Below are 57,435 nucleotides of genomic sequence, written 5' to 3' on the forward strand. Positions count from 1 at the left end.
CCCCGCCCACCCCCCAGAACACCTCCCTCCGCCCCACCCTCTTACCCTCCACCCCCCTATCCCCAACTCGGGCGTCTATGTGCTGAACTACCTCCGGGGCGGCGGCCGCCGCCACGGAGGCCGCGCTGCGACTCTGCCGCAGCGCCAGCGGCAGTGCGGCCGGCTCCACGGTCCGGCTGATGCCGCCCCGCATCCCCTGATCGCTCAAGAGGGCCTGAACGGCGGTTGCTTCAGCGCCCGGCGGCAGGCCCACCACCGCCGTGTCGAAGTCTCCGGTGTCGCCCACCACGGCGGGCCATCCCTCCTCCTGGAGGAGCCGGGCCAGGGAGTGGTCCCGGCACGGCTCCCCGTCCCCCGCGCAGGCGGTGACGACGATCAGCTCCCGGCCGCGCAAGTCCTGTCCCAGGGTCAGGGCCAGGCTGACGAACCGCTCTCCGGTGATGTCGCCGAGCAGCAGCCGGTTCAGCAGTGCCGTCTGGCGCTGGGACGCGCGGGCGCCGCTCTCCCGCTCGCTCAGCAGCGTGATCGCCAGCGCCGCGGCCGCCCGCTCCAGCGTCCGCAGATCCGCCGGGCTCGGCCGTCTGCCGCCGTGCAGGAGATGCAGCCACCCCCATGACTCGCCACGCAGGACCACGGGCTGGCGCGCACACGGCACGACCTCCCCGAACGACGCCGCAGAGGCCGTGGGCACCCGGGGGTTGTGCGTCACGAGCGGGTGGTGGCGTTCGTGGATGGCACGCGAGTGCGTGCTCCACCCGTTCACGACCTCGTCGGCCTCCGGCGTGGCGCCCCCGTACGCGAGCATCTGGTGGCTCACGTCCTCCAGCACCACCGCGTGCCCCGTACGGTGAGCCAGCTCCCTGACGACGCCCACGTAGTCCTCGTCGGCCAGCAGCAGGTCCATGAACGCCTGGCTGGTGGCCTCCTCGGCGATCAGCTGTTTGACGCGCATGCCGACCAGTACCTCGTGGACCTGGGCCGACGCCTCCACAAAGGGGATCTCGTCGGTCAGTCCGACGAGCGGCAGACCGACCGCCTCCGCCTCCTCGATCACGGCCTCGGGCATGACGTCGAACACGCGGCCGGCGAGCTCGATGACCAGCACGGCCGCGTGGGCGTCCGCGAGCCGCCGGATGAACGCGCGTTGCCGGAGGGGTGTTTCGCCCATGCCGAGCCCGGCGGTCAGCAGCATCTCCTGGCCGGTGAGGAAGCGGTGGATGTCCGGGATCTCCCCGGTGTGCACCCACCGCACAGGACGGTCCAGGTTCCTTTCCCCGGCGTAGACGCGCATCTCGGTGCGCGTGAACACCTCAAGCTCCAGTGCGGCACGAACGGTCAGGACGTCAGCCATGCGCTACCTCAGTGTGTGCAGGATCGACGGCCAATATTGCACACGCTGTGCCTGTCGCCGCACCCCCTTGTTTCCCCAGACTTCAGGCCAAGCCCGCAGACACGCCCCCCGCAAGGAGCGCAGAGTGTCACCAGGAAACAAGATCATCAAGGCTCCCGTCCCGGCTGAGCCGTCGCGGACGAGCCGTCCGGACATCGTCGAGACCGTCGCGGACGTCATCGCCGACGTACGGCGCAACGGCGACGCCGCCGTGCGCCGCTGGTCGCAGAAGTTCGACCAGTGGAGCCCCGAGTCCTTCCGGCTCGGCCCGGACGAGATCGCCTCCGTGGTCTCCTCCGTCCCGGAGACGGTCCTCGACGACCTGCGATTCGTCCAGAAGCAGGTCCGCGGCTTCGCCCAGGCGCAGCGGGACTCGCTGACCGACTTCGAGGTGGAGACACTGCCCGGGGTGTTCCTGGGCCAGCGCAACATCCCCATCGGCGCGGCCGGCGCCTACGTGCCCGGCGGCCGCTACCCCCTGACCGCGTCGGCCCACATGACCGTGCTGACCGCCAAGGTCGCCGGTGTCGAGAGGGTCGCCGCGACGACCCCGCCGGACCGCGGTGCCCCGCCGCCCGTGAGCATCGCCGCGATGCACCTGGCCGGAGCCGACGAGATCTACGTCATGGGCGGTGTCCAGGCCGTCGCCGCCCTGGCCCTGGGCACCGAGACGATCAGCCCCGTCGACATGCTCGCCGGCCCCGGCAACGCCTACGTCGCCGAGGCCAAGCGCCAGCTCTTCGGCGAGGTCGGCATCGACCTGTTCGCCGGACCGACGGAAGTGCTCATCGTCGCGGACGGGACCGCGGACCCCCTCGTCGTGGCGACCGACCTGCTGTCCCAGGCCGAGCACGGACCCGACTCCCCGGTCGTCCTCATCACGACGTCCGAGGAGGTGGCCACGCGCACCGTCGCCTGCGTGGAGCAGCTGCTGCCCGGCCTGCCCACCGGTGAGGTGGCCGGACGGGCCTGGCGCGACCACGGCGAGGTGATCGTCGTCCCCACGCTCGACGCCGCCTACGAACTCGCCGACCGCTACGCCAGCGAACACGTCCAGATCCTCACGGCCGAACCCCGCGAGGCCCTGCACCGCATGCGCAACTACGGCGCACTCTTCCTCGGGGACAAGACGTGCGTCGCCTACGGCGACAAGGTCATCGGCACCAACCACGTCCTGCCCACCCTCGGGGCCGCCCGCTACACCGGCGGCCTCTGGGTCGGCAAGTACCTCAAGACGGTGACCTACCAGGAGATCAAGGACGCCACGTCCAGCGCCCGGCTCGGCGAGATCTGCGGCAGGGCCTCCCGCATCGAGAACTTCGAGGGCCACGCGCGCTCGGGAGACGTCCGCGCCGCGCGGTACGGCACGGCCCGGCCGGCCTGGTCCGCCCCCTCCTCCGACCAGAACTGACGGCGATGACCGACACGGACTTAGCCCGCACCACCCGCGCGGCCGGAGAGCCGCACGACAAGGAGCATCACCCCTTCGACCCACGGAGTTCGTCATGTCAGCCACAGACAACGAGGCGCAGGCGGCGTCGTCCAGAGCCGCCCGCGTTCGCCCCCCGGGCGGGACCGCCGGCCCGGCCTCCTCCGCCGAGGACGCGGAGCTGCTCGCCGCACTGGGCTATCAGCAGCAGTTCGACCGCAAGGTCAGCCTGTGGGCCAACTTCGCCCTCGGCTTCGTCTACCTCTCGCCCCTGGTGGGCGTCGTGGCGCTCTTCGCGCTCGGACTGTCCACCGCCGGCGGTCCGTCGGTCTTCTGGATAGCCATCGTCGGGGCCGGACAGTTCCTGGTCGCGCTGGTCTTCGGCGAGGTCGTCTCGCAGTTCCCGCTGGCGGGCGGGCTCTACCAGTGGGTGCGGCGCCTGTGGAACGGCCGCTACGCCTGGTTCACGGCGTGGACCTACATCAGCTGCATCACCATCGGCATCACCAGCACCGCGCTCTACAGCTCGGACTTCGTCGCCAGCCTCTTCGCCGGCACCGCGGACCACCCCGGCATCAGCTCCACCCCGGCCCAGCGCCTGTCCATCGCGATCGGCATGGCCCTCCTCTGTCTGATCTGCAACTGCTTCGGCACCCGGACGCTGGCCCTGATCTCGAAGGTCGGGCTCGCCGCGGAACTGATCGGCATCGTCCTCGTGGGTCTCTACCTGCTGATCTTCGAGCGGCACAACTCCGTCTCGATCTTCTTCGAGACCAGCGGCTCCCACCCCGACGGCTACCTCATGGCCTTCATCGGTGCCTCGCTCGTCGGGCTCTTCCTCTTCTACGGCTTCGAAGCGTGCGGCGAGATCGCCGAGGAGGTTCCCAACCCCTCCCGCAGCATCCCGCGGGCCATGCAGCTGACCGTGGCCGTCGGGGGAGCGGCCGCGCTGCTCGCGTTCGTCGGCTACGCCCTCGCCGCCCCGGACCTCGCCTCGATCCTGTCCGGCGAGGACGCCAACCCCATCCCGGCGATCCTGCAGAACTCGCTCGGCACGGCCGGCACCAAGCTCGTGCTCCTGGTCATCCTCACCTCCTTCATCGCCGGTGTGATGAGCCAGCAGGCCGCCGCCAGCCGGATCACCTTCTCCTTCGCCCGCGACAACATGTTCCCGGGCGCCCGCTTCTTCTCGAAGATCTCCAGCAGGCACCGGGTGCCGATCAACGCGCTGCTGGCCGTGAACGTCCTGCCGCTGCTGATCTTCGTGTTCGTCTACTTCTCACCCGACTCCCTCAACAAGATCGCGGCCTTCCAGATGCTGGCCGGGTACACGGCCTTCATGATGGTGGTGCTCGCCGCCCTGCGCATGAGGCTGAAGGGCTGGCGGCCGGCCGGAGCCTGGACCCTCGGCCGCTGGGGCTTCGTGGTGAACGTGGCCGCGCTGACCTACGGCGTGTTCGGGATGGTTCTCCTGGCCTGGCCCACCGGCGACTCTGGCACCGCGTTCGTCGACCGGTGGATCGCTCTGATCGGCTTCCTCGTCGTGTCGGCCGTGGGCCTGGTGTACCTGCTGACCGCGAAGCCCGGGCGTGACTCCACCGCGCCGGAGGGCGACGCACTCGAGGTGGCGGACCGCCTCCGCGCCCGCGCCGCGACCCTCGCATCCACGACCGGAGGAGACCGCACATGACCCGCGTTCTGTACCTGTACGGAGGCTGGCCGGGCCACAAGCCCTACCAGGTGGCCGAGGAATGGGCCCTGCCGATCTTCAAGAACCTCGGATTCGACGTCGACGAGACCAACGACGTCTTCGCGCTCGACGCCGATCTCACCGGCTACGACCTCATCGCCCTCAACTGGAACAACGCGCTGCTGTCCGAGGGCCTGAGCGCCGCCCAGGAGGGGAGCCTGCTCGGGGCCGTGGAGGCCGGCACCGGCATCGCCGCCTGGCACGGCGCCGCCGCCGCGTTCCGCACGAGCCTGAAGTACCACTGGCTGATCGGCGGCAGCTTCCTGGAGCACCCCGCCGGGGAAGGCGTGAAGTACCCCTACCAGGTCACCATCACGGACACCGGCCACCCGATCACCGAGGGCGTCGGCGACTTCCGGGTCGCCTCCGAGCAGTACTACATGTCCGTCGACCCCAACAACCATGTCCTCGCCGAGACCACCTTCACGGGCGAGCACCTGCCGTGGCTGGAGGGCAGGACCATTCCCCAGGCCTGGACACGGACCTGGGGACAGGGACGGGTGTTCTACAGCGCGGTCGGACACGACCTCGACGACCTGCAGAACCCGGACGTGACCCGGCTGTGCACCCAGGGCTTCGCCTGGGCCGCCCGTCGGAACGCCTGACCCACCATCCGAACCGAGCTGATCGGGAGCACACATGCCTGTCCTCACCGGAGGCCAGATCGTCGCGCGGACCCTGCGCAACTACGGGGTCGACGTCGTCGCCGGCATCCCCGGCCACGGCATCTGGTCACTGACCGACGCCTTCCTCGACGACGAGTCGAGGATCCCCTTCATCCAGACCTTCCACGAGCAGAGCGCCGTCCACCTCGCCGACGGCTACTACCGCGTCACCGGCCGCCCGCAGGCCGCCGTGACCTCCATCGGCGCCGGTGCCAGCAACACCGTCATCGGCATGGGCACCGCGTTCACCGACTCCACCAGCGTCCTGGTCGTCACCGGCGGACCACCGACCCACATGCGCGGCCACGGACTGCTCCAGGAACTCGACCGCTACACGGCCAACGACTTCCCCAAGGTGGCCGAGGCCGTCAGCAAGCGGCACTGGGTCGTCACCCGCGTCGAGGAACTCCCCTTCGTCCTGCACCGCTGTTTCAACTCCATGCTGACCGGCCGCCCCGGCCCGGTGCACCTCGAAGTCCCCATGGACGTACAGGCCGAGGCCGCGGACGTGGACCTCCACGACCTCGCCCGGCGCGTCCCCGTCGGCCGCCAGCACCCCGACCCTGCAGCGGTGGAACGCGCCGTCGACGTACTGCGCGCCGCGACCCGCCCGGTCATCGTGGTCGGGGGCGGCGCCATCACCTCCGAAGCGTCCGACCAGGTCCTCGCCCTCGCCGAACGCTGGCAGATCCCCGTCGTGACCACGTGGAACGGCAAGAGCGCCTTCCCCGAGGACCATGAGCTGTTCGCCGGCAGCGTCGGCCAGACCGGCACGACGGTCGGCAACGCGATCGCGAGCTCCGCCGACGTCGTGATCTCCGTCGGCTGCCGCTTCACCGACTGGTCCGCCTCCAGCTACGCCAAGGGCGTCACCTTCTCCATCCCGCCCGCGAAGCTCATCCACATCGACATCGACCCGCACGAGATCGGCAAGAACTACCCCGCCGAAGTGGGCATCGTCGCCGACGCGCAGCGCGCCGTGGCCGCGATCGTCGACTCCCTTCCCTCGAAGGGCGTCGACCGGTCCGAGTACCTGGCCGAACTCGCCTCGCTCAAGCGGGACTGGGAGGAGAAGCTCGCGGGCCGCCGCGACAGCGACCGGTTCCCGTTCACCTCACAGCGCCCGCTCGGCGCCCTGCGCAACGTGCTCCCGCGCGACGCGATCATCGTCGCCGGCTCGGGCAACACCCAGGGCGCGGTCAAGCAGACCTTCCCGGTCTACTCGCCGCGCACCCACCTCACCTCCGGCGGCTTCTCCTCCATGGGCTGGGCGATCCCGGCCGCCGTCGGCGCCAAGCTCGCCCGGCCCGACAGCCCGGTCGTGTGCGTCCTCGGCGACGGTGACTTCCTGATGACCTCCCAGGAGATCGCCCTGAGCGTCACCGCCGGCGCACCGGTGATCTTCGTGGTCCAGAACAACGCGGGCTACATGTCGATCCGCGGCGGCCAGCGCAAGCAGACCTCGCGGCACATCGGCACCGAGTTCTCCCACCCCGACGGCTCGCCGTACAGCCCCGACTTCGCCGCCATGGGCCGGGCCTTCGGAATCGACTCCTGGAAGGTCACCGACGCCGACTCCCTGGAGCCGACCCTGCGCAAGGCCGTCCAGTCCGGGGAACCCGCCCTGGTCGAGGTCCCCACCGACCGTGACGCCGCGGGCCCCTGGGTGCCGGGCTGGTGGGACTTCCCGGTGCCGGCGTACGTCACCGACGAACGGCAGGACGAGTACCACCGCACCAGGGCGACGGAACAGCACCTCTGACAGGGGCCCCGCGCCCGTTCCCCGCACCGCCCGGGCAGCCGAGGATCCGGCTGCCCGGCGGCCGGCATGGCTCGGCCCCGGCACGCCACGAGCACGTCACCCGTGAGGTGCGTACCCCGAGCACGCACAACCCGCCCGCTCCGCAGAGGGTTTCGGCTCGGTCCGTACGGTCGTCGACTCCGGCTCGTCACCCCGGCCGCTCTGCTGGTTCAGCAGACGCAACGCGTCCGCGGAGGCCGGGTCGTTGGGGGTGTAGATCTCGACGCGGTGGTCGGGGCTGTCGGGCTGGAGCCACACCTGGTAGTCCACGCTCAGCGCCCCGACGGTGGGGTGCCGCAGAAGCATGGTTCCCGTCGTGCAGTCGGAGACGTCACCCGTCGCCCACATCGCGCCGAAGTGCGGGCTGTTCATGAGCAGTTCGCCGATCAGCCCGGCGAGCCGGGCGTCCGTGGGGTAGCGGCCCGCGGTGAGACGCAGATAGGCGACGTGGATCTCGGCGAGTGCCGGCCAGTTGCGGTACATGGCGCGGGTGTGCGGGTCGAGGAAGAACATCCTGGGGATCGACGGACGATCCGGCGGATTCCGCGGCGCCTCGAAGGGGAGGTGCTCGGCGACCAGCGCGTGCCCGGTGCGGTTCCACGCGAGGACGTCACCGCGCCTGCCGAGCACCACCGCGGGCGTGGCCTCGCCCAGCGACTCGAGGAGCTTCAGGACCCGCGGGTGGGGCTCCTCCCGGGGCGGTTCGCTCAGACCGCGCCGCACCGACCGCCGGGCGAGGTTGTGCAGATGGGCGGTCTCCACCTGGTCGAGCCGGAGCACCCGGGCGAGCGCGTCGAGCACCTGCCCGGAGACGGACCCGGCCTGCCCCTGCTCCAGACGCGTGTAGTACCCCGCGCTCACCCCCGCCAGCTGGGCGAGCTCCTCCCGCCTGAGACCGGGAACCCGGCGAGGGGTGCCGTAGGTCAGCAGACCGATCTCGGCCGGAGTGACCCGGTCACGACGGCTCTTCAGGAACGTTCCGAGACACTCCATGCCCACGAGCGTAGGGCGCCCGCCCGCCGCGTGGGTGCACCTGTCAGGTGTACCCACGCGGTGGGGATGGCTGTCGGCCACGCCGTACCCGAGCGTCGGCACCATGACTCGACAGCACGCGGACAACCCACCCGGAGTGCGGGCCTGGCTCGGGCTCGCGGTGATCCTCGGCCCGGTCCTCCTCGTCTCCATGGACGGATCGATCCTGTTCCTGGCGATGCCCCGGATCAGCCAGGCCCTCTCGCCCACCGCCGACCAGGCGCTGTGGATCCTGGACGTCTACGGCTTCGCCGTCGGCTCCCTGCTGGTGGCCTTCGGCACCATCGGCGACCGCTACGGCCGGCTGAAGCTCTTGATGGCCGGCGCGACCGTGTTCGGACTCGGCTCCGCCGGTGCCGCGTTCGCACCGACACCCGAACTCCTCATCGCCTGCCGGGCGCTCATGGGCGTGGCCGGTGCGACCCTGCTGCCCTCGGCGCTGGCCGTTCTGAGCGAGCTGTTCCCCGACTCCCGGCGCCGGGCCCAGGCCATCGGCATCTTCGCCGCGGCCTTCGCGGCCGGTTTCGCCATCGGCCCGGTCATCGGCGGCGCCCTCCTGGGCCGGTTCTGGTGGGGCTCGGTCTTCCTCGTCAACCTCCCCGTCCTCGCCGTGTTCCTGGTGTGCGCGCCGGTCTTCCTCCGAGAGGTCCGGCCGGGCGGGTCGGGCCGCGTCGACCCGCTCAGCGTCGTGACCTCCGCCGGGGGCCTGCTGCTCACCATCTACGGGATCAAGCACCTGGCCGCCGACGGGGTCTCGGCCCTCCCGGTCACCACGGTGATCGGCGGCATCGCCGTACTGACCTTCTTCGGCCTGCGCCAACGGCACCTCGACGACCCGCTGGTCGACTTCTCCCTCTTCCGCGACCGCGTCTTCACCATCGCCGTCATCACGGGACTGCTGCCCCTGGCCGCGTGGTCGGCGGCGGCGTACCTGTCCGGCATCTACCTCCAGTCCGTCCTGGGCCTGGGCGTCCTGCACGCGGCGCTCCTCGCCCTCCCGGGCGCGGCGGCCCTCACCCTCTCCTGCGTCGTCACACCGGCCGTGGTCGAACGCGTCGGCAAGCGGGCCGCGCTCCTCGTCTGCCACTTCTCCATCGCGGGCGGCCTGTTGCTGCTGCTCCCGACCACGGTCACCGGCGGCATCGGCTGGTACATCGCCTCGACCGTGATCGCCGGACTGGGATACGGCATCTCCTTCGCCGTCGTCGCGGACACCGCGGTCGGCGCGGTACCCCCGGAGCGGGCGGGCTCGGCCGGCGCGATCGCCGAGACCAGCAACGAGATCGGCAACGCCCTCGGCATCGCGCTCCTCGGCTCGCTCGCCGCGCTGCTCTTCCGGCTCCGGGGCCCGGACCTCGCCCCCACCCTCGACGAGACCCTCCAACTGCCCTCCCTGCCCGTCTCCGTGATCCAGGACGCGAAGTCCGCGTTCGTCACCGGCCTGCACGTCGCGGTGGTCGTGGCGAGCCTGCTGCACGCCGCCCTCGGAACGGCCGCGCTGCGCGGGCTCCCCAAGCGGGCGCCGGAGGAGCGGACCACCGAGGGCCCCGAGACCACCGTGTGCCCCGAGGCCCCCGAGGCCCCCGAGGAGCCCGCAGAGGAGCGTGGTGGGCAGGCCGTTGCGGGTCGGGGCTGACGGTGCCCCTCGCGTCCTGTCCGTCGTCCCGCCCGGGCGCAGGCGTCAAACGGTCCGGACGGTGGTGCCGCCGTCCTCGAGCGCGGCGACTTCATCGGCCGCAGCCGTGGTGTCGGTGACGAGCGTGTCCAGGAGGGTGGCGGGGCCGACGTGGGCGTAGGCGGTGTGGCCGAGTTTGCTCCCGTCGGTGGCGGCGACGACGCGCCGCGCGGAGGAGATGCCCGCCTTCTTCACCGCGGCGTCGTCGAGGTCGTAGGCCGTCAGGCCGTCGGCCGCGGTCAGCCCGCAGCAGCCGATGACGGCGGTGTCGAAGCGCAGGGCGGCCAGGGAGGCGAGGGTGAGGGGGCCGGTGAGGGCTCCTTCGGCGGCGCGGGGCTGTCCGCCGGGCACGACCAGGGTGGCCGGCCCGGGTGTCTCGCCGATCAGGTGGATGGCCTGCAGGGACAGGGGCATCACGGTGACGGGCCGCTCGCGCAGGAGGCGGGCGACCTCCAGGCAGGTGGTGCCGCTGTCCAGCAGGACGCTCTCGCCGTCGGCGATCAGTGCGCAGACCTCGGCGGCGATCCGGCGTTTGGCGTCGACCGCCTCGTGGGCGCGCAGCGCGAAGGGGGGCTCCTCGCCCCGCAGCAGCAGGGTGCGAGCCCCTCCGCGGACGCGTTCGAGGACGCCCTGCGCGGCGAGGGTGTCGAGGTCGCGCCGGATGGTCATCTCCGAGGCGCCGGTCAGCTCCGCGAGTTCCTGGACCGTGGCGCCTCCGGAATCCCTGACGGCCTTGGCGATCAGCCCGTGCCGGTCTGCGTTGCTCATACCGCGATTGAACACCACCCGAAAACCAACACCGAGCATGTTCATTATGGCGTTTTCCGAACACGGCAGATGTTCGTTACTGTGGGCGCCATGCAACGTCCCCTGCGAGCCGCCCGAGTGGCGACCTATGTCTACTTCGTCCTGTGCGGAACCCTGATGGGCACCTGGGTGGTGCACATCCCCGCGATCGAGGAACGCGTGGGCATCAGCCACGCCACGCTCGGCGGCATGCTGGTGCTGCTCGGGCTCGGGGCGTTCACAGGCATGCAGGTGGCCGGCCCCCTGGCCGACCGCCTCGGCGCCCGCGTCGTCCTGCCCGCCGGCGGCGTACTCTCCGGCGCGACCCTGTTCCTGCCCGGCCTGGCCCACGACCCCTGGACGCTGGCCGGCGCGCTGCTGGTCTTCGGGTTCTGCAACGGCTGCCTGGACGTCAGCATGAACGCCCACGCCGTGCACGTGGAGAAGGCGTACGGCCGGCCCGTCATGTCGGGCTTCCACGCCACGTTCTCCGTCGGCGGTGTCCTCGCCGCCCTCGCCGGGGCGGCCGCGGCGAGCACCGGCCTGACCACGGCCGCGACCATGGCCGCCATGGGGGCCGCGGGCATCGTGATCGCCCTCGCCTCGGCCCGCGCCCTGCTGCCCGCCGCTCCCGCCGCCGCGAGCCCCGGCTCCGCGGAGGAGACCGGGACGGCACCGGCCGCCGGGCACCGCGGCGGCACGGGCCGGGTCTGGCTGCTGGCCGTCCTGGCGCTGATGGCGATGCTGTGCGAAGGCGCCGCCCACGACTGGAGCGCCCTGCACCTGAAGGACGTCCTGGGCACGTCCACCGGCACGGCGGCGTTCGCGTACGGCACCTTCGCCGCGGCCATGACCATCGGGCGCATGCTCACCGACCGCTGCGTCGCCCGGTTCGGTTCCCTGGCGATCCTGCGCAACGGCGCGGTCGTGGCCGCTGTGGGCATCACCGTCGTGGCCCTCGCCCCGTGGGTGTGGGCCGCCTTCACCGGCTGGGCCCTGTTCGGCCTGGGCCTGTCCGGCTGCGTCCCGCAGCTGTTCAGCGCGGCCGGGCACGCCGACCCCTCCGCCGCCGGTGCCAACGTCTCCCGCGTCGCCGGACTCGGCTACGTCGGCATGCTCGCCGGCCCCGCCGTCGTCGGCTGGCTGACCCGGTTCGTCGCCCTCAACCACGCCTTCGTCCTGCTGACCCTGCTGTGCCTGACCACCGCCGTGGGCGCCCGAGTCCTGCGGACCGGACCCGACCGCGCCCGCCCGAGCGAGATGGCGGCGCGCAGCCACTGACCGCTTGGGCGGTACGGTCCCTGACACCCGTGCCGCCCAAGCCCTCTTCTCCCCGGTCACCGGAGCCGGGAAGGGAATTCGCCAGCCGTCCGAAGGAGCCCCGATGTCCGAGTCCCCCGCACTGCCCGCCCGCGGCCGTGTCGGTGTCATGCTGCCCCGCGACCTCCCCGTCGGCGACGTGCTGCCCTTCGCGCGGCGTGCCGAGGAGCTCGGTTTCGACCAGGTCTGGGTCGTGGAGGACCTCGGCTGGCGCGGCGGTGTCGCCCAGGCCGCCACCGTCCTGGCCTCCACCACACGCCTCACCGTCGGGATCGGGATCATGCCCGCCGGCGCCCGCAACGTGTGCTTCGCCGCGATGGAACTGGCCACCCTCGCGCAGCTCCACCCCGGCCGGGTCATAGCGGGGATCGGCCACGGCATGCCCGGCTGGATGCGCCAGGCCGGCTCCTGGCCCGCCAGCCCTCTGACGCTGATCAAGGAGTACGCGAGAGCGCTGCGCCTGCTGATCGCCGGTGAGCCCGGCCCCGCGAACGGCCGGTACGTGCGCTGCGAAGGCGTCGTCCTCACCGAACTCCCGGACACCGTCCCGCCGGTCGTCCTGGGTGTCCGCGGCCCCAAGTCGCAGGCGGTCGCGGGCGAGGTCGCCGACGGCCTCCTCCTCGCCGAGCCCGCCGCACCCGCCTACATCACCGCCTCCCTGGACAACCTGGGCCCCGCCGCCCCGGCGAACCCCCGGGAGGTCGTCGTCTACGACGCGGCCGCCGTCGATGACGACGAGGAAGCCGCCCTCGCCCGGGTCCGCGCTGCCCTGGAGGCGGTCGGCGAGCCGGAGTGGGCCGCACACATCGCCCCCCTGCCCTTCGCGGGCGAACTGCGCGCACACCGCGACGCCAGCCCCGACGCCCGGCACTTCGCGCAGACGATGCCCGCGGCCTGGGTCCGTCAGCTGAGCATCGCCGGCACCCCGGCCCAGGCCCGCGCGGCGATCGACGCCCGCCACGCCGCCGGAGCGACCAGCGTCGTCCTGGCCCCGGCGGGCCCCGACGCCCTGACCGCACTCGACTCACTCGCCCGCGCCCTGCCCCACCAGCCCTGAGCCGAATGCCCCGGGACTCCAAGGGGTTCCTGGCCGAGCGGCCTAAGGTGGCGGTGTGATGGACGACAGCCGCCGACCCCGGAGGCCGTGGGCGCGAACCGAGCGCGGCTACGCGGTGCTCAAGGTGGACACCGTCGAGGACGACGCCTGGATGTCCCGGCCGGAAGCCGCCCGCCGCCTGGGCGTCGGGCTCCTCCGCGTCGGGATGCTCATCGCCAACCGCCGTCTGATCCCCGCGGAGAACCCGGCCGGCCAGGCCGGAGTCACAGCCGCCGGCGTTCAAGCCGAGGAATCCTGGCGAGCGCAGGCGACAAGACGGGCGAAGCTCGCCCGTCTCCTGAAGGACATGATCAACTGGTTCTGATCACCGCTCCACCCGTCGGATCGCTCCGGCGCGACACGGGGAAGCTGCGGGCACGCGCCCGAGGGCCGGCGCGCAGCTTCACCGGCACCGCCGGCATCGCCAGTGCCCCGCGCCCGGCATCGCGTGCCGCGCCCTGCGCCGATCCTGGCCGCCGCCGCCGCCGCCGCCGCAGCAGCAGCAGGAGCAGCCGCAGCGGCAACAGCGGCACCCGCCACCTCGTCCGTCGACCGGCCGCAGCGGCGCGCCCACCATGTCTACGCAGTCATAACCGACTCGTCAAGACCTGTGACGGCCTTCCCCATGCCCGCGCTCATGCCGGTCGTCCGCCCTCCCCGGCGGCCCCGGATCCGGGTTACGAATCTGTTTCGGACGCTTGACGGCCCTCTTCTGACTGCGTAGACATGTCAGCGCAGTCATACGGCGCCGACCGGCACCGGACGCGACCATCGGGAGACACCATGAGGCGAGGGGCACGACGGGGCGGCAGCTCCGGCGCACCGCGCAGCGTGGACGTCGCCCAGTTGGCCGGCGTCTCGCAGAAGACGGTGTCCCGGGTCTACAACGACGAGCCGTACGTCTCGGCCGAAGTGCGCCGCCGTGTTCTGGAGGCCGGCGAGGAACTGGGCTACCGCATGAACCACGCGGCCCGGGCCCTGGCCTCCGGACGCACCCGCTCGATCGGAGTGGTGACGCTGGGAACCGCCCTGTACGGACCCGCCTCCCTGATCATGGGGGTCGAACGGGCCGTACGGGACACCGGGTACGCCCTCCGCGTGGTCAACACCGTGGAAGGCGACCCGACGGGCGTCGCCGGTGCCGTCGACTCGCTTCTCGAGCAGGGCGTGGACGGCATCGTCATCTCCGAGCCGATCGACGACGGACACGGCGAAGACCTGTCCGCCCGCGGCGACGTCCCGGTACTCGTCCTCGGCGCGCCGCCCCCGGCCACGCCCAAGACGCTGGCCGCGGGCGTCGGCGCCGATCTGATGGCCCGCACGGCGACCGAGTACCTGCTGGAGCTGGGGCACGAGACCGTCCACCACCTCGCCGGACCGCAGCGGTGGTACGCCGCCCGGGACCGGCTGGAGGGCTGGCGGACGACGCTCGCCGCGCACGGCAGGGCGATCCCACCCGTCGTCGAGGGCGACTGGTCGGCCGCGACCGGCTACGCGGCGGGCCGTGAACTGGCCGCCGACCACGACATGACCGCGGTGTTCGCAGCCAACGACGACATGGCGATCGGGCTCATCCGCGCGCTGGCGGAAGCCGGCCGACGCGTGCCCGAGGACGTCAGCGTCGTGGGCTTCGACGACATCCCCGTCGCCGCTTACGTGACCCCTCCGCTCACCACGATGCGTCAGCCCTTCGACGCCGCGGCGCAGGAGGGGCTCAAACGCCTCGTGCACTCCATCGAGAACCCGGACGCGCCCCCCATGCCGGCCAGTGAACCACCGGTCGACCTCGTGATCCGCGCCTCGACCGCGCCTCCGCCGCCCCGGAAGACCGGGGGCGGCGGCCGCTCCGCCGGCGCTTCTCCGAGTGCGGGCCGGGCCGATGCGCCTCTGGGGGGAGGTGCGTCCGCGTACGACTGACCAGCACCGACCGGTCCGAGGAACCGCCTTCCTCACCGGGCAGGGAGCCGTGTGGCGAGCCGCCGTCCGCATCACCGTCCCCGCCCATCCCTCCAGGCCGCGCGTGAGTCCCTGCGAACACCCGTCACACGAACGCTCACACGAACGCTCGCACGAAGCCGCGTCCTCCTCTCTCCGCTCCTCCCCGCACCACAGCGGCCGTCGAGCGGCAGCGCCGCAGTTCTCCGCTCCACCCGTGATCTCCCCGCCCACCGGCTGCTCCGCGACAGCGGGCGGACCCGCCGGCGGGCGGACTCCGCGAGGGCGTACACCCGTGCCAAGCCGGCCTCCGTGCCTGGCCGGCCCGTCCGAGCCCGCGTATCTCCTCATCACCCTCCCCGCGCACGCCTGTGCTCGGCGTGCCCTTCCCTCAGCCATCGGCGGGAGTTCTCATGCACAGAAACGACTCCACCCCCAGCCCGTCCCAGATGAGCCGCCGGCTCCTCCTCACCGCCGCGGGAGCGGTCTCGCTGGGTGCCGCTCTCAGTGCCTGTGCCGGCGACAGCGGCGGCGGCTCCGCCACCACCGCCAAGGCGGTCAGCCAGGCCGACATCGACAAGGCGATGAAGACCCCGACCCAGCTGACCTTCTGGACCTGGGTCCCGGACATCGACCAGGAGGTCGCGCTCTTCGAGAAGAAGTACCCGGCCATCAAGGTCAAGGTCGTCAACGCGGGCCAGGGCGTGCAGCACTACACGAAGCTGCGTACGGCGATCAAGGCCGGCAACGGCGCCCCGGACGTGGCGCAGATGGAGTACCAGGCCATCCCGACCTTCACGATCACGGACAGCCTCCTCGACCTGGCCCCGTACGGCGCGGCGAAACTCAAGGACACCTTCGTCGACTGGACCTGGGGACAGGTCAGCGGCTCCCAGGGCGAGATCTGGGCCATCCCGCAGGACACCGGCCCCATGGGCATGCTCTACCGGGCGGACATCTTCGACAAGCACGGCATCGAACCGCCCACCACCTGGGACGACTTCGCCGCCGCCGCGCGCAAGCTGCACAAGGCCGACCCGGAGGTCTACCTGACCAACCTGGCCGGGAACGAGGCGGCCGCCTGGCACGGCCTGCTCTGGCAGGCCGGGGCCAAGCCCTACGCGACCGCCGGCAAGGGCGAGGTCACCATCGACGTCGACGACGCGATCTCCAAGAAGCTGGCCGCGTACTGGGGCGGGCTGGCCCAGGAAGGCGTCATCGGCGTCGAGGCCGACTTCACCGACGCCTGGTTCTCCGCACTCAACAAGGGCAAGTACGCCACCTGGATCACCGCCGCCTGGGGCCCGGTCTTCCTCTCCGGTTCCGCCAAGTCCACCGCGGGCAAGTGGCGGGCCGCCCCCCTGCCGCAGTGGGACGCCTCCAAGCCGAGCTCGGGCAACTGGGGCGGCTCGACCAGCGCGGTCATCAAGGCGACCAAGAACCCGATCGCGGCCGCCGTGTTCGCGCAGTTCCTCAACAGCGACCCGGCCAGCGCGAAGCTGTTCAACACCAAGCAGTCGTTCTTCCCGGCGACCAAGCAGCTCCTCGCGGACCCGGCCTTCACCGCCGAAGCCCCCTCCTTCTACGGCGGCCAGAAGGTCAACCAGTTGTTCGCCGACATCGGCAGGACGGTCAGCCCCGACTTCCAGTGGCCGCCCTTCCTGGACCAGGCCGTCACCGACTGGACCGAGACCGTGGGCACGGCCCTGACCCGGAAGAAGGACGTGGTCGCCGCGCTCGGCGCATGGCAGTCGCGCATGACCACCTACGCCAAGGCCCAGGGCTTCACCGTCAAGTCCGCGTGATCCGCGGCGGGTTCCGTGCCGACACCCTCAGCTGACGGCACCCTCATCCGCCGGCACGGAACCGCCCCCGGCCAGCCCTTCACCCGAGAAAGGCCCGACGATGACTGCCACGACCGTGGCCCCCACCGAGGAGCCGCGCCGAGCGGGGCCCGGGCGCCGCCGCCTCGGTGGCCCGCGCCAAGGCGCGGCAGGCCCGCTCTTCGTCGCACCGTTCATGGTGCTGTTCCTGCTGATGTTCCTCGCCCCGCTCGGCTACGCCGCCTACCTCAGCCTGTTCCAGGAACGCCTCATCGGCGGGTCCTCCTTCGTCGGGCTGGACAACTACCTGACGGCCCTGAAGGACCCGCAACTTCGGGAGGGCGTCCTGCGGGTCGCGGTGTTCTTCCTGGTCCAGGTCCCGGTCATGCTCCTGCTGGCGCTGCTCTTCGCGCTCGCGCTCGACAGCGGCCTGCTGCGCCTCGCCCGCGTGATCCGGCTGGGCATCTTCGTGCCCTACGCCGTCCCGAGCGTGGTCGCCACCCTCATGTGGGGCTACCTGTACGGGCCGGACTTCGGGCCGTTCGCCCAGCTCAGCGAGAAGCTCGGACTGCCGGTCCCGCGCTTCCTCAGCGACGGCTGGATGCTGGGAAGCCTGGCGAACGTCGTCACCTGGGAGTTCGTCGGCTACAACATGATCATCCTGTACGCGGCCCTGCGGACCGTTCCGCAGGAGCTGTACGAGGCCGCGGCGATGGACGGCGCCGGCCCCTGGCGGATCGCCTGGTCCATCAAGCTCCCGGCGCTGCGCCCCGCCCTGCTGCTGACCCTGCTGTTCTCCGTCATCGGCAGCTTCCAGCTGTTCAACGAGCCGAAGCTGCTCCAGCCGATCGCGCCCGACGTCATCGACAACTCGTACACCGCGAACCTCTACGCCTACTCCCTGGCCTTCACCGGCCAGCAGGTCAACTACTCGGCCGCGGTGTCCTTCTTCCTCGGCCTGGTCATCGTGATCTTCTCCTACGCCGTCCTGTTCCTCGCGAACCGCAGGAGGACCTCGTGACGACCACGACCTCCACCTCCTCCGCCACGTCCCGGCCGGCCCCGCGCGCCACCGCGTCCGGCACCCCGCGGACCGCCCGCCGACGGCGCCGGCGACCGGCCGGGCGCCGCAGCACCCCGCTGACCATCGTCATGCTGGCCGTCCTGGCGTACTTCCTGCTGCCGCTGTTCTGGCTCGCCGTCTCCTCGACCAAGAGCACCCAGGACCTGTTCACCAGCTTCGGCCTGTGGTTCTCGCACGCGCCGCAACTGCTGGAGAACGTCCACGAGACGATCACGCACGACGACGGGGTCTTCCTGCACTGGCTGCTCAACACGGTCCTGTACTCCGTCGGCAGCGCGCTCGGGGCCGCGCTCCTGGCGGCCGCCGCCGGCTACGGCTTCGCCAAGTACCGGTTCCGGGGCGACAACGCGGCCTTCGCCCTCGTCCTCGGCGCCGTCATGATCCCGACGACCGCCCTGGCCATCCCCACCTATCTGCTCTTCGCGAAGGCGGACCTCGTCAACACCCCCTGGGCGATCGTGCTGCCCTCACTGGTCAGCCCGTTCGGCCTCTACCTCATGCGCATCTACGCAGCGGACGCCGTCCCGGACAGCCTGCTGGAGGCCGCGCGCATCGACGGGGCGGGGGAGGCGCGCATCTTCTTCACGATCGCGCTGCGGCTGCTGGCCCCGGGTCTGGTCACGGTCGTGCTCTTCACGCTCGTGGCGACCTGGAACAACTACTTCCTGCCGCTGATCATGCTCAACGACCCCGAGTTGTACCCCGTCACCGTCGGCCTCTCGTCCTGGGCGTCCCAGGCCTTCGGCGGCGGCAGCGGCGCGAACAGCAACATGCTCGCGCTCGTCGTCACCGGTTCCCTCATCTCCATCGTCCCGCTCGTCGTCGCCTTCCTGCTCCTGCAGCGGTACTGGCAGAGCGGTCTGGCCGCCGGCGGCGTCAAGCAGTAGCGCCCCGCCGACCACAGCGCCGACGCCCAGACCCACCCCCCTCGACTCCTCGGAGGTTCCCCCATGGCGGTCCTGCCCGCCCGCGTCCTCTTCGGTGCCGCGTACTACCACGAGTACACGCCCGCCTACGACGCCGAACTGCGGCCCGACGAACGGCTGAAGACCGACCTGGACCTGATGGTCGAGGCGAACTTCACGGTGATCCGGGTCGGCGAGTCGGTCTGGTCCACCTGGGAGCCGGAGAACGGCCGGTTCGACCTCGACTGGCTCCAGCCGGTCCTGGACGGCGCCCACGAGCGCGGCATCTCGGTCATCCTCGGCACGCCGACCTACGCGGTGCCGCCGTGGCTGGCCCGCCAGTACCCGGAGATCACGGGGGAGCGGCGCACCGGGGAGCGCATCGGCTGGGGCGCGCGCCAGGAGGTGGACTTCACCCACCCCGCCTTCCGCTTCCACGCCGAGCGGATCATCCGGAAGATCGTCGCCCGGTACGCCGACCACCCGGCGGTCATCGGCTGGCAGGTCGACAACGAGCCCGGCCTGCACCTCTTCCACAACCGCGGTGTCTTCCAGCGCTTCGTCGACCACCTGCGCGACACGTACGGCGACGTCGAGACCCTCAACCGCGAGTGGGGCCTGGTCTACTGGTCGCACCGGCTGTCCGACTGGTCCGACCTGTGGACCCCGGACGGCAACGAACAGCCCCAGTACGACGTCGCCTGGCGGGAGTTCCAGGCCCGGCAGGTCACCGAGTTCATCGGCTGGCAGGCCGACATCGTCCGCGAGTACGCGAACCCCGGGCACTTCGTCACCACCTGCATCTCCTACACCCGGCAGGGCGTGGCGGACGACGAACTGGCCGCTCCGCTCGACATCGCCTCCGGCAACCCGTACTACGACATGCAGGACGGCCTCCTGCTGCCCGACCCCACCCCGGACGAGCACGAGCAGGTCTGGAAGACCACCGGCGTCTGGTCCATGTACCTCACCGCGGACTGGATGTACTCCTCCCGTCAGGAGCCCTTCCTGGTCACCGAGACCAACGCGGCCTCCATCGGCTTCTGCTGGGACAACAGGCCCGGCTACGACGGCCAGTGGCGCCAGGCCGCCTGGGCGCACGTGGCACGCGGCGCCCGCATGATCGAGTACTGGCAGTGGCAGACCCTGCGCTTCGGCGCCGAGACCTACTGGGGCGGTGTCCTGCCGCACAGTGGGCAACCCGGCCGCACCTACGCCGAAATCGCGCGCCTGGGCGCCGAGTTCGACAAGGCCGGTCCGCTCGTCGCGGGGATCGAGCCGGACGCCGACATCACGATGGTCTACTCGACGCCGAGCAAGTGGCTGATGCAGAAGTACCCGCCGCTGTCCAAGCCGAACGGTGAACCGGACCCCGCCGCCTACCACCGCATCTTCGACCCCTTCTACCGGGGCGCCTTCGAGTCCGGCCGGCAGGTGCGCATCGTGCATGTCGGGCAACTGGTCGACGGCACGGCACCGGAGGAGGCCGCGCGCCGCCACCCGGTGCTGGTCGTGCCGGCGCTCTACCTCGCCACCGACGCCGCCCTCGACTGGCTCACCGCCTACGCCCACGCCGGCGGCCACCTCGTCCTCGGCCCCCGCACCGGATACGCCGACCACGAGGCACGCGCCAGGATCGAAAGGGCACCCGGCAGGCTCACCGAGGCCGCGGGGGTGCACTACGACGAGTTCAGCAACCTGGTGGGGACCGTACCCGTCCGCGGTGCGGGCGGCGGCCCGCTCCAGGTGCCCGCCGACGCGACGGCGACGCACTGGATCGAGGGCCTCACACCGGTCGACGCCGAGACGCTGGCCTCCTACGAGCACCCGCACTTCGGGCGCTGGCCCGCCGTCACCACCCGTCGGCACGGCGCCGGCCGTGTCACCTGCGTGGGCACGGTCCCCGGCCGTGACCTCGCCCGGTCGCTGGCCGCCTGGGTGGCGCCGGACCCGCGCGGCGGCTGGCGGGACCTGCCCGGGACCGTGACCGTCACCACCGGAACCTCGCCGGACGGGCGTCACGTCCACGTCGTCCACAACTGGAGCTGGCAGCCCGCACGCGTGCCGTCCCCGGTGCACCTGTCCGACGTCCTGAGCGGCGACGACGTACCGGCCGGTGCGGAGGTGGACCTGGGCCCGTGGGACGTCCGCGTCCTCGTCGCCGAGGGCGACGGCACCACCCCGCACGCCTGAGCCCCGCACCACTGTGACCGTTCATGAAGGAGGAGTTGTGCAGAGAAGAGCCCTGGGAAGAGCGTTGGGAACCTTCGGCGCGGCGGCCGCGTTGCTGGCCGTCCCCGCGTCCGGCGCACAGGCGTACAACCCGACCGGTGGAATCCTCTACCAGCTCGGCAGTGACGCGTGTCTGAAGGGGCGGGGCAACTGCGCGGTCTACCCGAAGACGGCCCAACTGCCCGGCGGGCGGCTGGTGGCGTCGTTCGAGAAGTCCACCGTCGTGGCGAAGTCGGGCAGCGCCGACGGGCAGACCCTGCCGGTCTACAAGAGTGACGACGACGGGACGAGCTGGCAGCCGCTGTCCGAGGTCAAGGCACCGGCGTACCTCTCCGCGGATCCCGAGTACGACCGGTACACCAGCAACTGGACCAACCCGTACCTCTACGTGCTCCCGCAGCGCGTCGGCGCCCTGAAGTCCGGCACGCTGCTGCTGGCGAGTGTCGTCTCCGGTGACGACGCCTACTACAAGGAGCACAAGGCGGCCGACCCGGACTGGACCCCGTCCAACGACGGCGACCGCAGCGATCTCGCCATCGCCCTGTACGCCAGCACCGACCAGGGCAAGAGCTGGAAGGTCCTGAACGTCGTGGCGACCGGCGGCTGGCAGGGGGGCAGTGCGGGCGCGGTCGGCAAGAACGTCGCCGCCGCCAACGAGCACCGCCAGGTGGACCCGCTGTGGGAGCCCTACCTGATGGTCCACAAGGGCAAGCTGGTCTGCTACTACTCCGACGAGAACGACTACGTCGGCTTCGACCCGGCCACCGGCGTCCCGAAGGAGGACCGCGCCGACGACACGGCCACCGACTCGCACGGCCAGATCCTCGTGCACCGGACCTGGGACGGCAGGAGCGCCGACTGGAGCGACCCCGTCGTCGACGTCTCCGGGTCGGTCCAGGACATGGGCGGCGGCAAGACCGAGATCGGCGGCGGCCGGCCGGGCATGACCAACGTCGTTCCCACGTCGGACGGCAGGTGGATGCTCACCTTCGAGTACTGGGGCGGCGGGGCCAACACCCGGTACGTCATCGCCGACGACCCGCTGAAGTTCTTCCGCGGCAGCCAGACCGGCATGTCGGTCGGCTCGCTCCCCGTCGTCGCCGGGTCCCGCCCGCTCGCGGGCGGCGGCAGCCCGGTCCTCATCCGGCTCCCCGACGGGCGTCTCGTCTACAACGCGGCGAACAGCGGCAGCGTGTGGGTCAACGAGAGCGGACGCAGCGACGGCGTGTGGACCGAGTACCAGACGACCTCGCCGGCCGGCTACAGCCGCAACCTCCAGTACGTCGACGACACCGGCCGCGTCGCGATCCTCAACAACCAGGGCACGTCCACCATCGCCTACGCCGAGGTCGACCTCGGCGACTCCGCCGGCCCCTACCACCGGCTGGTCAACCGCAAGACCGGCCAGGTGATCGGCACCGGCAACAAGACCAACGACGCGAACCTCGGCAACGGGGACACGCCGGACGTGGTCCTGGAGGACGCCGGTGCGGCGGCCGACCCGGACACCCAGCAATGGCACGTGGTGACCAAGCCGGACGGCGGCACGACCCTGCTGAACAGGTCGGGCGGCCGTGCGGCGGCCATCTGGACGGGCAACGCCACGGTCGGCCAGCGCATCGGCCAGTGGGTCGACAACAGTCCGGCGGGCAGCTGGAACCTCGTCAGGACGTCCGACGGCTACTTCAGGCTCCAGGCCGTCAAGAACACGAGCCTCTACCTGACCGGGGCGTCGGCGGGAGCGCCGCTGACCCTGCAGAACGCGGCCGACGACGGCTCGCAGGAGTGGAGGCTCGTCCGCTAGGCCCCGCCCCGTCCAGACGGTGACGGAACACCGCTCGGGGTCCGGCGACAAGACCGGACCCCGTCCCGGGACACACCGCTCGCCCGGCTGTGGCGACCGTCACGAGAGCCCGGGGGGCCTTGCGCGTACGCTGATCGAGGCCGTGCGAGGGGCGCCCGCGAGGACGACCCCGGACGGTGCGGGTGTTTTTGCAGGTCAGAGGCTTGATAGCCCTGCTTGGGTCAGCATACGGTCAGCATCGGCTGCGGGAGCATCCCAGCTTGCTGACCGCCGCCATGACGGGGGACCTGGACACAGGTGCCTGACTCCCTCTTGAGACGTTCGCTGCGTGCCTTGACAGCTCGTCCGCGGCATGGGTCTTGAGTGAATGTGCTGCGTTCGGGGCCGAAACGGCGTGCCTTATGGATGCCGCCTGCCCCCTCCGCTGTCGCCACCTCGCCCGCCCCGGTGTCCTTCTCGTCCACTGCGCTGACGTCATGGGCCTCGGCTTCGACACCGTCGTCATTCCCGACGCCGAGACCGAAGCCGCAGTCCACTCCACCGCGGCGGCCCTCCGCGCGACCTGTTGCATCACGATCACCCGCGCCCACAACCGGGGCTGGTCCTAGGTCGGCAGGTAGCCGGTTGCCGCACCACCCGGGGGCTGCACGGGTAGGCCATGATGCGCTAGGCCTCCACGGGGTGAGATGTCTGAGGGAAGGGCGGGTGGAGCCCGACCCGCACGTACGACATGGGGCCCGTATCCGCCATGCCGCCGCCTCCCAGCAGCGATACTGGATGCATGGATACGACGATCACAGCCCCCCGTGCCGAGGTGCTGCGAGACCGCTACCGCAGCCGACTGCCCGAGCGCTTGCAGGAGCTGGCCGGCCCCGTCGAGGGCAACGTGGACCTGCCGCTCCACATCGTCTGGTCCGGGAGGACGAGCTACAGCCTGGACCGTCCGAAGTCCCGTATGACGCTCTACCGGACGGTCCTAGCCGAAGGACTGGGTGAGGACCTGGTGGCTCTCCTGCACCACCGGCTGCTCACCGAGCAGTGGCCCGTGCTGCGGCGCTTGATCAGTCCCTACATCCGTGAGGTCTGGGAGGACGCCTTCCCCGAGCTGCTCCGCACCGCTCTCGCTGACCCGACCGCCGCGTGAAGCTCACTCCGCTCCACGAGCGTCTCCTCGCCGACATCCTCGACCTCGGCTCCCCCTACCCTCTGGTCCTCACTGGCGGATACGCCGTGCAGGCCCACGGCCTGGTCGAACGCTTCAGCCGTGACCTCGACGTTGCCACCGAGAACCCCGCTCCGATGCAGGAGATCGTCGCCTCACTCACAGCAGGCCTCAGCGCGCGCGGATGGCGGACCATGCACGTCCAGACTGATCCGCTCAGTGGCCGGTTCCTCGTCACCGATCCGGACACCGGAGAGGAGTGCGAGGTCGACGTCCTCAAGGAGGCGTTCTGGGCTCCGCCTGCCCAGACCCCCTATGGCCCCGTTCTTTCCCTCGATGACGTGATCGGCACCAAGGTCCGTGCCCTCGCCGACCGCGGCACCGTCCGCGACCTCATCGACGTCCAGGCAGCCTCCCGCGACCGGTCTACCGCCGACCTCGAATCCCTGGGCCGCCGTCGCGCCCACGACGAGTTCAGCCTCGAAGACCTCCGGGACCGGCTCATCGGCGCGGACTGGTACGAGGATGAGGACTACACCGCGTACGGGCTCACCTCCCGGCAGATCGAAGAACTCAAGGCGTGGGCGCTGGAGTGGGCGGAGGATCTGGGTGCGCGGATCCATGACGAGAACGCCTGAGAGGCGGTCATCACGGCGAAACCGGGGTGCGGTAACGGTCAAACACTGCATCCCGCTCCCACTCCCAGGCCCAGTCCGGGTCCCGACGGTGGAACTCGGTAACAGCCAGCTCGAAGAATTGGTCGGAAGGCTTCCGGCTGGATCCATTGACTACCAGCGCTGACAGCATCGGCTCGGGACCGGTGCTGTCCCGGCGGCAGACGTCTGCCAGTAGAAGCGACATCATCCGGCCGTGGTAGTGCACCCGGTGCTCCGGTGCCACGGCCTCGCTCAGCGCCTTGTAGGTGTTGGTCCGGCCCTCTCGGGCTCACCCCTTCAGAATCGTCACCATGGCGTCCCGGGCAGCCATGTAGTCCGCATCTCCGTACTTCATCTGAGCCCCCTCCAGCCGACTGGAGCGACACGATATCGAGTCGGGGCGGTGCCGAGGTTGGATCTGAAAAGTTGCCCGCTGCCGCCTCGGAGACGGAGGAGCGGGGACGTCCACCGGTTGCGTCCTGGAAAGTGGTGTACGGGTTCGACCTGATCCGGACACTCACTCCGACGCCGGGCCAAACGCCCGGATCAGGTGGGAGCCCGTACACCACTTCCCAGGACGCAAGCCCTCTAGAGTGCGGCACATGTCTGCTTCGTCAACTGAGCTCAAGGCTGAGGACCCCCTGGCGCCGGTGTACCCCTTCAATGCGCCAGGGGAGCCGATCACCCTCTACGACGGACCCATTGGACCGGCCGGGGCTGAGGTGCCCGGGGTTGTCCAGTACGACTGCTCCCCGAAGCCCGGGATCTCTTGGCGGTTGCGTACCGAAGACTATGACCCCACCTCTATGGACAGGACTGAGCTGAGTCTGCTCAACCCTGGTATCGAACTGCCGGTGTCCGCCAGAGACGCTGTGAGCGGCTGGTCCAACGGCACTTCCTACGGAGACCCCACCGCCCCGCTCGACCGTGTTGTTGCCCACTGGTTCAATCTGCCCCGATGGCGTGGATCAGCCCACCTCGGGGCTCATGCTGCTGATGGGACGCCGCGACTGGTGTCGGCCGGACGCAGTGTGTATGAGGCGGACGGGTGGAGGATCACGCTCGACGTCCGCCCCGATCACAAGGCCGTCTTCTCTGATGTGCGCCAGGCCGACGTCTACGTCATGACTCACGTGATGGAGATCCGTCGGCTGGACGGAGCCACGTTCACGGCCGCCGAGGTCACTCCGGTTCTCAGTGCGCTGCACGTCGGACTGTCCTTCGCGCTCGGCCGGTGGGTCGCCCCCGCCCTGCCCGTCGGCCTGAACGACCAGGAGCATACGGTGTGGGGCCAGTGGGGCCCGATGCTCTGCGACCCGGCGCGCCGCATCAGCTCCGGCTGGTGGTACCCCGAAGACCAGAAGTCCTTGGCAGATCTGCTGGCCTGCCTCCTGCCCACCTTCCGCGATCCCGGCAAGGGGCAGGCGCTTCGCCTGCAGATGCAGTACGCGATCACTGCCATAGTCGATCGAGGGTTCGTCGAGCAGCGGATCATGAGCGGAGCTGCGGGACTGGAGCATGTGATGTGGCAGGAACTCGTGCTCAGCGGGCGGCTCACGGAAGCCGAGTACACATCCCGCGCACGGTCGGCTCATGACAAACTGCGTATGGTCCTGACGGAGTCCGGGGTCGATCTGAGGGTGCGCGCAGACCGTCTGCCGGCAGCCGCTGCCTATGCGGCCAGACAGCGGGTAGACGGCACTCGGCCGGCGGACGGCGCCGACGTCGTCACCCGAGTCCGTAACCGTCTCGTGCATCCCAAGGACACACAAGAGCCCGTCTACGGGGTCAAAGGACTGGTCACCGACACCTGGCTCCTGACCCGCCACTACCTCGCGCTGCTGGTGCTCCGCTCGATCGGCTACCGAGGCTCCTACCAGGACCTCTCCAGGACCAACAGGTGGGTCGGTGAGACCGAGCCCGTCCCATGGGCGTGAGGTCGAGCAAGCCTTCAGGAGCCGACAGCGCTCTTTCCGGGCTTGGAGGCCCCTGCGGTCGTACGAGGTGCTGGGCGACATCGTTGCGGCTGATGTCCTGCGAAGTCGCAGCCTCGCGGATCGTGCGCTACCGCATCCTCTATTGATGACGGCGGCGTCCGAGTCCCGATTCGGTGACCGGAGGCCGACTGTGGCCTCCAGCCATGCCAACCTTTGACACCGGGAGGAAGCCGCGAACTTGAAGGTGCCCCGTGTGGGAGATAGAGGCGGATCAGCACCTCTGATGGGAATTCTTGAAGACGGCCAGGGCTGCTCGTCGCCCCGCTCGGTCAGGGGTTCAACAGAGTGGGGAGTGGCAACGAGCATGGAGAGCCCGACACTGAGGAACACCAGAGCGGAGATCAGGTCATCCCTGCTGGGTGCTGACAAACGGTGGACGAGGTCGGTCAGTGGCTACGGGTCGCGTGCATGATCACGGCCATCCCCGCGAGGCACACCAGGGCGCCGATCACGTCCCAGCGGTCGGGCCGGTAGCCATCGGCGACCATGCCCCCAGGCGATCGACCCGGCCACGAAGATCCCGCCGTACACGGCGAGGATACGCCCAGAGTTGTCGTCGGACTGGAAAGTGGCCGCCACCCCATACAAGCCCAGCGCGATGACGCCAGCGCCGATCCAGATCCAGCCCTGGTGCTCGCGGAGCAACAGCCAAGAGCTGTGGATGGGACCTTTCGACGGGGTGATCTCAGCAGCCGCGAGCCGGGCGTTTTCGCGCACCTTCGAGGCGGTATTGGCGGACAACAGCGCGGCGGTAACCCCCAGCGTGACAACATCAACGCATGGGCATCTTCAACTCCATCGCGCGTGGCCTCGGTAGCCTCCGCCCGCTGTCCGACGCGGAACTCGCAGACGAACGCGAGGCGCTGCGAGAGCGTTACGTATCCGCTGGGGATGTCAACGAAGCGGATAAACTGTACGACGAGCTGCACCGCTACGACGCAGAGATGATTCGCCGTGCAAACGAGGCCTATGCCCGCGAGAACCCGAACCCACCAGAGCCCAGGCATCGCGAGCACGGGTGGTACCTGCCGAACGACGACTAGGCGGGCCTCTACAGGTGACGAGTAGGTTCTTTTGCATGCAGTTCCGGCGAACCCGCCTACCGCGCAGGGTCGTTGGGCGACAATCTCTGCATGCTGGCACCGATCCCCCCTCCTCCACCGTCGCAGCGGAGCGTCATCATCAAGAAGCCCCGCAGCCTGGCCCGACGGCTCATGCAGGAGGCCGGCAGCGGGCCGCTGCCCGTTCTTGCCCTGCGCATCCAGGACCGCGCCCGCGCCACCGCCAATGACTTCCTTCGCGAGCACGGGTCCCGTGAACACCGGCTCTACGTCCTGGAGATCGCAGGACACACACCCCGCATCAAGATCGGGTACAGCAGCGCTCCATGGGAACGCCTCACCCGGCACATCGGGGAAGCCAATCGCTGGCAACACACGCTGATCCAGGCCCATTTCTCCGACGCTCTGCCCGACAAGGCCACGGCCAAGAGCGCTGAGCAGCAGGCGCACGCGTTCATGAGCAAGTTCTATGACTGCGTGCCGGGCTCTCCGGAGATGTTCGTTGGCAGTGACTTCCGCGCCGGGAAGACCTGCGTGGGGACTGCCGTGGCCTGTGCGCTGTGTGGACGGTCGGAGCAATAGTCAAGATCTGTGGACCGCTGAAGTCATGGCGCCACACACGCGAAGGCGGCCAGGCCCCCGAGCGCCTTCGGGGCGCGGTGGGGGCGGTGGGCAGCAGCAAAGTCCGGCATGGCAGTTCTCCTCGGCGAACTCGGTGAAGGGGATGGGAGAGCAGGCGCTGAACGCGCACACGGTCAGGTCGTCGCAGCCCGCCTCGACGGCGGCGACCAGGGCGGTGCGGATGGTGGCCAGGTCGGCGATCTTCGCGTCGACCTCGGCGAGCTTGGCCGCAGCACGTTCCTGGAGCCCCGCCACGGGGCAGCCGTGGCGGTGGCGGCCAGCCTCCAGCAGCTCGGCGACCTCCTCCAGCGTGAACCCGAGCCGCTGGGCCGCCTTGATCACCCCCAGCGCGGTCACCGCCTCCTCGCCGCACAGGCGGTGACCGCCATGCTTCGTTCCGGCTCGGCCAGCAGGCCGCGCCGCTCGTAGTAGCGCAGCGTCTGCACGTTCACCCCGGCCGCCTCGGCGACCTGCCCGCTGCGCAGGCCCGAGCTCAGGGAGACTCCTGCGAGGCAGCGGTCCGCGCCGCCAGGGCGTCCAGGACCGCCTCGCGCGCCGGGTCTACTGAAATGTCCAGAGAGATCAAGTCCTCGCCCGGGGTGGCGGTGAAGGTGAAGAACGAGCAGCGGCCGCTCTCACGCTCCACCAGGGCACGGACCCGCTCCTCAACGCCCCAGGTCTAGGCGCAGCCGGAGCGGCTGCGGCCGGGACAGCGACGTCAGCCGCTGGGACAACAGCGCATCCCACTCCGCGACCCGCAAGGACCGCTCCTCGGTGGGCAGCGTGCAGGACTGGGGCACCCACGCCAGATCACTCATCGCACTCACTCCCGTCATCACGCCCCCGAGGGCGGCGGCACCTTCAACGGTAAACCTGTACCTAGGTACAGGTTTCAAGTCTTGGGTGCGGCTACAGGTGGGGAGATCCACTGAGCATGTGTGGGGTGGGCCGAGTATGGGGTGGCCGATTTCAAAGAGCCCCATCACCTCGCCGGAACGTGCTCCCTGGCGCCGGAGCCGGTCCTGGGCGAACACAAGGCCGGCTGCCCCCGCACCCCGGTGGCCCCGCGGCGGGGTCATTCCTCCATACGCTGCAGGTCGGCCGCCCGATGGTCACCCGCGGACGCCAACCCGTCGACGAGGCGTCGCCACCGTGCGATCTGGTCCGGTGTCATGGCATCACGTGAGTGAAGCGTCCGGAGCCAGTCGGGGAGGTACCAGCACCTGCTCGCGGCGATGCGATGGTTGCCGTCCATCAGTCGCTCCGCCAGGCGGAGTCCCGTGTCCCTCTGCCATGTGAGCGGGGCGCACTTGCCGAGTTGTGCGAGTGCGTCGAGGGCCTTCGGTTCCTGACGGGCGAATACTGTCCAGCGGTCCAGGAGGCTGGTGAGGATGTCGGGATGGAGCCAGTCCTGCCGGGCGCGAGCCAGGGTCGCGTCGATGTCGGTGTCACTTATGTCGATTTCGGGCGCGGGCAGGAGCGACCCCAGCGCGAGGCCGTCCCAGTGATGGCTGGTGCGTAGCCCGGTGCCGTCGCCGATGGCGTCGAGGGCGGCCTCCATGACGACGGGCCAGACGGCAGGGAGGGACGGGCGCAGGCCGTCGTCGTAGGTGAAGAGTACGGCGAGGTCGCGGAGGAACTGGTGCAGGGCGCGGCTGTTAGCGGCGAAGTGCTGTGCGTGTGCTTTGAGCGGCTCGGTGTTGCCACTGACCGCTAGGTCGACAATGACGCGCGCGCTTCGCTTGCTGTGCCGGTTCTCGTACCCCTCCTTGGCCCAGTGGTCGGTGGCGCGGGCGTGGGCGGCGAGCAGGGTTTCGGTGAGTCTGTTCGCCCGATCCGCCACACAACTGTCGCTGAGGGATGCCGCGCCGGCGGCCACGAGCGGGGGGATCAGCGAGATCAGGTACAGCTGTTCCGTATCGACCTCGGGCAGCGTTCGCTCGTAGGGGCCGTCGAGCCGGGGACGCTCCCGTGTGCCGGTCTTCGGGTCCCAGTCGCCCAGTCGACAGTCCCGCAGTCCCGCCTCCACGGCGTCTAGCGCCACCTGGCGGCGGCACGGGCCCGGCTGTCGGTCGGTGTCGCATGGCGCGGCCCAGACGTATTCGAGAGCCCGGGCGAACGCCATGCGCACCTCGTCGAAGTGGTTCGTGCTGCAGCGGGTCAAGACGTCGATGATCGCCTGCCGGTCGAGGACGGCGTCGTCGGAGGTCACCGCTAGGAGCGCCGCCAGGCCGGTCGCCGCGGACCGGTCGGCCCCCATCGAGTAGTAGGAGGAGGCGGCGTACCCGGTACGGCTCGGTTCGGTGATCGCCTCGATCAGGACGGTCGTCGCCCATCGCAGGTCGTCGACCGGAACCCGGAGCCGTCCGCGAGCCTGTGCGACGGCAGCGGTGGCGGCGACGGCGGCGATCGCGTCAAGCCGGTCGACAGGAAGACTGGGTGTGTCGTCGCCCAAGGACCGCGCCTCGGCTATGTCGGCCAGAAGCGTGTCGGGAGGGGCGGTGCGACCGTCGGATCCGGCGTAGGTGTTCTGCAGGCGCAGGGCCCGGCCGGCCCGGTCGAGCATCTCGGTGTCGGGCCGCATGCGAGTCGCCAGCGGCTCGGGATGCTGGTACTGCACGGTCAAGTTGCCGGATCCGGCGGTTTCCAGGCGGAAGTTCTCCGGCCTGAACGTCGCTGCCCAGACCTGCACCGAGGCGAGGAAGTGGTCGGCCTCCGAGTCGTCCTGGGAGTCGGCGACCATTTCCTCCGCGCGGCGGACGAGTTCCTCTCCGGTGGCCGCGAGCTCGTCCACCCGGCCCTGGTCCCCCGAGAGGACCGCGCGCATAGTGAGTTCGGCGGCGACATCGCGCGGGCTGCTTCGGCGACGGGACCGCCCCACGAGATCGGTCTCGTCCGGGCCTTGTACGTGCAGTACTCCTTCACCGGCGACTCGCACGAACTCCAGCTGCCACACGTTCGGATCCCGCATCCAGGGGATCAGTAGATCGCCGGCCTGCTCCAGATGGCGCACCAGGAATCCGACGGCCAGACCGGGCATGGCCAAGTTGTTGCAGTCGCGCAACAAAAGCTCCACGACCTGGGCGGGAGAGATGCCGACGACGGCCACGAGTTGGTCCGCGAGGCGCTCGACCGCGAGCAGCGCGCTCACGCACGGGTACGGGCCGATCGACCCTCCCCGGTACCAGGCCCAGACGTGTTCATCCCCGACGCAGGGCCGAACTCCCACCCCCGGCAGATCCAGTTCTGCTCCGGTCGGCTCGTCAGCGGGTGCTCGGACATCGTCGCCGTGCACCCCGACCCGGACGGCCGCAGCGTGGTCGAGCATCCGGTTGATCAGAGCCAGTGCAGGGAGGGTGTGCGCCTTCAGGAGCGGCCAGAAGGGCCCCCGATACCACCCCGCCATCTGTTCGGTGATGCTTCCTCGGGCGCGGTGATGTCGGATGCCGTCGTCGAACGGGTACGAGTGGGACCAGCCGTATCTGTCCTCCTCAGGGTCGTGCTGTTCGATGTAGTAGGACTCGGCCAGGGCCAGCAGCAGATCCGGCTGATGCCTGGCCATCTCCGTCGCGGCCCAGAAGCTCTCCACGGCGGGCTCGAGACGCGCACCGTCGTCGTCGGCGATTCCCCTGAGGAACGCCTCGGCGCGCCTGTCGAGGTCGGTGCCGAGCATCGCCAGGGCTTCCACTGCGAATTCGTCCGAGTGCTCCGGATCGGATGCGAGCACGCGGTCCCGCAGCGCCTGCCGGATCGGGACTGGCTCGCTTGTCTCGGCCTGCACTAGTCCATACAGCCACGCCAGCACCAGTTCGCGGACTCTGCGGCCCACGTCGTGGGCGGTCCGTGAGTCGCTGTCGGAGCCGGTGTCGTGTGGGTGGCAGAAGGCCAGCTCGACCAGGGGCGCGAGTATCAGCGGGTCGCCGACGCCATGGGTCGCGTAACGCTGCATGGCCAGCCGGATTACCGTGCGCAAGCCGGCTTGCTGGTCCATCTGCAGCGCGGGCCATACACGGCCGAGTACCTTTCCGGCGGCACCGAGGGTGAGCACTGCCTCCCACGGCACGTCCGACCACCGCTCGCCGTGGTCGGACGCGATCCCGTCGAAGACGGTGCGCAGGTGGGCGAGCGACCGTTCGACGTCATCGGCGCCGAGTAGATGGGCCTGGCACGCGATCCGTGCGGCACGCAGCGCCCAGCGCGGCGCGTCGGCGGTTGAGAGGAGAGCGAAGCCGTCCGTGACGAGCAGCCGCACCACCGCCATGTCTCGCACGAGATCGCTGGCGAACCGATCAGACGGGCTCCAGGCGCTGGTCACGCCGAGCGGCGCCAGCAGACCGTCGGAGCGCAGGGAGGGCAAGGCGGCCGGGTCCGGTGGCACGGCGGTTTCGCGGGGAAGTAGTTGGCGTCTGGCCAGTGCCTGGAGAGACTGGTCGCGAGCGTCGGGGGAGGGGCCTCCCGCCGTCATCATCTCTCCGCGGCGTACAAGGTTGCGCCAGACGGCGGCGAACAGGTCGGCCTCCGACGCCGCTCCCTGAGGGGCCGCCACGCCCGGGCCCGCGCGCAACAGCATGTCCACCAGACCAGGTCTGCCCAGCAACCACCGCGTCCGCTCGTCACCGGCCCACTGCCGCAGCTGCGGAAAGACCTCGACGAGCCGCGTGGTCTCGGCTGGAGTCAGCCGGGGGACCTCGTGCTCGCGGACGAGATCCTCGACGATTCCGCCGTCCTGCGCCACGCTCTCCGCAGCCTGAACGAGCACGTCACGTGCGGCTCCCGAACCGTCGGCACGGGTGACCGCCACCACGCCGAGTCCGGCGGCCATGGCTGCCCGCGCGAGGTCCGAGAGCAGCTGGGCACGTCCTTCCAGCACCGACTCCGCGCCGTCGACGACCAGCAGACGCCCCTTACCCACCGCAGAGGCACCCAGCACCGCGGCGAGGCGGGCGCCGAGCAGCGCCTCGAATTCCGCAAGCGTTGCGGGGATCTCCCGCAGGTTCAGCACGGTGACCGCGACTCCATCGACTCGCAGCCGCCCAGCGGTACGCAGGGCCAAAGCCGACTTGCCGGCGTCGGGCTCCCCGTGGACGACCAGCGCGGTCGCCCGCGAGGCTACCGCCCTCGCTTCGGCGGCCAGAGCATTTCCGGCTTCGGTGCGCTCCAACTCGAGGTTCTCGCCGACACCGGTCAGCCGGAACCGGAGGAGGTTCTCGGCCGTCTCCGACAGGGCGTCGAGAGCACGCCACGCCGGGGCGTAGGACGAGGAGCGGTCAACGACCGCAGCCCCAGAGAGCTGCCTCCGGAGCATGCTCTCGGTGACGGTGGCCGCTGTCGGGGCGTAACTCCGGGACAGTCTCCCCAGAGCTTCGAACAGGGTGGCGGAACCCTCCACAGAGGCATCGGGGACGACGCTCCGCAGGCGGGCCACAGCCGCTGTACGGTCGGACTCGTCGGCCCCCTCCAGCCTCAGTTGCCACAACCAGAGCACGTGCAGGAATCGCCAGGTCAGCTCGGCGGCAGGCCTTTCAGTACTCACCTTCGGACTGCTGGCTGCCTGAGCGATCAACGCGTCCAGATGGCTCAGCCGCCTGCGAATCGCTTCAGTCGTGCGTCCCGGCTGCTTCACTACCGCGCGGAACGACTCCTCGTCGGGCTGCCCCCGTGCGATCACGGCCAGCTCATGCACCTGCCGTACGGCAGGACTGGTGCTGGCCACAGCGAGCGCCAGCCGCCAATGCCCCGCGCCGGCCTCGGGCCAGTGATCCGTGACGATCCGCAGGTAGGACACGAGCAGGTCCGCCGTGGAGTCGTCGCTGGTCGTGAATGCCGGGGCCCGGCGCACACCGATCGACAACCGCCGCTGTGCTCCGTCGGCCGTGTCCCCAACGACGATCAGGTCGTCCACGGGGCTGAAACTGCTGTCCTGGAAGCGTACGGACACCGGCGTCACGTCATCACCCAGTGCCGGTACGGGATCGCCGAGGAGGAGGTGCGCTAGCAGGACGGCACCGAAGTCGTGCTCCAAGACCGTGCCACCGCCGCCGGTCGCGTACGGGCTGGCCACCTGCTCTGCTGCGTCGCGCCCCACCATCTCCGCATCATAGGACGCGCCACCGACAGTACTGGCGGGCACGACGTCGCGCGGTTCGGTGCCACGACCCGTCTCAGGTGCGGAGGTTGAAGGCAGTCTTCTCCAGGAGGGCGTTGGTGTTCGTATCGTGGCCGAGGCCGAGGGCGAGGGTCTGGTACGGGAGGGCGGCGGGCCGCTCCGTGAGGCGGGCGGAGCCGCCGGTCATGGGTAGCAGCCCGAACGCATCCGGGTAGCGGTCCTCTGTACCGGCGGTGCAGAAGTCCGTCTCGTCCGGGCGGCGCGGCTCGTCGAGGAACGAAGGGCGCGGCCCCTTGAGCAGTGACCCGATGGCACCCCCAAATCTCCTGATATGCCGTCAGGTAGGTCAGCGTTTCGTCAGCATCGATCCTGGCAAGTTCCGCGAAGACCGTTCGAGTAGGTGCACCTTCGACGAGCCACAACAGCCGTGTTCGCGCTGAAGCCCAGGCAGGAGCCTGCTTACCGGAGAGAAGCGATGTTCCTCACAATCTTCGAGTCAGGCGCGTGCCAGTTGTAGAGTGATACCGCCCTTGACCTGCAGAAAGCTGGCAGGGAGCCGTCCTCCAGGAGTCCAAAGTGCTGCGTACTCTGTTCAAGTCCAAGATCCACCGTGCCACCGTCACCCAGGCCGACCTGCACTACGTGGGATCGGTCACCATCGACGCCGATCTGCTCGACGCCGCCGACCTGCTGCCCGGTGAGCTCGTGCACATCGTGGACATCACCAACGGCGCCCGTCTGGAGACGTACGTCATCGAGGGCGAGCGCGGTTCCGGCGTGATCGGGATCAACGGGGCCGCGGCCCATCTCGTCCACCCCGGCGACCTGGTGATCCTCATCAGCTACGCCCAGGTGACGGACGCCGAGGCGCGGGCACTCACCCCCCGGGTCGTGCACGTGGACGGCGACAACCGGATCGTGTCCCTCGGCGCCGACCCGTCCGAGCCGGTGCCCGGGTCGGACCAGCAGCGCAGCCCGCAGGCCGTAGGGGCCTGACCGATACGGAGGAGCAGGAGCGTGTCCATGAGCGACCCGGAGATTCGCGACGACCGGGCGGCGGGCCGTCTGGAGGCGGTGGCCGGCGGCGAAGTCGTCGGGCGCATCGAGTACTTCGTGCTCGACGGCCCCGAGCGCGCGCTCGTGCCCGTCCACACGATCGTCGAGCCGGCCCACGAGGGCAAGGGCATCGCGGGGTCGCTGGCACGCGAGCTCTACGCCATCGCGGCCCGCGAGGACAGCGCGGTGGCCCCGCTGTGTCCGTACGTCGCCAGGTGGGCCGAACGCCACCCCGACGAGGCACCGCCGGCGGGCGAGGACGTGCTGACCGCGGCGAAGGAATGGCTGCGGGCCCACCCCGGCCGTTTCTGACGCCGCACCGCACCCGCCGACGGGGGCTGCGGGGACGGACGGGGGCGGTGGGGACACCCCGTCCCCGCTACCCCCACCTGGCCCCCTTCCCGTCCTGCCGGGGGGTGACTGCCGCAGCAGGTGACGGGTAGGCGGGGGAGTAGTCCAGAGCCGGAGTCGAGCGACTGGCTGGAGGACCTCATGACGAACCCGTATCCCGACCCCGTGCCGCCGGCACCGACACCGGGCCCGGATCCCCAGCACCCGGAGCCGCACCCGGATCCGGTGCCGAATCCGCAGCCCCCGCCGGGCCCGGAGCCGACCCCGCCTCCGCCGGCCCCCACCCCGCCACCGGGACCGACCCCGCCGCCACCGGGACCGACCCCGCCGCCACCGGGACCGACCCCGCCGGGTCCGACCCCGCCCGGCCCCGACCCCGTGCCGGGCCCGAACCCCTCCCCGATCCCTCCGGGACCGGAACCCGTACCGAACCCGGAGCCGGGACCACCGCTGTCCTGAGCCCGGGCACGAGAACGGGGCGGTGGACGGCACCCGGCCGTCCACCGCCCCGTTTCGCACGGTCCTCCCGCGGCTACGCGGAGACCTCCGACCGGTCCTGGCCCCACAGCGTGTGGAACGACCCGTCACGGTCCACCCTCCGGTACGTGTGCGCACCGAAGTAGTCCCGCTGCCCCTGCGTCAGCGCCGCCGGCAGCCGCTCCGCGCGCAGGGCGTCGTAGTAGGCGAGGGCCGCGGCGAAGCCGGGCGTCGGCACGCCCTGCCGGGTCGCGGCGACCAGCACCTCGCGCCAGTCGTCCTGCGCGTCCGCGATCTCCTGCGCGAACGTCGCGTCCGACAGCAGGCTCGGCAGGTCCGGCCGGGTGTCGTAGGCGGAGCGGATCCGGTCCAGGAACGCCGCGCGGATGATGCAGCCGCCCCGCCACAGCGCGGAGACGGCACCCAGGTCGATGTCCCAGCCGTACTCGTCGCGGGCCGCGTCGATCTCGTGGAAGCCCTGCGTGTAGGACACGATCTTCGACGCGTACAGCGCCTGCTCCACCCGGTCGGCGAAGGCCCGGGCCTCCGCCTCGCCCATCGGCTTCGCCGTCGGGCCGGCCAGTCCGCGCGAGGCCTCACGCAGCGCCGCGTGCCCGGACAGCGAGCGCGCGAAGACCGCCTCGGCGATCCCCGACACCGGCACGCCCAGGTCCAGCGCGATCTGCACGGTCCAGCGGCCGGTGCCCTTCTGCTCGGCCTGGTCCACCACCACGTCCACGAACGGCTTGCCCGTCTCCGCGTCCACGTGCGACAGCACCTCGGCCGTGATCTCGATCAGATACGAGTCGAGACGCCCCTGGTTCCAGGTGCGGAAGATCTCCGCGATCTCGGCGGGGGAGTACCCGGCGACGTCCCGCAGCAACTGGTACGCCTCGCCGATGAGCTGCATGTCCGCGTACTCGATGCCGTTGTGCACCATCTTCACGAAGTGCCCGGCACCGTCCGGACCGACGTGGGACACACACGGCGAACCGTCGGCCGCCTTGGCCGAGATCTTCTCCAGCATCGGGCCCAGCGAGTCGTACGACTCCTTCGGGCCGCCCGGCATGATGCTCGGGCCGTTCAGCGCGCCCTCCTCACCGCCGGAGACGCCCATGCCGACGAAGTGGATGCCCTGCTCGCGCAACTCGCGCTCCCGGCGCCGGGTGTCCGCGAAGTGCGCGTTGCCACCGTCGATGATCATGTCGCCGGGCTCCAGCAGCGGCGCGAACTCCCGGATCACCGCGTCCGTCGGCTCACCCGCCTTCACCATCACGACCAGCCGCCGCGGCCGCTCCAGCGCCGCGACGAAGTCCTTCGCGGACTCGCACGCGACGAACTGGCCCTCGCCCCCGAACTCCTCGACAAGGGCGCGGGTGCGCGCGGGCGTCCGGTTGTGCACCGCCACCGTGTAGCCGTTGCGGGCGAAGTTGCGGGCGAGGTTGCGGCCCATGACCGCCAGACCCGTGACGCCGATCTGCGCTGAACTGCTCATTCGGTTCGCTCCTAAAGACTTCGGTACTGGTGCTGCCGGTGCTGCCCACCGGCGTGCCCCCGTCGACCATCCTGACGTGCCGCTGGTCCGTGCGCACGCGCGGGTCGTACGACGTCGTGCAGGCAGATACGCACAGGAGCCACGCGGCACTCAGCCGATGTACGCGTCCCCGCGCACGGCGCACCCGGGCACCGCGTGGCGTACACGGTGCACCGCCGTGGCGCACGTCGCGCAACAGGGGCCTCATACCGGCCATTTGGGCATCCGGGCGGCCGATAGCCGCCTTGTCCTGGCCGGTTCGCAACGCTTACTTTTGCCCCTCCTGACGCATGTCTAGGGGGGCAATCGATGGCCGTACGCGGCCGGCACCGCCGGTATCAGCCGAACAGGATCAACCGCGCCTCACTCACCGTCACCGCGGGCGGCGCGGGCATGGCGCTCCCGTTCATGGGCGCCGGCACGGCGCAGGCGGCGGACGTGGGCACCTGGAACAAGGTCGCCGCCTGTGAGTCCAGCAGCAACTGGAACATCAACACCGGCAACGGCTTCTACGGCGGGCTGCAGTTCACCCAGTCCACCTGGGAGGCGTACGGCGGCCGGGCCTACGCGGCCCGCGCGGACCTGGCCTCCAAGGACCAGCAGATCGCCGTCGCGGAGAAGGTGCTCGACGGGCAGGGCCCGGGCGCCTGGCCGGTCTGCTCGGTCCGGGCCGGACTGACCCGGGGCGGGGGCGAGCCCGACATCCGGCCCGCCGCCGCGGGCACGAAGCAGAACGACGCGCGGAAGAGCGAGAAGGCGACCGGGGAAAGGGACAGCGAGAAGGACCGGAAGAAGGACGGGCAGAAGGACCGGAAGAGGACGTCCATCGAGGACGTCCGGCCGCAGTCCACACCGCAGTCCCGGGCGGGCAGCGCCGAGATGTACACCGTGGTGCGCGGCGACACCCTCTCCGGCATCGCGGCGGACGAGCAGGTCCGGGGCGGCTGGCGCGGCCTGTACACCGCCAACCGCTCGACCATAGGGAGCGACCCCGATCTGATCGTGCCCGGCCAGCGGCTCGCGCTGAGCGGCGAGGGCACGACGAAGACGCGTCCCGCCCACAAGCCGTCTCCGTCGGCCGAGCCGTCCGCGAAGAAGCCGTCGACGAAGAAGCCGTCCCCGGACCGCGCCGAGGAGCACGCCAGGGAACGGGCGAAGGACCAGAAGGAGGAGCGGGCCGCACGGTCGACGGCCACCCGGCAGGGCCTGGTCGCGCCCGTCAGCGCCTCCCTGGGCACGCCCTACCGCAAGGCGGGTTCCGCCTGGTCGCAGGGCTACCACACCGGCGTCGACTTCCCCGTGCCCACGGGCACGTCCGTCAAGTCGGTCGCGGGCGGCACGGTGGTCACCGCGGGGTGGGGCGGCTCGTTCGGCTACCAGGTCGTGATCCGGCACGGCGACGGCCGCTACAGCCAGTACGCCCACCTGTCGGCGATCTCCGTGCGGGACGGGCAGACGGTGAGCGCCGGGCAGCGCATCGGCCGCTCCGGCTCCACCGGCAACAGCTCGGGCCCGCATCTGCACTTCGAGGTGCGGACGGGGCCCGGTTTCGGTACGGACGTCGACCCGGTGGCGTACCTGAGGGCCGGCGGCGTCAGGATCTGACGCGCGTGCGGTGCCGGCCCACCGTGGGCATCGGGACGTACGGGATGCCGTAGAAGGGCACGTAGGAGAGCGGGCGTCGGTCGTCGGCGGACACCGACGGCTCCCCGCTCTCGTACGCGACGTCCGGCCCGGGCGCGGTCCCCGGGCCGGGTACCCGGACCTGCTCGACGAGCAGCGGCGCACCACCGGCCACGACCTCGGCCTCGGCCTCGGCCCGCACGCTCGGCAGGGCCGCCGTGAGGGGGCCCGCTGTGACGGGGCCCGCCGTGAGGGAGCCCGCCGTGACGGAGCCCGTCGCCCCGAGGCCCGTGTCCACGGGGGCCGGCCCGGTCCCCGCGATCTCCAGCCCGGCGCCCTCGCCCTCCGGGTGGGGCTGCGTCAGCCGCTCCGTCGTCAGGAGGATCAGTCCGCCCGCCGCCACCACACCGCAGCCCAGGGCGAGCACCGTGCCCGTCGTGCCGTAGCGGAAGGTTTCGCCGAACATCGTGATGCCGACCGCGGCCGCCACCACCGGGTTCACGACCGTCAGCGTCGCGAGCGGCGCCGCGAGGCCGGCGCCCCGGTAGGCGGCCTGCGACAGCAGCATGCCGGCCGTGGCCAGGACACCGATCACGGCGAGGGACGGCACGTCCGCCGCCGACACCCCGCCGGTCCAGTCGACCGCGACGGTCTTGGTGAACACCGAGGACATGCCGAACGCGATGCCCGAGGCCGTCGCCAGCAGCGTGCTGCGGACCGCCGGGTGCCGGTGCGCGGCACGCGCGGCGATCATCAGCGCCACCACCACACCCGCGGTCACGAGGGCGACAGCCGCCCGCTCGGCCGTGTTCAGCGACTGCGCGTCGGACGCGGCGACCAGGGACAGCAGACCGGCGAGCCCCACCGTCGCCATGATCGCGCCCCGCCAGGCCGTGGCGCCCGCCTTGCGGCCGACGAACAGCGCGGCCATCGGCAGGGCCACCACGATGGTCAGCGCGCCGAGCGGCTGCACCAGGCTGAGGGGGCCGTAGGCCAGCGCCACCACGTGCAGCAGACCGCCGAGGCCGTTGAGCGCCACCGCCGCCCACCAGCCCGGCCGGCGCAGCGGCGCGTACTCCTCGCCCGGCGAGGACTCCGCCACCCGCTCCTGCACGATCGCCCCGCCCGCGTAGGCGACCGCGGAGACGAGGGAGAGCAGGACGGACAACGCGAGGGCGCTCATCGGCTGCTCCTCTGCGTCAGGCGGGGGCGCTCGGCCCGGCGCGGCGATAGGTCGGCTTTCATGACCAACACCCTGCCGTGTCCAGGTCTTCCCGTCGTCGTCCCTGAGCACTCATTGGGTCCTACTGCCGATGGAGTACGAGGGGAACCTCGTCATCCCCAGGGTGGGCGACGCCGGTCGGGGGTCACCGGGTCGCATCCCTTAGGGGCCTTGGTACTACTGCTCTTCGTGGACCTCGACCCCGGCCTCGCCGCGCTCCGCCCGCTGGGCGGCTTCTTCGTGCTGCGCACGGAGGGAGCCGCGGCCGGGCCTCTTCCCACTCTCGCACAGGCCTACGCCGAGCGGTCACCGGATGTAGCGGGAAATCCCCTGATTTTCCGGGTCCACAAGGTCGCGAACGCCCTGCGCGCCCCGGAGTTGCGGGTCGCCGCGTCCGTGACCCACCAGGGGCTCGCGGCCCGGCTCTGGTCGGTGACGCTCGGCTGCGCCGCGCTGTACGGCGGCATCCCCGACCTCGACGCCCGGCTGCTGCACTGGGACGCCGACGGCAGCGCCCCCGACGACCTGTGGCTGTCCGACGTACGGCCGCTGCCCGGGGACGCGCCGACCCTCGCGGACACCGTCCTGCACGGCCACCTCGAACCCCTCTCGGCCGCCCTGCGCGCCCACCACCGCCTCGCCCCGGGCCTGCTGCGGGGCAACGCCGCCTCCGCGCTGGCGGGCGCCGCCCGGGAGTTCGACCGCTGGGCGCGCGGGCAGGGCCGTACGGACGCCGCCGCCCGGGCCCGCTCCCTGGCCGCGGAACTCCTCGCGCACCCGCTGCTCGACGGCGCCGGAACCCTCACCGGCACGGCCTTCCGGCGCCGCAGCTGCTGCCTGTACTACCGGGTGCCCGGCGGGGGCGTCTGCGGCGACTGTTGTTTCCCGAGGCCGCCCCGCTCTTCCCCACGCGCCACATCTGGGTGACCATGAAAGGGAACGGCCGCTGAGAGCAGGGAGTTGCGGGTGCGCGTCGGACTGCTGACCCGGGAGTACCCGCCGGACGTGTACGGCGGCGCAGGTGTCCACGTGGAGTTCCTCGCCCGGGAGCTGAGACCCCTGGTCGACCTGGACGTGCACTGCTGGGGCGAGGGCCGCGCCGACGGCGTGCTGCGCCACCGCCCCTGGTCCGCGCTCGACGGGTCCAACGACGCGCTGCGCACCTTCTCCGTCGACCTCGCGATGGCCGCCGCCCTGCAGGGCCGCGAGCTGGTCCACTCCCACACCTGGTACGCCAACCTCGGCGGCCATCTCGCCAAGCTGCTGTACGGCATCCCGCACGTGATGACCGCGCACTCCCTGGAGCCGCTGCGCCCCTGGAAGGCCGAGCAGCTCGGCGGCGGCTACGAGCTGTCCAGCTGGGCCGAGCGCACCGCGATCGAGGCCGCCGACGCGGTGATCGCCGTGTCCGGAGCCATGCGGGAGGACATCCTCGGCTGCTACCCGGCGCTGGACCCGGAGAAGGTCCACGTCGTGCACAACGGCATCGACACGAGCCTGTACCGGCCCGACCACGGCACGGACGCCCTGGACCGGATCGGCCTGGACCGCTCCCGCCCGTACGTGCTGTTCGTCGGGCGGATCACCCGGCAGAAGGGCGTGCCCCACCTGCTGCGCGCGGTGCGGGACATCGACCCGGCCGCGCAGGTCGTGCTGTGCGCGGGCGCCCCCGACACGCCGGAGATCGACCGGGAGTTCCGCGAGCTGTTCGCGGAGCTGAGCGCGGTCCGCGACGGCGTGCACTGGATCCCGAAGATGCTGCCGCGTCCGGAGGTGATCCAGCTCCTGACGCACGCCGCGCTGTTCGTCTGCCCGTCGGTGTACGAGCCGCTCGGCATCGTGAACCTGGAGGCGATGGCCTGCGGCACGCCCGTGGTGGCCTCGGCGGTCGGCGGCATCCCCGAGGTGGTGGACGACGGCACGACCGGGCTGCTCGTCCCGCCCGGCGACGGCTTCGAGGCGGGGCTCGCCCGGGCCATGGACGCCGTCCTGGGCGACCCGGCGGCCGCCCGGCGGATGGGCGAGGCCGGGCGGGAACGCGCGGTCGGCGAGTTCGGCTGGGACGCGGTGGCCCGCCGCACGGTCCGGCTCTACGAGGAGATCGTCAAACAGGCTTAGTGCGTGCTGCTCAGGGGCAGGCATCGGGAAATCGGCGTGAGGGGAGCGGCCATGCGTGGTGGTGGTCCTTCGGTCCTGGGGATCGTGCTGGCGGGCGGCGAGGGCAAGCGGCTGATGCCCCTGACCGCGGACCGAGCCAAACCGGCGGTGACCTTCGGCGGCACGTACCGCCTGGTCGACTTCGTCCTGTCCAACCTCGTCAACGGCGACATCCTGCGCATCTGCGTCCTGACGCAGTACAAGTCGCACTCGCTGGACCGACACATCACGACCACCTGGCGGATGTCCAACCTGCTGGGCAACTACGTGACACCCGTGCCCGCCCAGCAGCGTCTCGGCCCCCGCTGGTACCTGGGCAGCGCCGACGCGATCCTGCAGTCGCTGAACCTCGTCTACGACGAGCAGCCCGAGTACGTCGCCGTCTTCGGCGCCGACCACGTGTACCGCATGGACCCGCGCCAGATGCTCGCTCAGCACATCGACAGCGGCGCGGGCGTGACGGTCGCCGGGATCCGGGTGCCGCGCACCGAGTCCTCGTCGTTCGGGGTGATCACACCGGGCTCGGACGGCCAGACGGTGGAGCGCTTCCTGGAGAAGCCGGCCGACCCGCCGGGGCTCGCCGACGACCCCAGTTGCGTCTTCGCCTCGATGGGCAACTACATCTTCACCACCAAGGCCCTCATCGAGGCGCTGAAGCGGGACGCGGAGGACGAGTCCTCCGTGCACGACATGGGCGGCTCGATCCTGCCCCAGCTGACCGACCGGGGCGAGGCGGCGCTGTACGACTTCAGCGCCAACCACGTGCCCGGCGAGACCACCCGCGACCAGGGCTACTGGCGGGACGTCGGGACGCTGGACGCCTACTACGAGGCCCACATGGACCTGATCGCCGAGCGCCCCGCCTTCAACCTGTACAACCGCAGCTGGCCGATCTACACGCACTCGTACCAGCTCTCGCCGGCCCGCTTCAACGCCGGCGGCATCGCCAGCGAGTCCATCATCAGCGCGGGCTGCCTGGTCCGCGGGCAGGTCACCCGGTCCGTGCTGTCGCCGGGCGTGGTGGTCGACCCGGGGGCCGTGGTGCAGGGCTCGGTGCTCCACGACAACGTGCACATCGGGCGGGGCGCGGTGGTGCGCGGCGCCGTCCTCGACAAGAACGTCGAGGTGCCGCCGGGCGCCACGATCGGCGTCAACCCGGAGCGCGACGCGGAGCTGTACACGGTGTCCAAGGGCGGGGTCATCGCCCTCGGGAAGGGCCAGCGGGTCACCTGACGCGGCCAGCGGGTCACCTGACGCGGCGCGGGCGGCCGCCGACGCCCCGCAGGCCCATGACGCCTCCCGGGTGACTCCCACGGGGTGCCCGGCGCCGCGACCTGTGCTGGACTGACCGCACACGCACCATGAGTCCCGCCCCTTTCACCGGCGCGGGACTCAAGAGTGGGACTTAATCCGCTGTTAACTGTGCGTAGCCTGATCGTACTTGACCGTAATCGGCTGGGGGCGATTGACTGCTGGCCCACCCGTCGTCGACGCGAGGCAAGCCCTTGACTGCTGACCTGCTCGCTCCTCTCGACCTGGCGTTCTGGAACATCGAGTCCGCCGACCACCCGATGCACCTCGGCGCGCTCGGGATCTTCTCCGCGCACTCGCCCGCCGCGGGCGCCCACGCGGCGGACCTGCTCGCCGCCCGCGCCGCCGGCGTGCCCGGACTGCGGATGCGGATCCGCGACGTGTGGCAGCCGCTGCCCTCCGCCCTGCGCCGCCCGCTCGCCTTCGGCGGCGCGGCCCGCGAGCCGGACCCGGGCTTCGACCCCCTGCACCACGTGCGGCTGCACGCGCCGACCGCCGACTTCCACGCGGAGGCCGGCCGGCTCATGGGGCGTCCGCTGGAGCGCGGCCGGCCGCCCTGGGAGGCCCATGTGCTGCCGGGGGAGGACGGCGTCTGCTTCGCGGTGCTGTTCAAGTTCCACCACGCCCTCGCCGACGGGCTGCGGGCGCTGACGCTCGCCGCTGGCGTCATGGACCCGATGGACATGCCCGCACCCCGGCCCCGCCCCGCGGAGCCCCCGCGCGCACTGCTGCCGGACGTACGCGACCTGCCCGGCCTCATGCGCGGCGCCCTGTCGGACGTCGGCCGCGCCCTGGACATCGGCGCCTCCGTCGCCCGCTCCTCACTGGACGTGCGCTCCACCCCCGCCCTCGCCTGCGAGCCGAGCGGCACCCGCCGCACCGCCGGGGTGGTGCTCGACCTCGACGACGTGCACCGGATCCGCAAGACCGTCGGCGGCACCGTCAACGACGTCCTCATCGCGGTCGTCGCCGGCGCCCTGCGCCGCTGGCTCGACGAGCGCGGCGACGGCAGCGAGGGCGTCGCCCCCCGCGCCCTGATCCCGGTCTCCAAGCGCCGCCCGCGCACCGCCTACCCGCAGGGCAACCGGCTCTCCGGGTACCTGATACGGCTTCCGGTCGACGACCCCGACCCGCTGGCCCGCCTCGCCTCGGTCCGCACCGCCATGGACCGCAACAAGGACGCCGGCCCCAACCGGGGCGCCGGCGCCGTGGCGCTGCTCGCCGACCACGTCCCCGCCCTCGCCCACCGGCTCGGCGGTCCCCTGGTCGGCCAGGCGGCCCGGCTCTGGTTCGACATCCTCGTGACCAGCGTGCCCCTGCCCAGCCTCGGCCTGAAGCTCGGCGGCCACCCCCTCACCGCCGTCTTCCCCCTCGCCCCGCTGGCCCCGGGCCACTCCCTGGCGGTCGCCGTCTCCACCTATCGCGGCGCCGTCCACTACGGCCTCGTGGCCGACGGCGAGGCGGTCCCGGACCTCGACCTGTTCGCGACCGCCGTCTCCAAGGAGGTGGCGACGCTGATCAAGGCCTGCCGGTCCTGATCGGCGCGAGTTTGGCGGTGCGGCCCGGCGCTGAAGTAAAATCCGCCGTTCGACAGCGGGCGCGACGGGCGCGCCGCGACGGCAGAGCAGGGAACGACAGCGGCGATGACGGTGACAGAGGACGGCCCGCAGGCCATGGACGAGGCGAGCGGGCTCTCGTACGGACCGGGCATCGACCCCGAGCGCCTGGCCGTCTGCCTCAGCGTGCTCGAGGAGCTCGACAAGCTGGAGGTCGACCACCCGGACGCCATCGCGGTGCGCCGGGCCACCGCCGGCATCTACCGCACGGTCAAGCAGCGCCGTCGCCAGGAGCGCCGGGCCGCCAAGACCGCCCACGACAAGGCGGTCACGGAGGCCACGGCGACCGGCTCCGCCCAGCGCATCGACGACGAGACCGAGGGCCTGCTGCCCTCCTCGCGCACCGAGGAGGGCCGGATCGCGGGGATACTCCAGCGCCCGCGCTCCTGCTACACCTGCAAGACCCGGTACGTGGAAGTCGACTACTTCTACCACCAGCTCTGTCCGGACTGCGCCCGCGTCAACCGCGAGAAGCGCGACGTCCGCGCCGACCTCACCGGCAAACGCGCCCTGCTCACCGGCGGCCGCGCCAAGATCGGCATGTACATCGCGCTGCGGCTGCTGCGCGACGGCGCCCACACCACGATCACCACCCGCTTCCCGAAGGACGCCATCCGCCGCTTCAAGGCGATGGACGACTCCGGCGACTGGATGCACCGCCTGGAGGTCGTCGGCATCGACCTGCGCGACCCGGCGCAGGCCGTGGCCCTCGCGGAACAGGTCGCCGAGGCGGGCCCGCTCGACATCCTCGTCAACAACGCGACCCAGACCGTGCGCCGGCTGCCGTCCGCCTACGCCGCCCTGGTCGAGGGGGAGAGCGCGCCGCTGCCCGCCGGGGAGCTGCCCGCCCACCACGTCATCGGCGCGTTCAACTCCGGCGCGGTCGACGGCCTCGCCGCGCTGCCGCTCGGCAGCAGCGGCCTCGACGCGCAGAAGGTCGCCGACCTCGCCCTGGTCGCCGGCAACGCCAGCGTCGAACGGCACCTCGACGGCACGGCGATCGACGCGGGCGGTCTCGTCCCCGACGTCGTCGACACCAACACCTGGGTGCAGACCATCGAGCAGATCTCCCCGGTGGAGCTGCTGGAGACCCAGCTGTGCAACTACACGGCGCCGTTCATCCTGATCAGCAAGCTGCGTCCGGCGATGGCCGAGGCGGCGAAGAAGGCGGCGAGCGGCCGCGCGTACGTCGTCAACGTGTCGGCGATGGAGGGGGTCTTCGGCCGCGGCTACAAGGGTGCGGGGCATCCGAACACCAACGCCGCGAAGGCCGCGATGAACATGGTCACGCGGACCAGCGCCCAGGAGATGTTCCAGACCGACGGCATCCTGATGACCTCGGTCGACACCGGGTGGATCACGGACGAGCGGCCCCACTACGACAAGTTGCGGCTCGCCGAGGCCGGGTTCCACGCGCCGCTCGACCTCGTCGACGGCGCTGCCCGGGTGTACGACCCGATCGTGCGGGGCGAGGCGGGGGAGGACCTCTACGGGGTCTTCCTCAAGGACTACGCGCCGGGGAAGTGGTAGGGACCGGTCGGCTCGAAACCGTCGTCACCGGCCTACGCCGAACGGGCGATCCGCACAACGCCCTCGCGCGGACAAAACGGTACGGAAACGCGTGCTGAACGCGGGATGACGCGCGATCGTTACCGTCTGTTTTCAGCCCCATCGAGCGGGGGCCCGCTCATTTGGTTAATCTGGAGCGGACGGACAGCAGCACGGGGTCCTACCCACACCCACGGTCCGTCATGGGACAAGCCGGTTCACCACGGCCTGCTCTCCCGTGAGTCGACCGGCGCCACCGCGTCCGAACTGCATTTGACATCAGAGCCCGAGCGGGCGTCAGGCGCAGCAGGACCGGCGCGGACGTCCCGAGGGTGACCGACACATAAGGAGTGCGCGGTGACACCGGAGAAGACGAATCGCGATCAGCGCCCCAAGGAACGCGGCGAGCGCGCCGGCCGACGGGCCGACGAGCTCGGCAGCCTTGACGTGTGGGCCCGTTCGGCCCCGATCCGCCTCGCGGGCTACGAGGACGACCTCGCAGAGCCCCACATCCTGCCCAGCGTCGACTGACGGCGGGCGCACCCCCTCCGCGATCACCGACCGCACGGCCGTGCCACACTCGCATCCATGCTGATCAGGGAAGCAACGGCGGACGACTGGCCGCGCATCTGGCCGTTCTGGCACCGCATCGTCGCCGCCGGCGAGACCTACGCCTGGGACCCGGGTACCTCCGAGGAGGAGGCCCGGGTCCTGTGGATGAACCCCGCGAAACGCGTCTACGTCGTCGAGGACGACGGCGGAACCGTCGTCGCCTCCGCCTACCTCACCCCCAACTACGGCGGGCCCGCCGCCCGGATCGCCAACGCGGGCTTCATGGTCGACCCGGACCAGGGCGGCCGGGGCCACGGCCGCGCCCTCGCCGAACACCTGCTGACCGAGGCCCGGGCGGCCGGCTACCGCGGCATGGTGTTCAACGCGGTCGTCGAGACCAACCCGGCCGTGAAACTGTGGACCTCCCTGGGCTTCACCGTCCTCGGCACCGTCCCGGACGCCTTCGATCACCCTCGGCACGGCCGGGTGGGGCTGCACATCATGTACCGGGCGCTGTAGACCGTCTACCGGGCGCTGTAGCCCAACTACCGAGCGCCGTAGACCATCCACCGGGCGCTGTGGACCATCGGAGGAGCCCATGACCGGTCTTCGGGTGAGACCTCTCGCTGCGGCCACCTGGCCGGACTTCGCCGCTCTGGTCGAGCGGCACAAGGGCGTGTGGGGCGGCTGCTGGTGCATGGCCTTCCATCCCGAGGGCCTGAGCCGCGACCGGGACCCGGAGCAGAACCGCTCCGAGAAGGAGACCCGCGTCCGCGAGGGCCACGCGCACGCCGCCCTCGTCTACGACGGCCCGGACTGCGTCGGCTGGAGCCAGTTCGGGCCGCCCGCCGAACTGCCCCGCATCAAACACCGGCGCGCCTACGAGAAGGACCTCGACGCCCTCCCGGACTGGCGCGTCACCTGCTTCTTCGTCGATCGCGCCCACCGCGGTCGGGGAGTCGCCGCCGCGGCCCTCGAAGGCGCCCTCCAGGAGATCGCGCGGCTCGGCGGCGGATCCGTGGAGGGCTACCCCGAGGACACCGAGGGCCGGAAGGTCTCGGCGTCGTTCCTGTTCACCGGCACGGTGACGCTGTTCGAGGGCCGGGGCTTCGAGCGGGTCCGGCGCCTCGGCAAGCATCACTGGGTCATGTCCCGGACGGTCCCGGAACGGGCCGTCAGGGCCGGACGTACGGCCGGGTCATGATCTCCATGTTGTGGCCGTCCGGGTCGTCGAAGTAGGCACCGCGACCACCGAACAGGTCGTTGACCCGGCCCGGCTCTGTGTGGCTCGGGTCGGCGTAGTACGTCACCCCGAGCTTCTCCAGGCGGCTGACCATCGCGTCGAACTGCTGCTCGGGCACGAGGAACGCGTAGTGCTGCGGCTGGATCGGCTCGTCCGTCTTCTCGTAGTAGTCGAGGGTCACGCCGTTGCCCAGGTCGACGGGCAGGAACGGCCCGAAGGGGGCACCGACCTCCAGGCCCAGCACCGCCGCCAGGAACTCGGCCGAGAGCCGGCGGTCCGAGGCGTACACGGCGGTGTGGTCGAGGTGGGCGACGGTGGCCGGCAGGGCAGGGGTGTGCTGTGTGTGGGACATGGGGTTTGTTCGTCTCCGGTTCACTGGTCGGTGAGAACGCGCCGCGGGGCGCGGAAAAGAAGGGAACGGAGACGGGAGGCGGGGCGCGTGCCCGCTCCGGCACTCGGGCGGGGCCGGGCGGGGTCACCCCCGCCGTGCTCACGCCGAGGCCGGGCGCCTCACTCGTGCATGGCCCACGGCCGACCCGGCAGTCACCCGGCCGACTCTAGTTCACCGGCGCGGTACGCCGCCACGGATTTCTCTCCTCCAACTGGGCCGCCACGTCCAGCAGTCGGGACTCCGAGCCGGGGCGTCCCACCAGTTGCACGGAGCAGGGAGCGCCGGAGGGGAGGGTTCCGCAGGGGACGGCCATGGCGGGCCAGCCGGTCAGGTTCCACGCGGGCGTCAGCGGTGAGTAGTTCGTGTTGGCCAGTACGTTGCTCAGCCAGCCCCGCTCGTGCCAGGGCCCGGCCTTGGGGGAGCGGCGGGCGAGCGCGGGCGTGAGCAGCACGTCGTACTCCGTGAAGAACGGCTCCAGCCGTCGCCGCAGCCGTTCCCGGCCGCCCCCGGAGCTCACCGCGGCCAGGAAGGGGCGGCCGACCCGGGCGTGGACGCGGGTGCGCCGCGTCAGCAGGCGGGGGTCGAGGCCCTGGGCGTCCGCGGCCGTGCCCGCGGTCCAGTGGGTCAGCGAGGTCGTGGCGAGGGACAGGGGGTAGGGCGGGTCGGCGCGGCGGACCTGATGGCCCGCCCGCATCAGCGCCCCGGCCGCCTCGCGGGCCGCCGTCGCGTACGGGCGGCTGATGGTGACGCCGGCCAGCGGACTGCGCAGCGACACGGCGACCCGGAGCGTGCCCGGCTCGGACCGGGGAGCGGGCACGGTGCCGGCGAGGACCGCGAGCATCAGGCGGGCGTCCTCGACGGTCGTGGCGAGCGGGCCGTGCTCCGCCATGCCGAACCAGGTGCTGCCCTCGCCCGCCGGGACCACTTTGCTCCCCGGCTTGATGGTGACCAGGCCGCAGTTGGCGGCCGGTATGCGCAGGGAGCCCATGCCGTCGTTGCCCAGGGCGATCGGCACCATCCCGGCGGCGACGGCGGCCGCGCTGCCGCCCGACGAACCGCCCGCCGAGCGCGCCGGGTCCCAGGGGTTGCGCGAGGTGCCCAGCACGCCGTCCGTCGTACCGAAGACGCACAGTTCGGGCACGTGCGTCAGACCCACCACCACCGCGCCCGCGGCGCGCAGCCGGGCCACCGTCACATGGTCCTGGGTGGCGGGCGTGTCCGGTGTCGCGGCCGAGCCGACGCGCCGGGACTCGCCGCGCACCGCGAGGTTGTCCTTGACGGCCACGGGCACCCCGGCCAGCGGCAGTCCGTCCAGACCGCCGCGGGCGGCCACCTCGTCGGCCTCGGCCAGCGCCGCCTCGGCGCGGACGGTGCGGAAGGCACCCACCCGGCCGTCGAGCCGCTCGATCAGGGCGAGGTGCTCGGCGACCACCTCCCGGGGTGTGACCCGCTTCTCGCGGACGGCGGCGGATATCTCGGCGGCGGTGCGGCCGGCCCAGGTGGTCACAGCGGCTCCTCGGAGGGGAGAGACGGGCTTACTGGCGAGTACGTAGGGAGAACTGTGCACCGGCCGGGGGCGCACGTCGAGGCAGCGGGCTGTTTTATGCGCCCTGCTACACCCCTGGCGCCCCCAGGACCTCCGATCACCGGCTTCAACTTCCGTGCGTGCAGGCCCCATTGACAGCCGAAGCGGCCAGCTCAATCATCAGACGTCCGATGATTGGGGAGCCGTATGACCGAGTGCACAAGACGACGGGTGCGGTGGGCCGGGATCCTGGCGGCGCTGACGCTGCTCGTCACCCCGGCACCCGCGGTCGCCCGGGAGGAGCCGCGGACACCGGTCACCGTGCCCGCACTCGCCGACTGGTCGCCGGAACCCGGCGGTTACACCTACGGCCCGGAGACCCGGCTCGTGGCCGCGACCGGTGCCGCACGCCGCGTCGCCGGCACCCTGGCGGCCGACCTCCGCGCGGCGGGCCACGGCACGGTCCCGGTCGTCGGGGGCGGAGCCCGGGCCGGTGACATCGTCATCGACATCAGGCCCGGCAGGACCTCGCTCGGCCCCGAGGGCTACGAACTCCATGCCGGCCGGCGGCTGTCGGTGACCGGTGCCACCGAGGCCGGAGCCTTCTACGGCACCCGCACCCTGCTCCAACTCCTCGCGCAGGGCGACCGCGTCCCCGCCGGACGCACCGTCGACGTGCCCCGCTACCGGGAACGGGGCGTCGGCGTCTGCGCCTGCTACATCCACGTCTCCCTGCCCTGGCTGGAGAACCTGGTGCGCGAGATGGCGTACCACAAGCTGAACCAGCTGCTCCTCGAACTGAAGGTGAAGAGCGACGCCCACCCCGAGGCGAACACCTGGGGCTACTACACCAAGGACGAGATCCGCCGGCTGGTCGCCCTCGGCGAGAAGTACCACGTCGAGATCGTTCCCGAGATCAACTCCCCGGGCCACATGGACCCGTGGATCGAGAACCGGCCCGACCTCCAGCTCACCGACGCCGACGGCACCAGGCAGCCGTCACGGCTGGACATCACCCGGCCCGAGGCCTTCGCCTACTACACGAGCCTGATGGACGAGTACGCCCGGGTCTTCCCCGCGCGGCAGTGGCACATGGGCGCCGACGAGTACATGCTCGGCTCCGACTTCGCCAAGTACCCCCAGGTGCTGCGCTACGCGCGGGAACGGTACGGCCCGGACGCCACACCGCAGGACGCCTTCGTGGACTTCGTCAACCGCGTCCACGCCCACGCGGCCGCCCAGGGGAGGCGGCTGCGGATCTGGAACGACGGGCTCACCGGCGCCAACACCGTGCCGGTGGCGGCCGGGACGACGGTCGAGCACTGGCTGGACGTGGCCGTCGAGCCCAGCCGGCTCATCGCCCAGGGCCACCCCTTGATGAACGCGGCCTACGCGCTCTACCTCGTCCGCGGCGGCTTCCACACCGACACCGAGGCGCTGTACGACCAGAGCTGGGACCCGCGCAGCTTCGAGGGCGAGAAACTCTCCTCCGCCGACGGCATCACCGGCGCCAAGATCAGCCTCTGGCCCGACAACGGCCGCGGGGAGACCGAGAACGAGGTCGCCGTCGCCCTGTGGCCCGCCCTGCGGCACATCGCGCAGGCCACCTGGGGCGAACCGCGCCCCGACGCCACGTACGCCGGGTTCACCGCGCGCGGTGCGGCGGTGGGGCACGCGCCCGGATGGCGGGACCTGACCCGCGTGCAGGTGGCGGACGGTACCCACACCTTCCGGACGTCCGGCGCCTCCTTCACCGCCGCCGTCCGGCGCACCCCCGACGGCTACGTGACGCTGCGCACCGCGGACGGCTGCCTGGAGGTGCGCGGCGGGAGGCTCACGCTCAACGTGCCCCTCCAGCCCGGCGTCGAGGTGACGCCCGGGGTCTGCGACCCCGCCGACACCCTCCAGCGCTGGCAGCCGGTCCCGGCCCCGGGCGGCGGACACCGGCTCGTCAACGCCATCACGCGGATGACCGTCAGCGTGACGGACGACGGCCGGCTCGCGCAGTACCCGCCCGACCAGCGCACGCCCGCCGTCTGGCACCTGACCTGAGGAGTCATCGCCATGGCCGTGTCCCGACGCGTGTTCCTCGCCTCGGCCTCCGCCCTCGCCGCGACCGCCGGCCCGGCGGCACCCGCACGCGCGGTTCCCGAGGACCCCCACCATCGCATCCCCGTCAGCCCCGACGACACCGCCGAGGACCTGCTCCGCAAGGCCTCCCGGGTGCGCCCCACCGCACGGCAGATCGCCTGGCAGCGCCTGGAGCGCACCGCGTTCCTGCACTTCGGCGTGAACACCTTCACCGGCCTGGAGTGGGGCACCGGCGACGAGGACCCCGACGTCTTCCAGCCGGCCGGACTCGACACCGACCAGTGGGCCCGCGCCCTGCGCGACGGCGGCTTCGAACTCGCCATCCTCACGGTCAAACACCACGACGGCTTCGTCCTCCACCCCTCCCGCTACACCCGTCACACGGTGGCGTCGAGCAGCTGGCGCGACGGCCGGGGCGACGTCCTGCGCGCGTTCGCCGACTCCATGCGACGGCACGGCATCAAGGTCGGCGTCTACATCTCGCCCGCCGACGAGAACCAGTACCTGCACGGTGTGTACGCCAACGGCAGCGCCCGCACCGACCGGACCATCCCCACCCTCGTCCCCGGCGACGACCGCACACCGCCCCGCTTCCACACCCTTCCGGCCACCGACTACGGCGCCCACATGCTCAACCAGCTCTACGAGGTGCTCACCGAGTACGGCCCGGTCGACGAGGTGTGGTTCGACGGGGCCCAGGGGCACATCCCGCCGGACAAGGTCGAGAAGTACGACTGGGACAGCTGGTACGCCCTCGTGCGGGAGCTCGCCCCGGACGCCGTCGTCGCCGTGACCGGGCCGGACGTGCGCTGGGTCGGCAACGAGGGCGGCCTGGCCCGGGAGGACGAGTGGAGCGTCGTACCCGTCCGGGAGAGGGACCACGGGCGGACCGACTACGCCCTGCCCTACGACGCCCCCGACATGGGCAGCCGGGACGCGCTGGTCGCCGCCCGGCCCGTGGCCGACTTCCTGCAGTGGTGGCCCGCCGAGTGCGACGTGTCGATCCGGGACGGCTGGTTCTACCACCCCGACCAGCGGCCCAAGAGCGTCGAGCAGCTGACGGACCTCTACTTCCGCTCCGTCGGCCGGAACTCCGTGCTGCTGCTCAATGTCCCGCCGGACACGGACGGGTTGCTGCCCGCCGCCGACGTGGCCCGGCTGCGGGAGTTCCGCGAGCGGATCGACCGGGAGCTGCCGGAGGACCTCGCCCGCGGCGCCCGGACGAGCCGGACGCCGGGCGGGGTCACCGTCGACCTCGGCGGGGAGCGGGAGGTGGACCGGGTGCGGCTGGCGGAGGACATCCGGTACGGGCAGCAGGTCGAGAGCTTCGTCGTGGAGGCGTACCGGGACGGCCGCTGGACCGAGGCGGCCCGGGCGGGGGTCATCGGCGCGAGCCGGATCCTGCTGCTGCCGGAGGCCCTGCGGGCCCGCCGCTGGCGGGTACGGGTGACCGGGGCGCGCGGGGGCGTGCGGATCGCGGAGTTCGGGCTGTACCGCTCGCGGGTGTGAGTCGCTAGCGCAGGTGCCGGGCGAAGAAGGCCTCGGTGGCGGCCATCTCGGACGCCCACCGGGGGCCGAACGTGTGGCCCTCGCCGGGGACGGTGCGCAGTTCGACGTCCTTGCCCGCCTCCTCGAACGCGGCCGCGGCCTCGCGTGACCAGGCGAGGGGGCAGGTGTCGTCGGCGGTGCCGTGCTGGATCAGCAGGGGCTCGGTCGCCCGGTCGGCGAAGGTGAGGGGCGAGACGTCGCGCCAGAAGGCCGGGTCCTCCCCGGGCGTGCCGTGCTTCTCCTCGATCTCGGCCACGAGGGGGTCGCCGTCGGGCCGCTGGAAGTGGTCGATGTTCTCTTCCGGCCGTCCGCTCACCGGCGCGTACGCGACCGCCGCGTCGAACAGCCCGGGCGCCACGACCAGCGTGTTGTACACGACCCCGCCGCCCATGGACCGGCCGAACAGGCCGATGCGGTCGCCGTCGATCTCCGGCCGCCCGGAGTCGCGCAGGGCCAGCGCGGCCCCGATGACGTCCTCGGTGTAGCCGAGGCGCAGGTCGACGTCGTTGTCCGGGTCCTCGTCGGAGCGGGCGTGGTTGCGGTAGTCGGTGTGCAGGACGACGTAGCCGCCGCGGGCCAGGCGGTCCTGCTCGCGGGGCATGCCCTGGCCGCTGACGTAGACGTCCGGGTCGATGTACCCGTGCGCCAGCACCAGCGCCGGGAAGGGGCCCTCGCCCTCGGGGATGTTCATGATCCCCGAGATCGTCAGGCCGTTCGCCTCGTACGTGACGGCGTACCGGGTGTAGGCGGAGGTGCGGTCGAGCACGGCGCCGAGGCGCAGGTCGGAGCCGGTGTGCTCGCGCCGCATCAGGGCCGGGAGGGAGACGGGGTCGGCGGGGGCGGCGGTGGGGGTGGGGGAGGGCGTGCCGCGTGGGCTCTCGCTCGTGGCCCGGGCCGGTGCCGGGGACGGCTCGGGCGCGTCGTCGTCCCCGCCGCCGGTGCAGCCGAGCGCGACGGCCAGCAGCAGTCCGGCGGCGGCACCGGCGGTACCCCGTGGCCGCATACGGTCCATTGTGACCCCGTTCGAACGGAGGGAGAGACACAGGTCACATCCGTGCATGTCACATCCGGGTGAGGCCGCCGGCTCATAAGGGCGTAAGCACCGACAACGACGAAGGAGCTCACCATGAGCGCGCGTCTGGACGTCTTCGCCACCCCGAGCGGGAGCAAGCTCGTCAAGCAGTTCACCTCCGTGGGACGGCTGGTCGTGGAGTCGGCCCTGCCGGCCGCCACCCGGGAGCTGGTCTCGCTGCGGGTGAGCCAGATCAACGGGTGCGCGGTCTGCATCGACATGCACACCAAGGAGGCCGCGGCGGCGGGCGAGTCCTCCGTACGCCTCCACCTGGTCGCGGGGTGGCGTGAGGCCACGGTCTTCACCGACGCCGAGCGCGCCGCCCTGGAACTCGCCGAACAGGGCACCCGGATCGCGGACGGGGCCGGCGGGGTCCCGGACGAGGTGTGGGAGCGGGCCGTCAAGCACTACGACGAGGAGCAGCTCGTCGCGCTGGTGACCCTCATCGCCTTCATGAACACCGCGAACCGGCTGAACGTCATCCTCCAGCAGCCGGCGGGCGACTACCGGCCCGGCCAGTTCAAGTAGCGGCACGGCCGGTTCGAGCAGCGGCCCGGCCGGTTCAAGCAGCGGCGGCACACCGGGCCCTGGGCGTGTCCTGGGGCCCACACCGGGCCCTGGGCGTGTCCTAGGGCCCGAGCTGTGCCCGCAGCCACTCCTCCACCTCGCCCACGTGCGCGGCCGCCGCCGCGCGGGCCGCCTCCGGGTCGTGGGCGGCCAGGGCGCGGTGGATCGCCGCGTGTTCGCGGCGGGTGCGGGCGAAGGCGCCCTCCTCCTGGTAGCCGCGCCAGACCCGGGCGCGGAAGGTCCGCGACGACAGGCCCTCCAGGATCGCGGCCATCGTCTCGTTGCCCGCGGCCGTCGCGATCACGCGGTGGAAGGCCAGGTCGTGGGCGAGGATCTCCTCCGGATCGTCCGTGGCGTTCATCGCCGCCAGGTGCTTCTCCACCTCGGCCAGCTGGTCACGGGTGATCCGCGCGGCGGCCAGCGCCGTCGCCGTCGACTCCAGGATCCGCCGGATCTCCAGCAGCTCCACCAGGCGCGGGCCGCGTGACAGGTCCGCCACGACACCGAAGGTCTCCAGCAGGTCGCCGGCCTCCAGCTGCGTGACGTAGATGCCCGACCCGTGCCGGGCCTCCAGCACGCCCAGCACCGTCAGCGCGCGGATCGCCTCCCGCATCGAACTGCGGGAGATGCCCAACTGCGCGGCCAGGTCCCGCTCGGTCGGCAGCCGCTGGCCCGGCTCCAGCCGGCCCTCGCCGATCATCGCCTTGATCCGCTCGATGGCGCGCTGCGTCACGGTGCCCTTCTGCGGGGCCGTCTCGTCGTCCACGCCAGTCCTCCGATCACAGCGCTCCGGCGCAGTCTAACCACCGAGGTGGTCGGACCACTATGCGTCAGAGACGCGGAAATATGGCGTAGCGGGGTGTTCCGGCGGGGGAGTGGTCTGATAAGTATGCGGGCATCTGCTGGAACACCGGTCGATGGGAGCACCCAGAGATGCCCGGAAGCACAGTGCGGAAGCGGAAGCAATCCCGGATCGTCGGCGCGGTGGCCCTGGCCGCCGGCGCCGGTCTCGTGCTCGCCGGATGCGGCAGCACCAAGGACACCGGCGCCTCGGGTGCCGGCGGTGGTGACGGCACGGGCAAGGTGGGGGTCGTGCTGCCCCTGCTCACCTCGCCGTTCTGGCAGTCGTACAACGACTACGTGCCGAAGATGGCGAAGTCCGAGGGCGTCGACGCGATGAAGACCGTCAACTCCAACAGCGACCCCTCGCAGCAGATCACC

At 71.4% G+C, this 57,435-nt stretch carries 49 protein-coding genes and 1 pseudogene (1 of these 50 only partly in view); 34 read left to right on the plus strand and 16 right to left on the minus strand.

Annotation, left to right across the window (positions count from 1 at the left end; all coding sequences use genetic code 11):
- The coding region (locus tag ABZ948_RS17020) for a PucR family transcriptional regulator ligand-binding domain-containing protein (RefSeq protein ID WP_359760272.1) at positions 1-1,351 on the minus strand (1,351 nt) is incomplete at its 3' end.
- Positions 1,352-1,475: 124 nt separating this feature from the next.
- Between ABZ948_RS17020 and hisD the strand changes: the two genes are divergently transcribed.
- The 4 genes from hisD (at position 1,476) to ABZ948_RS17040 (ending at position 6,996) form a co-directional block, all read left to right on the plus strand.
- The gene (gene hisD / locus ABZ948_RS17025; protein ID WP_359760274.1) at positions 1,476-2,801 is read left to right on the plus strand and encodes a histidinol dehydrogenase; all 1,326 of its coding nucleotides are present in this window, start codon (positions 1,476-1,478) and stop codon (positions 2,799-2,801) included.
- Between the two features lie 94 nt (positions 2,802-2,895).
- Positions 2,896-4,509: an APC family permease gene (locus tag ABZ948_RS17030; RefSeq protein ID WP_359760276.1), complete on the plus strand. Its 1,614-nt coding sequence runs from the start codon at positions 2,896-2,898 to the stop codon at positions 4,507-4,509.
- On the plus strand, positions 4,506-5,174 hold the full coding sequence (locus ABZ948_RS17035) for a ThuA domain-containing protein (RefSeq protein WP_359760278.1): 669 nt from the start codon (positions 4,506-4,508) through the stop codon (positions 5,172-5,174). Before ABZ948_RS17030 ends, ABZ948_RS17035 begins: the two co-directional genes overlap by 4 nt.
- Positions 5,175-5,208: 34 nt before the next feature.
- Positions 5,209-6,996, plus strand: coding sequence for a thiamine pyrophosphate-binding protein (locus tag ABZ948_RS17040; RefSeq protein ID WP_359760279.1), 1,788 nt, complete (start codon positions 5,209-5,211; stop codon positions 6,994-6,996).
- A gap of 96 nt (positions 6,997-7,092) precedes the next feature.
- On the opposite strand, the gene ABZ948_RS17045 is transcribed toward ABZ948_RS17040, so the two are convergent.
- Positions 7,093-8,028 carry a helix-turn-helix transcriptional regulator gene (locus ABZ948_RS17045; protein ID WP_359760281.1) on the minus strand — a complete coding sequence of 312 codons (936 nt, stop codon included), beginning with the start codon at positions 8,026-8,028 and terminating at the stop codon, positions 7,093-7,095.
- A gap of 103 nt (positions 8,029-8,131) precedes the next feature.
- Between ABZ948_RS17045 and ABZ948_RS17050 the strand changes: the two genes are divergently transcribed.
- The gene (locus ABZ948_RS17050; protein ID WP_359760283.1) at positions 8,132-9,703 is read left to right on the plus strand and encodes an MFS transporter; all 1,572 of its coding nucleotides are present in this window, start codon (positions 8,132-8,134) and stop codon (positions 9,701-9,703) included.
- A 45-nt stretch (positions 9,704-9,748) separates the two neighbouring features.
- Here ABZ948_RS17050 and ABZ948_RS17055 read toward each other — a convergent pair whose 3' ends face one another.
- Positions 9,749-10,510, minus strand: coding sequence for a DeoR/GlpR family DNA-binding transcription regulator (locus tag ABZ948_RS17055; RefSeq protein ID WP_359760285.1), 762 nt, complete (start codon positions 10,508-10,510; stop codon positions 9,749-9,751).
- A 90-nt stretch (positions 10,511-10,600) separates the two neighbouring features.
- On the opposite strand from ABZ948_RS17055, the gene ABZ948_RS17060 reads away from it, so the two are divergent.
- The 12 genes from ABZ948_RS17060 to ABZ948_RS17115 all read left to right on the plus strand — a co-directional run bounded on the left by ABZ948_RS17060 (position 10,601) and on the right by ABZ948_RS17115 (position 26,482).
- Entirely contained in the window at positions 10,601-11,809 is a 1,209-nt protein-coding gene (locus ABZ948_RS17060) for an MFS transporter (protein ID WP_359760287.1), read from the plus strand.
- A gap of 103 nt (positions 11,810-11,912) precedes the next feature.
- Positions 11,913-12,905 (plus strand): LLM class flavin-dependent oxidoreductase, encoded by a 993-nt coding sequence (locus ABZ948_RS17065; protein WP_359760289.1) that lies wholly within the window; start codon positions 11,913-11,915, stop codon positions 12,903-12,905.
- A gap of 58 nt (positions 12,906-12,963) precedes the next feature.
- On the plus strand, positions 12,964-13,269 hold the full coding sequence (locus ABZ948_RS17070; protein ID WP_359760291.1) for a DNA-binding protein: 306 nt from the start codon (positions 12,964-12,966) through the stop codon (positions 13,267-13,269).
- A 458-nt stretch (positions 13,270-13,727) separates the two neighbouring features.
- On the plus strand, positions 13,728-14,861 hold the full coding sequence (locus ABZ948_RS17075) for a LacI family DNA-binding transcriptional regulator (RefSeq protein ID WP_359760293.1): 1,134 nt from the start codon (positions 13,728-13,730) through the stop codon (positions 14,859-14,861).
- 431 nt (positions 14,862-15,292) lie between these two features.
- Positions 15,293-16,684 carry an ABC transporter substrate-binding protein gene (locus ABZ948_RS17080; protein ID WP_359760295.1) on the plus strand — a complete coding sequence of 464 codons (1,392 nt, stop codon included), beginning with the start codon at positions 15,293-15,295 and terminating at the stop codon, positions 16,682-16,684.
- A 100-nt stretch (positions 16,685-16,784) separates the two neighbouring features.
- Positions 16,785-17,723 (plus strand): carbohydrate ABC transporter permease, encoded by a 939-nt coding sequence (locus ABZ948_RS17085; RefSeq protein ID WP_435857518.1) that lies wholly within the window; start codon positions 16,785-16,787, stop codon positions 17,721-17,723.
- Positions 17,720-18,673 carry a carbohydrate ABC transporter permease gene (locus ABZ948_RS17090; RefSeq protein ID WP_359760297.1) on the plus strand — a complete coding sequence of 318 codons (954 nt, stop codon included), beginning with the start codon at positions 17,720-17,722 and terminating at the stop codon, positions 18,671-18,673. Before ABZ948_RS17085 ends, ABZ948_RS17090 begins: the two co-directional genes overlap by 4 nt.
- A gap of 63 nt (positions 18,674-18,736) precedes the next feature.
- A complete protein-coding gene (locus ABZ948_RS17095; RefSeq protein WP_359760299.1) occupies positions 18,737-20,884 on the plus strand; it encodes a beta-galactosidase in 2,148 nt (715 codons plus the stop codon).
- Positions 20,885-20,948: 64 nt separating this feature from the next.
- The gene (locus tag ABZ948_RS17100) at positions 20,949-22,727 is read left to right on the plus strand and encodes an RICIN domain-containing protein (protein WP_359760301.1); all 1,779 of its coding nucleotides are present in this window, start codon (positions 20,949-20,951) and stop codon (positions 22,725-22,727) included.
- A gap of 781 nt (positions 22,728-23,508) precedes the next feature.
- Positions 23,509-23,871: a hypothetical protein gene (locus ABZ948_RS17105; protein ID WP_359760303.1), complete on the plus strand. Its 363-nt coding sequence runs from the start codon at positions 23,509-23,511 to the stop codon at positions 23,869-23,871.
- Positions 23,868-24,527: a nucleotidyl transferase AbiEii/AbiGii toxin family protein gene (locus ABZ948_RS17110; RefSeq protein ID WP_359760305.1), complete on the plus strand. Its 660-nt coding sequence runs from the start codon at positions 23,868-23,870 to the stop codon at positions 24,525-24,527. The genes ABZ948_RS17105 and ABZ948_RS17110 overlap by 4 nt, the downstream gene beginning before the upstream one ends.
- A gap of 620 nt (positions 24,528-25,147) precedes the next feature.
- On the plus strand, positions 25,148-26,482 hold the full coding sequence (locus tag ABZ948_RS17115) for a YopA family protein (protein ID WP_359760307.1): 1,335 nt from the start codon (positions 25,148-25,150) through the stop codon (positions 26,480-26,482).
- Between the two features lie 446 nt (positions 26,483-26,928).
- Here ABZ948_RS17115 and ABZ948_RS17120 read toward each other — a convergent pair.
- A pseudogene (locus ABZ948_RS17120) lies at positions 26,929-27,226 on the minus strand (YnfA family protein).
- A gap of 95 nt (positions 27,227-27,321) precedes the next feature.
- Here ABZ948_RS17120 and ABZ948_RS17125 point away from each other — a divergent pair.
- Complete coding sequence (locus ABZ948_RS17125; RefSeq protein ID WP_307080270.1) at positions 27,322-27,585, plus strand: hypothetical protein; 264 nt, start codon at positions 27,322-27,324, stop codon at positions 27,583-27,585.
- A gap of 90 nt (positions 27,586-27,675) precedes the next feature.
- Positions 27,676-28,185, plus strand: a complete 510-nt coding sequence (locus ABZ948_RS17130; RefSeq protein ID WP_359760310.1) for a hypothetical protein — start codon at positions 27,676-27,678, stop codon at positions 28,183-28,185.
- On the opposite strand, the gene ABZ948_RS17135 is transcribed toward ABZ948_RS17130, so the two are convergent.
- From ABZ948_RS17135 to ABZ948_RS17160, 6 genes are all read right to left on the minus strand, one after another.
- The gene (locus ABZ948_RS17135; protein ID WP_359760312.1) at positions 28,186-28,581 is read right to left on the minus strand and encodes a MerR family DNA-binding protein; all 396 of its coding nucleotides are present in this window, start codon (positions 28,579-28,581) and stop codon (positions 28,186-28,188) included.
- On the minus strand, positions 28,578-28,676 hold the full coding sequence (locus ABZ948_RS17140; RefSeq protein ID WP_359760314.1) for a MerR family DNA-binding transcriptional regulator: 99 nt from the start codon (positions 28,674-28,676) through the stop codon (positions 28,578-28,580). Before ABZ948_RS17140 ends, ABZ948_RS17135 begins: the two co-directional genes overlap by 4 nt.
- Before the next feature lie 41 nt (positions 28,677-28,717).
- Positions 28,718-28,870 (minus strand): hypothetical protein, encoded by a 153-nt coding sequence (locus ABZ948_RS17145; protein ID WP_359760316.1) that lies wholly within the window; start codon positions 28,868-28,870, stop codon positions 28,718-28,720.
- 19 nt (positions 28,871-28,889) lie between these two features.
- Positions 28,890-29,042, minus strand: coding sequence for a hypothetical protein (locus ABZ948_RS17150; RefSeq protein ID WP_359760318.1), 153 nt, complete (start codon positions 29,040-29,042; stop codon positions 28,890-28,892).
- 257 nt (positions 29,043-29,299) lie between these two features.
- A complete protein-coding gene (locus ABZ948_RS17155) occupies positions 29,300-34,312 on the minus strand; it encodes a hypothetical protein (protein WP_359760320.1) in 5,013 nt (1,670 codons plus the stop codon).
- A gap of 73 nt (positions 34,313-34,385) precedes the next feature.
- Positions 34,386-34,517 carry a hypothetical protein gene (locus ABZ948_RS17160; RefSeq protein WP_359760321.1) on the minus strand — a complete coding sequence of 44 codons (132 nt, stop codon included), beginning with the start codon at positions 34,515-34,517 and terminating at the stop codon, positions 34,386-34,388.
- A gap of 389 nt (positions 34,518-34,906) precedes the next feature.
- On the opposite strand from ABZ948_RS17160, the gene panD reads away from it, so the two are divergent.
- Together panD and ABZ948_RS17170 are read left to right on the plus strand one after the other, a co-directional pair.
- Entirely contained in the window at positions 34,907-35,326 is a 420-nt protein-coding gene (gene panD, locus ABZ948_RS17165; RefSeq protein ID WP_359760323.1) for an aspartate 1-decarboxylase, read from the plus strand.
- A 27-nt stretch (positions 35,327-35,353) separates the two neighbouring features.
- A complete protein-coding gene (locus tag ABZ948_RS17170; protein WP_359760325.1) occupies positions 35,354-35,698 on the plus strand; it encodes a GNAT family N-acetyltransferase in 345 nt (114 codons plus the stop codon).
- 571 nt (positions 35,699-36,269) lie between these two features.
- Here ABZ948_RS17170 and gnd read toward each other — a convergent pair.
- Entirely contained in the window at positions 36,270-37,709 is a 1,440-nt protein-coding gene (gene gnd, locus ABZ948_RS17175; protein WP_359760327.1) for an NADP-dependent phosphogluconate dehydrogenase, read from the minus strand.
- 348 nt (positions 37,710-38,057) lie between these two features.
- Between gnd and ABZ948_RS17180 the strand changes: the two genes are divergently transcribed.
- Positions 38,058-39,353, plus strand: a complete 1,296-nt coding sequence (locus ABZ948_RS17180) for a transglycosylase family protein (protein WP_359760329.1) — start codon at positions 38,058-38,060, stop codon at positions 39,351-39,353.
- Here ABZ948_RS17180 and ABZ948_RS17185 read toward each other — a convergent pair.
- A complete protein-coding gene (locus tag ABZ948_RS17185) occupies positions 39,343-40,554 on the minus strand; it encodes a DMT family transporter (protein WP_359760331.1) in 1,212 nt (403 codons plus the stop codon). The genes ABZ948_RS17180 and ABZ948_RS17185 overlap by 11 nt on opposite strands.
- Positions 40,555-40,782: 228 nt before the next feature.
- Between ABZ948_RS17185 and ABZ948_RS17190 the strand changes: the two genes are divergently transcribed.
- The 8 genes from ABZ948_RS17190 to ABZ948_RS17225 all read left to right on the plus strand — a co-directional run bounded on the left by ABZ948_RS17190 (position 40,783) and on the right by ABZ948_RS17225 (position 48,981).
- On the plus strand, positions 40,783-41,520 hold the full coding sequence (locus tag ABZ948_RS17190; protein WP_359760333.1) for a (2Fe-2S)-binding protein: 738 nt from the start codon (positions 40,783-40,785) through the stop codon (positions 41,518-41,520).
- 39 nt (positions 41,521-41,559) lie between these two features.
- Positions 41,560-42,711: a glycogen synthase gene (gene glgA / locus ABZ948_RS17195; RefSeq protein ID WP_359760334.1), complete on the plus strand. Its 1,152-nt coding sequence runs from the start codon at positions 41,560-41,562 to the stop codon at positions 42,709-42,711.
- Positions 42,712-42,762: 51 nt separating this feature from the next.
- Positions 42,763-43,983, plus strand: coding sequence for a glucose-1-phosphate adenylyltransferase (gene glgC, locus ABZ948_RS17200; RefSeq protein ID WP_359760336.1), 1,221 nt, complete (start codon positions 42,763-42,765; stop codon positions 43,981-43,983).
- Between the two features lie 272 nt (positions 43,984-44,255).
- Positions 44,256-45,599 carry a wax ester/triacylglycerol synthase family O-acyltransferase gene (locus tag ABZ948_RS17205; protein ID WP_359760338.1) on the plus strand — a complete coding sequence of 448 codons (1,344 nt, stop codon included), beginning with the start codon at positions 44,256-44,258 and terminating at the stop codon, positions 45,597-45,599.
- Between the two features lie 105 nt (positions 45,600-45,704).
- Positions 45,705-47,207, plus strand: coding sequence for an SDR family NAD(P)-dependent oxidoreductase (locus ABZ948_RS17210; protein ID WP_359760340.1), 1,503 nt, complete (start codon positions 45,705-45,707; stop codon positions 47,205-47,207).
- A gap of 375 nt (positions 47,208-47,582) precedes the next feature.
- Positions 47,583-47,756: a hypothetical protein gene (locus tag ABZ948_RS17215; protein WP_167526749.1), complete on the plus strand. Its 174-nt coding sequence runs from the start codon at positions 47,583-47,585 to the stop codon at positions 47,754-47,756.
- A gap of 57 nt (positions 47,757-47,813) precedes the next feature.
- Entirely contained in the window at positions 47,814-48,296 is a 483-nt protein-coding gene (locus tag ABZ948_RS17220) for a GNAT family N-acetyltransferase (protein WP_359760343.1), read from the plus strand.
- A gap of 79 nt (positions 48,297-48,375) precedes the next feature.
- On the plus strand, positions 48,376-48,981 hold the full coding sequence (locus tag ABZ948_RS17225; protein WP_359760345.1) for a GNAT family N-acetyltransferase: 606 nt from the start codon (positions 48,376-48,378) through the stop codon (positions 48,979-48,981).
- Here the strand turns inward: ABZ948_RS17225 and ABZ948_RS17230 are convergent.
- Together ABZ948_RS17230 and ABZ948_RS17235 are read right to left on the minus strand one after the other, a co-directional pair.
- Positions 48,953-49,372: a VOC family protein gene (locus ABZ948_RS17230; protein WP_359760347.1), complete on the minus strand. Its 420-nt coding sequence runs from the start codon at positions 49,370-49,372 to the stop codon at positions 48,953-48,955. The two genes, ABZ948_RS17225 and ABZ948_RS17230, sit on opposite strands and share 29 nt — an antisense overlap.
- A 205-nt stretch (positions 49,373-49,577) precedes the next feature.
- The gene (locus ABZ948_RS17235) at positions 49,578-50,918 is read right to left on the minus strand and encodes an amidase (protein WP_359760349.1); all 1,341 of its coding nucleotides are present in this window, start codon (positions 50,916-50,918) and stop codon (positions 49,578-49,580) included.
- Between the two features lie 225 nt (positions 50,919-51,143).
- Between ABZ948_RS17235 and ABZ948_RS17240 the strand changes: the two genes are divergently transcribed.
- Together ABZ948_RS17240 and ABZ948_RS17245 are read left to right on the plus strand one after the other, a co-directional pair.
- Positions 51,144-52,988, plus strand: coding sequence for a glycoside hydrolase family 20 protein (locus tag ABZ948_RS17240; RefSeq protein WP_359760350.1), 1,845 nt, complete (start codon positions 51,144-51,146; stop codon positions 52,986-52,988).
- A 12-nt stretch (positions 52,989-53,000) separates the two neighbouring features.
- Positions 53,001-54,536, plus strand: a complete 1,536-nt coding sequence (locus tag ABZ948_RS17245) for an alpha-L-fucosidase (protein ID WP_359760352.1) — start codon at positions 53,001-53,003, stop codon at positions 54,534-54,536.
- 4 nt (positions 54,537-54,540) lie between these two features.
- Here ABZ948_RS17245 and ABZ948_RS17250 read toward each other — a convergent pair whose 3' ends face one another.
- The gene (locus ABZ948_RS17250) at positions 54,541-55,578 is read right to left on the minus strand and encodes an alpha/beta hydrolase family protein (protein ID WP_359760354.1); all 1,038 of its coding nucleotides are present in this window, start codon (positions 55,576-55,578) and stop codon (positions 54,541-54,543) included.
- Between the two features lie 123 nt (positions 55,579-55,701).
- On the opposite strand from ABZ948_RS17250, the gene ABZ948_RS17255 reads away from it, so the two are divergent.
- Complete coding sequence (locus tag ABZ948_RS17255) at positions 55,702-56,175, plus strand: carboxymuconolactone decarboxylase family protein (protein WP_359760356.1); 474 nt, start codon at positions 55,702-55,704, stop codon at positions 56,173-56,175.
- A gap of 100 nt (positions 56,176-56,275) precedes the next feature.
- On the opposite strand, the gene ABZ948_RS17260 is transcribed toward ABZ948_RS17255, so the two are convergent.
- Positions 56,276-56,980: a FadR/GntR family transcriptional regulator gene (locus tag ABZ948_RS17260; RefSeq protein ID WP_359760357.1), complete on the minus strand. Its 705-nt coding sequence runs from the start codon at positions 56,978-56,980 to the stop codon at positions 56,276-56,278.
- A 167-nt stretch (positions 56,981-57,147) separates the two neighbouring features.
- Here ABZ948_RS17260 and ABZ948_RS17265 point away from each other — a divergent pair, with 167 nt between their 5' ends.
- A protein-coding gene (locus ABZ948_RS17265) for a sugar ABC transporter substrate-binding protein (RefSeq protein ID WP_359760359.1) crosses the window boundary here: on the plus strand, positions 57,148-57,435 show its start. Its footprint extends 786 nt past the window's final position; the window shows 288 of its 1,074 coding nt (coding positions 1-288); its start codon is at positions 57,148-57,150; the stop codon falls past the right edge of the window.

This window comes from Streptomyces olindensis, from assembly GCF_040645895.1.
In the GTDB taxonomy this organism is placed as follows: domain Bacteria; phylum Actinomycetota; class Actinomycetes; order Streptomycetales; family Streptomycetaceae; genus Streptomyces; species Streptomyces olindensis.

What these genes read in the sequence shown, in the direction of transcription:
- ABZ948_RS17230 (WP_359760347.1), bottom strand. Translation starts at nt 49,372, where the DNA reads ATGTCCCACACACAGCACACCCCTGCCCTGCCGGCCACCGTCGCCCAC.
- ABZ948_RS17050 (WP_359760283.1), top strand. Translation starts at nt 8,132, where the DNA reads ATGACTCGACAGCACGCGGACAACCCACCCGGAGTGCGGGCCTGGCTC.
- ABZ948_RS17085 (WP_435857518.1), top strand. Translation starts at nt 16,785, where the DNA reads ATGACTGCCACGACCGTGGCCCCCACCGAGGAGCCGCGCCGAGCGGGG.
- ABZ948_RS17255 (WP_359760356.1), top strand. Translation starts at nt 55,702, where the DNA reads ATGAGCGCGCGTCTGGACGTCTTCGCCACCCCGAGCGGGAGCAAGCTC.
- ABZ948_RS17105 (WP_359760303.1), top strand. Translation starts at nt 23,509, where the DNA reads ATGGATACGACGATCACAGCCCCCCGTGCCGAGGTGCTGCGAGACCGC.
- ABZ948_RS17130 (WP_359760310.1), top strand. Translation starts at nt 27,676, where the DNA reads ATGCTGGCACCGATCCCCCCTCCTCCACCGTCGCAGCGGAGCGTCATC.
- ABZ948_RS17075 (WP_359760293.1), top strand. Translation starts at nt 13,728, where the DNA reads ATGAGGCGAGGGGCACGACGGGGCGGCAGCTCCGGCGCACCGCGCAGC.
- ABZ948_RS17220 (WP_359760343.1), top strand. Translation starts at nt 47,814, where the DNA reads ATGCTGATCAGGGAAGCAACGGCGGACGACTGGCCGCGCATCTGGCCG.
- ABZ948_RS17160 (WP_359760321.1), bottom strand. Translation starts at nt 34,517, where the DNA reads ATGACCGGCGGCTCCGCCCGCCTCACGGAGCGGCCCGCCGCCCTCCCG.
- ABZ948_RS17080 (WP_359760295.1), top strand. Translation starts at nt 15,293, where the DNA reads ATGCACAGAAACGACTCCACCCCCAGCCCGTCCCAGATGAGCCGCCGG.
- ABZ948_RS17180 (WP_359760329.1), top strand. Translation starts at nt 38,058, where the DNA reads ATGGCCGTACGCGGCCGGCACCGCCGGTATCAGCCGAACAGGATCAAC.
- ABZ948_RS17055 (WP_359760285.1), bottom strand. Translation starts at nt 10,510, where the DNA reads ATGAGCAACGCAGACCGGCACGGGCTGATCGCCAAGGCCGTCAGGGAT.
- ABZ948_RS17170 (WP_359760325.1), top strand. Translation starts at nt 35,354, where the DNA reads ATGAGCGACCCGGAGATTCGCGACGACCGGGCGGCGGGCCGTCTGGAG.
- ABZ948_RS17060 (WP_359760287.1), top strand. Translation starts at nt 10,601, where the DNA reads ATGCAACGTCCCCTGCGAGCCGCCCGAGTGGCGACCTATGTCTACTTC.
- ABZ948_RS17045 (WP_359760281.1), bottom strand. Translation starts at nt 8,028, where the DNA reads ATGGAGTGTCTCGGAACGTTCCTGAAGAGCCGTCGTGACCGGGTCACT.
- ABZ948_RS17210 (WP_359760340.1), top strand. Translation starts at nt 45,705, where the DNA reads ATGACGGTGACAGAGGACGGCCCGCAGGCCATGGACGAGGCGAGCGGG.
- ABZ948_RS17040 (WP_359760279.1), top strand. Translation starts at nt 5,209, where the DNA reads ATGCCTGTCCTCACCGGAGGCCAGATCGTCGCGCGGACCCTGCGCAAC.
- gnd (WP_359760327.1), bottom strand. Translation starts at nt 37,709, where the DNA reads ATGAGCAGTTCAGCGCAGATCGGCGTCACGGGTCTGGCGGTCATGGGC.
- ABZ948_RS17030 (WP_359760276.1), top strand. Translation starts at nt 2,896, where the DNA reads ATGTCAGCCACAGACAACGAGGCGCAGGCGGCGTCGTCCAGAGCCGCC.
- ABZ948_RS17245 (WP_359760352.1), top strand. Translation starts at nt 53,001, where the DNA reads ATGGCCGTGTCCCGACGCGTGTTCCTCGCCTCGGCCTCCGCCCTCGCC.
- ABZ948_RS17185 (WP_359760331.1), bottom strand. Translation starts at nt 40,554, where the DNA reads ATGAGCGCCCTCGCGTTGTCCGTCCTGCTCTCCCTCGTCTCCGCGGTC.
- ABZ948_RS17070 (WP_359760291.1), top strand. Translation starts at nt 12,964, where the DNA reads ATGGACGACAGCCGCCGACCCCGGAGGCCGTGGGCGCGAACCGAGCGC.
- glgC (WP_359760336.1), top strand. Translation starts at nt 42,763, where the DNA reads ATGCGTGGTGGTGGTCCTTCGGTCCTGGGGATCGTGCTGGCGGGCGGC.
- ABZ948_RS17115 (WP_359760307.1), top strand. Translation starts at nt 25,148, where the DNA reads ATGTCTGCTTCGTCAACTGAGCTCAAGGCTGAGGACCCCCTGGCGCCG.
- ABZ948_RS17250 (WP_359760354.1), bottom strand. Translation starts at nt 55,578, where the DNA reads ATGCGGCCACGGGGTACCGCCGGTGCCGCCGCCGGACTGCTGCTGGCC.
- ABZ948_RS17125 (WP_307080270.1), top strand. Translation starts at nt 27,322, where the DNA reads ATGGGCATCTTCAACTCCATCGCGCGTGGCCTCGGTAGCCTCCGCCCG.
- ABZ948_RS17150 (WP_359760318.1), bottom strand. Translation starts at nt 29,042, where the DNA reads ATGAGTGATCTGGCGTGGGTGCCCCAGTCCTGCACGCTGCCCACCGAG.
- ABZ948_RS17095 (WP_359760299.1), top strand. Translation starts at nt 18,737, where the DNA reads ATGGCGGTCCTGCCCGCCCGCGTCCTCTTCGGTGCCGCGTACTACCAC.
- ABZ948_RS17065 (WP_359760289.1), top strand. Translation starts at nt 11,913, where the DNA reads ATGTCCGAGTCCCCCGCACTGCCCGCCCGCGGCCGTGTCGGTGTCATG.
- ABZ948_RS17035 (WP_359760278.1), top strand. Translation starts at nt 4,506, where the DNA reads ATGACCCGCGTTCTGTACCTGTACGGAGGCTGGCCGGGCCACAAGCCC.
- ABZ948_RS17240 (WP_359760350.1), top strand. Translation starts at nt 51,144, where the DNA reads ATGACCGAGTGCACAAGACGACGGGTGCGGTGGGCCGGGATCCTGGCG.
- ABZ948_RS17225 (WP_359760345.1), top strand. Translation starts at nt 48,376, where the DNA reads ATGACCGGTCTTCGGGTGAGACCTCTCGCTGCGGCCACCTGGCCGGAC.
- ABZ948_RS17155 (WP_359760320.1), bottom strand. Translation starts at nt 34,312, where the DNA reads ATGGTGGGGCGCGACGCAGCAGAGCAGGTGGCCAGCCCGTACGCGACC.